General features: G+C 63.1%; 48 protein-coding genes, 3 tRNA genes and 1 pseudogene (1 of these 52 only partly in view). 20 read left to right on the top strand and 32 right to left on the bottom strand.

Translation table 11 applies throughout. The annotated features are described in order from the left end of the window. Positions 1-1371, top strand: a pseudogene (locus BM269_RS19730) (IS3 family transposase); the annotation flags it as partial. 1 nt (position 1372) lies between these two features. Here the strand turns inward: BM269_RS19730 and BM269_RS29490 are convergent. The 10 genes from BM269_RS29490 to BM269_RS29485 all read right to left on the bottom strand — a co-directional run bounded on the left by BM269_RS29490 (position 1373) and on the right by BM269_RS29485 (position 11728). Next, positions 1373-1546, bottom strand: a complete 174-nt coding sequence (locus tag BM269_RS29490; protein ID WP_170860433.1) for a hypothetical protein — start codon at positions 1544-1546, stop codon at positions 1373-1375. Position 1547: 1 nt separating this feature from the next. Continuing rightward, positions 1548-1742, bottom strand: a complete 195-nt coding sequence (locus BM269_RS19725) for a hypothetical protein (protein WP_090440807.1) — start codon at positions 1740-1742, stop codon at positions 1548-1550. Between the two features lie 21 nt (positions 1743-1763). After that, positions 1764-2498, bottom strand: coding sequence for a polymorphic toxin-type HINT domain-containing protein (locus tag BM269_RS19720; protein WP_090440804.1), 735 nt, complete (start codon positions 2496-2498; stop codon positions 1764-1766). A gap of 485 nt (positions 2499-2983) precedes the next feature. Next, a complete protein-coding gene (blaSMB, locus tag BM269_RS19715; RefSeq protein WP_090440801.1) occupies positions 2984-3826 on the bottom strand; it encodes an SMB-1 family subclass B3 metallo-beta-lactamase in 843 nt (280 codons plus the stop codon). Next, on the bottom strand, positions 3823-4491 hold the full coding sequence (locus BM269_RS19710) for a purine nucleoside phosphorylase YfiH/LACC1 family protein (protein WP_090440798.1): 669 nt from the start codon (positions 4489-4491) through the stop codon (positions 3823-3825). The genes blaSMB and BM269_RS19710 overlap by 4 nt, the downstream gene beginning before the upstream one ends. A gap of 289 nt (positions 4492-4780) precedes the next feature. Beyond that, complete coding sequence (locus BM269_RS19705; RefSeq protein WP_090440795.1) at positions 4781-6220, bottom strand: efflux transporter outer membrane subunit; 1440 nt, start codon at positions 6218-6220, stop codon at positions 4781-4783. A 1-nt stretch (position 6221) separates the two neighbouring features. Next, the gene (locus tag BM269_RS19700) at positions 6222-9401 is read right to left on the bottom strand and encodes an efflux RND transporter permease subunit (protein ID WP_090440791.1); all 3180 of its coding nucleotides are present in this window, start codon (positions 9399-9401) and stop codon (positions 6222-6224) included. A gap of 3 nt (positions 9402-9404) precedes the next feature. Continuing rightward, positions 9405-10613: an efflux RND transporter periplasmic adaptor subunit gene (locus tag BM269_RS19695; protein ID WP_090440788.1), complete on the bottom strand. Its 1209-nt coding sequence runs from the start codon at positions 10611-10613 to the stop codon at positions 9405-9407. Between the two features lie 105 nt (positions 10614-10718). Beyond that, positions 10719-11564 (bottom strand): alpha/beta hydrolase, encoded by an 846-nt coding sequence (locus BM269_RS19690; RefSeq protein WP_090440785.1) that lies wholly within the window; start codon positions 11562-11564, stop codon positions 10719-10721. After that, positions 11561-11728, bottom strand: coding sequence for a hypothetical protein (locus BM269_RS29485; RefSeq protein WP_170860432.1), 168 nt, complete (start codon positions 11726-11728; stop codon positions 11561-11563). Before BM269_RS29485 ends, BM269_RS19690 begins: the two co-directional genes overlap by 4 nt. A gap of 168 nt (positions 11729-11896) precedes the next feature. Between BM269_RS29485 and BM269_RS19685 the strand changes: the two genes are divergently transcribed. Genes BM269_RS19685 through BM269_RS19675 form a run of 3 tightly spaced genes read left to right on the top strand, consistent with a single transcriptional unit; the run spans position 11897 to position 15938 of the window. Then, a complete protein-coding gene (locus tag BM269_RS19685; protein ID WP_090440783.1) occupies positions 11897-12844 on the top strand; it encodes a LysR family transcriptional regulator in 948 nt (315 codons plus the stop codon). Then, positions 12841-13791 carry a D-2-hydroxyacid dehydrogenase gene (locus BM269_RS19680; RefSeq protein ID WP_090440781.1) on the top strand — a complete coding sequence of 317 codons (951 nt, stop codon included), beginning with the start codon at positions 12841-12843 and terminating at the stop codon, positions 13789-13791. The genes BM269_RS19685 and BM269_RS19680 overlap by 4 nt, the downstream gene beginning before the upstream one ends. Beyond that, positions 13788-15938, top strand: a complete 2151-nt coding sequence (locus BM269_RS19675) for a sensor histidine kinase (RefSeq protein ID WP_090440777.1) — start codon at positions 13788-13790, stop codon at positions 15936-15938. Before BM269_RS19680 ends, BM269_RS19675 begins: the two co-directional genes overlap by 4 nt. Here BM269_RS19675 and BM269_RS19670 read toward each other — a convergent pair. Genes BM269_RS19670 through BM269_RS19650 form a run of 5 tightly spaced genes read right to left on the bottom strand, consistent with a single transcriptional unit; the run spans position 15935 to position 19732 of the window. Then, a complete protein-coding gene (locus BM269_RS19670; protein WP_090440774.1) occupies positions 15935-17350 on the bottom strand; it encodes a glycosyltransferase family 2 protein in 1416 nt (471 codons plus the stop codon). The two genes, BM269_RS19675 and BM269_RS19670, sit on opposite strands and share 4 nt — an antisense overlap. Beyond that, positions 17347-18396 carry a HEAT repeat domain-containing protein gene (locus BM269_RS19665; protein ID WP_170860431.1) on the bottom strand — a complete coding sequence of 350 codons (1050 nt, stop codon included), beginning with the start codon at positions 18394-18396 and terminating at the stop codon, positions 17347-17349. Before BM269_RS19665 ends, BM269_RS19670 begins: the two co-directional genes overlap by 4 nt. Further along, positions 18374-19108, bottom strand: coding sequence for a YaiO family outer membrane beta-barrel protein (locus BM269_RS19660; RefSeq protein WP_090440768.1), 735 nt, complete (start codon positions 19106-19108; stop codon positions 18374-18376). Before BM269_RS19660 ends, BM269_RS19665 begins: the two co-directional genes overlap by 23 nt. Beyond that, positions 19105-19488, bottom strand: coding sequence for a response regulator transcription factor (locus tag BM269_RS19655; protein WP_090440765.1), 384 nt, complete (start codon positions 19486-19488; stop codon positions 19105-19107). Before BM269_RS19655 ends, BM269_RS19660 begins: the two co-directional genes overlap by 4 nt. Before the next feature lie 13 nt (positions 19489-19501). After that, on the bottom strand, positions 19502-19732 hold the full coding sequence (locus BM269_RS19650) for a hypothetical protein (RefSeq protein WP_090440761.1): 231 nt from the start codon (positions 19730-19732) through the stop codon (positions 19502-19504). A gap of 113 nt (positions 19733-19845) precedes the next feature. Between BM269_RS19650 and BM269_RS19645 the strand changes: the two genes are divergently transcribed. Further along, a complete protein-coding gene (locus BM269_RS19645) occupies positions 19846-20025 on the top strand; it encodes a hypothetical protein (RefSeq protein ID WP_090440857.1) in 180 nt (59 codons plus the stop codon). 15 nt (positions 20026-20040) lie between these two features. Here the strand turns inward: BM269_RS19645 and BM269_RS19640 are convergent, their stop codons facing one another. The 7 genes from BM269_RS19640 to BM269_RS19610 form a co-directional block, all read right to left on the bottom strand. After that, positions 20041-20937 carry a LysR family transcriptional regulator gene (locus tag BM269_RS19640; RefSeq protein ID WP_090440758.1) on the bottom strand — a complete coding sequence of 299 codons (897 nt, stop codon included), beginning with the start codon at positions 20935-20937 and terminating at the stop codon, positions 20041-20043. A gap of 166 nt (positions 20938-21103) precedes the next feature. After that, positions 21104-22240: an alpha-hydroxy acid oxidase gene (locus tag BM269_RS19635; RefSeq protein WP_090440755.1), complete on the bottom strand. Its 1137-nt coding sequence runs from the start codon at positions 22238-22240 to the stop codon at positions 21104-21106. A gap of 9 nt (positions 22241-22249) precedes the next feature. Beyond that, entirely contained in the window at positions 22250-22636 is a 387-nt protein-coding gene (locus BM269_RS19630; RefSeq protein WP_090440751.1) for a hypothetical protein, read from the bottom strand. 70 nt (positions 22637-22706) lie between these two features. After that, positions 22707-23174, bottom strand: coding sequence for a DUF3016 domain-containing protein (locus tag BM269_RS19625; RefSeq protein WP_090440748.1), 468 nt, complete (start codon positions 23172-23174; stop codon positions 22707-22709). A 71-nt stretch (positions 23175-23245) separates the two neighbouring features. Further along, a tRNA-Arg gene (locus BM269_RS19620) sits at positions 23246-23322 on the bottom strand. A 55-nt stretch (positions 23323-23377) separates the two neighbouring features. Continuing rightward, positions 23378-23454: transfer RNA gene (locus BM269_RS19615), tRNA-Arg, on the bottom strand. 95 nt (positions 23455-23549) lie between these two features. After that, a tRNA-Arg gene (locus tag BM269_RS19610) sits at positions 23550-23626 on the bottom strand. Positions 23627-24011: 385 nt separating this feature from the next. Here BM269_RS19610 and BM269_RS19605 point away from each other — a divergent pair. The 3 genes from BM269_RS19605 to BM269_RS19595 all read left to right on the top strand — a co-directional run bounded on the left by BM269_RS19605 (position 24012) and on the right by BM269_RS19595 (position 28714). Continuing rightward, positions 24012-24824 carry a response regulator gene (locus BM269_RS19605; protein WP_090440745.1) on the top strand — a complete coding sequence of 271 codons (813 nt, stop codon included), beginning with the start codon at positions 24012-24014 and terminating at the stop codon, positions 24822-24824. A gap of 47 nt (positions 24825-24871) precedes the next feature. Beyond that, entirely contained in the window at positions 24872-27616 is a 2745-nt protein-coding gene (locus BM269_RS19600) for an ATP-binding protein (RefSeq protein WP_090440742.1), read from the top strand. A gap of 126 nt (positions 27617-27742) precedes the next feature. Further along, positions 27743-28714 carry a diguanylate cyclase domain-containing protein gene (locus BM269_RS19595; RefSeq protein WP_090440739.1) on the top strand — a complete coding sequence of 324 codons (972 nt, stop codon included), beginning with the start codon at positions 27743-27745 and terminating at the stop codon, positions 28712-28714. A gap of 49 nt (positions 28715-28763) precedes the next feature. On the opposite strand, the gene BM269_RS19590 is transcribed toward BM269_RS19595, so the two are convergent. Continuing rightward, complete coding sequence (locus BM269_RS19590) at positions 28764-29180, bottom strand: hypothetical protein (protein WP_090440736.1); 417 nt, start codon at positions 29178-29180, stop codon at positions 28764-28766. Between the two features lie 123 nt (positions 29181-29303). Between BM269_RS19590 and BM269_RS19585 the strand changes: the two genes are divergently transcribed. Next, entirely contained in the window at positions 29304-30935 is a 1632-nt protein-coding gene (locus BM269_RS19585; RefSeq protein WP_229204711.1) for a response regulator, read from the top strand. On the opposite strand, the gene BM269_RS19580 is transcribed toward BM269_RS19585, so the two are convergent. Further along, complete coding sequence (locus tag BM269_RS19580; protein ID WP_090440733.1) at positions 30936-31430, bottom strand: hemerythrin domain-containing protein; 495 nt, start codon at positions 31428-31430, stop codon at positions 30936-30938. A gap of 115 nt (positions 31431-31545) precedes the next feature. Here BM269_RS19580 and BM269_RS19575 point away from each other — a divergent pair, with 115 nt between their 5' ends. Further along, the gene (locus BM269_RS19575) at positions 31546-32229 is read left to right on the top strand and encodes a sensor histidine kinase (RefSeq protein ID WP_090440730.1); all 684 of its coding nucleotides are present in this window, start codon (positions 31546-31548) and stop codon (positions 32227-32229) included. 3 nt (positions 32230-32232) lie between these two features. Here the strand turns inward: BM269_RS19575 and BM269_RS19570 are convergent, their stop codons facing one another. The 5 genes from BM269_RS19570 to BM269_RS19550 form a co-directional block, all read right to left on the bottom strand. After that, on the bottom strand, positions 32233-32640 hold the full coding sequence (locus BM269_RS19570; protein ID WP_090440727.1) for a DUF3592 domain-containing protein: 408 nt from the start codon (positions 32638-32640) through the stop codon (positions 32233-32235). Beyond that, on the bottom strand, positions 32637-33935 hold the full coding sequence (locus tag BM269_RS19565; protein WP_090440724.1) for an NAD(P)/FAD-dependent oxidoreductase: 1299 nt from the start codon (positions 33933-33935) through the stop codon (positions 32637-32639). The genes BM269_RS19570 and BM269_RS19565 overlap by 4 nt, the downstream gene beginning before the upstream one ends. Positions 33936-33990: 55 nt before the next feature. Next, positions 33991-34440 (bottom strand): hypothetical protein, encoded by a 450-nt coding sequence (locus tag BM269_RS19560; RefSeq protein WP_090440720.1) that lies wholly within the window; start codon positions 34438-34440, stop codon positions 33991-33993. A 111-nt stretch (positions 34441-34551) separates the two neighbouring features. Then, on the bottom strand, positions 34552-36126 hold the full coding sequence (locus BM269_RS19555) for a hypothetical protein (protein WP_229204710.1): 1575 nt from the start codon (positions 36124-36126) through the stop codon (positions 34552-34554). 91 nt (positions 36127-36217) lie between these two features. After that, positions 36218-36712 carry an Lrp/AsnC ligand binding domain-containing protein gene (locus BM269_RS19550; RefSeq protein ID WP_055926035.1) on the bottom strand — a complete coding sequence of 165 codons (495 nt, stop codon included), beginning with the start codon at positions 36710-36712 and terminating at the stop codon, positions 36218-36220. Positions 36713-36811: 99 nt separating this feature from the next. On the opposite strand from BM269_RS19550, the gene BM269_RS19545 reads away from it, so the two are divergent. The 4 genes from BM269_RS19545 (at position 36812) to BM269_RS19530 (ending at position 41597) form a co-directional block, all read left to right on the top strand. Then, positions 36812-38101, top strand: coding sequence for a D-amino acid dehydrogenase (locus BM269_RS19545; RefSeq protein WP_090440716.1), 1290 nt, complete (start codon positions 36812-36814; stop codon positions 38099-38101). A 120-nt stretch (positions 38102-38221) separates the two neighbouring features. Continuing rightward, on the top strand, positions 38222-39058 hold the full coding sequence (locus BM269_RS19540; RefSeq protein ID WP_090440713.1) for an HDOD domain-containing protein: 837 nt from the start codon (positions 38222-38224) through the stop codon (positions 39056-39058). 50 nt (positions 39059-39108) lie between these two features. Next, a complete protein-coding gene (locus BM269_RS19535; RefSeq protein WP_090440710.1) occupies positions 39109-40053 on the top strand; it encodes a DUF2157 domain-containing protein in 945 nt (314 codons plus the stop codon). Continuing rightward, on the top strand, positions 40050-41597 hold the full coding sequence (locus tag BM269_RS19530; RefSeq protein WP_170860430.1) for a GDYXXLXY domain-containing protein: 1548 nt from the start codon (positions 40050-40052) through the stop codon (positions 41595-41597). The genes BM269_RS19535 and BM269_RS19530 overlap by 4 nt, the downstream gene beginning before the upstream one ends. A gap of 5 nt (positions 41598-41602) precedes the next feature. Here BM269_RS19530 and hmpA read toward each other — a convergent pair whose 3' ends face one another. Together hmpA and BM269_RS19515 are read right to left on the bottom strand one after the other, a co-directional pair. Then, positions 41603-42784 carry an NO-inducible flavohemoprotein gene (hmpA, locus tag BM269_RS19520; protein ID WP_090440704.1) on the bottom strand — a complete coding sequence of 394 codons (1182 nt, stop codon included), beginning with the start codon at positions 42782-42784 and terminating at the stop codon, positions 41603-41605. Positions 42785-42859: 75 nt separating this feature from the next. Continuing rightward, positions 42860-43324 carry an RrF2 family transcriptional regulator gene (locus BM269_RS19515; protein WP_090440835.1) on the bottom strand — a complete coding sequence of 155 codons (465 nt, stop codon included), beginning with the start codon at positions 43322-43324 and terminating at the stop codon, positions 42860-42862. Positions 43325-43417: 93 nt separating this feature from the next. Here BM269_RS19515 and BM269_RS19510 point away from each other — a divergent pair, with 93 nt between their 5' ends. Genes BM269_RS19510 through BM269_RS19485 form a run of 6 tightly spaced genes read left to right on the top strand, consistent with a single transcriptional unit; the run spans position 43418 to position 48737 of the window. Continuing rightward, entirely contained in the window at positions 43418-44605 is a 1188-nt protein-coding gene (locus BM269_RS19510; RefSeq protein ID WP_090440699.1) for an NnrS family protein, read from the top strand. Between the two features lie 2 nt (positions 44606-44607). After that, the gene (locus BM269_RS19505) at positions 44608-46284 is read left to right on the top strand and encodes a cbb3-type cytochrome c oxidase subunit I (protein ID WP_090440696.1); all 1677 of its coding nucleotides are present in this window, start codon (positions 44608-44610) and stop codon (positions 46282-46284) included. Between the two features lies 1 nt (position 46285). Beyond that, positions 46286-46903 carry a cbb3-type cytochrome c oxidase subunit II gene (locus BM269_RS19500; protein ID WP_090440692.1) on the top strand — a complete coding sequence of 206 codons (618 nt, stop codon included), beginning with the start codon at positions 46286-46288 and terminating at the stop codon, positions 46901-46903. Then, positions 46890-47498 carry a c-type cytochrome gene (locus BM269_RS19495; protein WP_090440689.1) on the top strand — a complete coding sequence of 203 codons (609 nt, stop codon included), beginning with the start codon at positions 46890-46892 and terminating at the stop codon, positions 47496-47498. The genes BM269_RS19500 and BM269_RS19495 overlap by 14 nt, the downstream gene beginning before the upstream one ends. A gap of 37 nt (positions 47499-47535) precedes the next feature. Then, the gene (locus BM269_RS19490) at positions 47536-48150 is read left to right on the top strand and encodes an SCO family protein (protein ID WP_090440685.1); all 615 of its coding nucleotides are present in this window, start codon (positions 47536-47538) and stop codon (positions 48148-48150) included. After that, positions 48147-48737, top strand: a complete 591-nt coding sequence (locus BM269_RS19485; RefSeq protein ID WP_090440682.1) for a hypothetical protein — start codon at positions 48147-48149, stop codon at positions 48735-48737. Before BM269_RS19490 ends, BM269_RS19485 begins: the two co-directional genes overlap by 4 nt. Here the strand turns inward: BM269_RS19485 and BM269_RS19480 are convergent, their stop codons facing one another. Then, positions 48738-49305, bottom strand: the 3' portion of a protein-coding gene (locus BM269_RS19480; protein WP_090440679.1) for an FABP family protein. Its footprint extends 68 nt past the window's final position; the window shows 568 of its 636 coding nt (coding positions 69-636); its start codon lies beyond the right edge, outside the window — the gene reads right to left on this strand; its stop codon occupies positions 48738-48740.

Raw genomic sequence — 49305 nt, 5'->3', positions numbered from 1 at the left:
ATCCATCATGGACGAATCCAACAAGAGCGCCTGGTGCCGCAGCAATGGTGTATATCCGCACGAGCTGGCGCTATGGCGCGAGCAGGCGATCAACGCGCTGGGCCAGCCGGGAGAAAAGCGTTTGAGCGCCGCTGAAGCCAAGCAGGACAAGCGCCGCATCAAAGAACTTGAGCGCGAAGTACGACGCAAGGACAAGGCATTGGCCGAAACTGCGGCATTGCTGGTGCTGTCAAAAAAAGCCGAGGCGATCTTCAGCAAGTACAAGGCCGAGGACGAATGATCGCCCTCGAAGATCGCCAGACTCTGGCCCGAGAAATCAAACAAGCGTGCCAAGCCGGTGCTCGCTTGAGCGAGGCATGCGTCGCCGTTGGCCTGAGTGCACGCACGCTGCAGCGCTGGCAGGCGCACGGTGGTTTGGCAAGTGGTGACGGCCGTCCGATGGCCGAGCGCCCCATGCCATCGCACGCGCTGACGCCGAACGAGCGGGCAGCCGTCCTGGCCGCCGCCAATGAACCACGCTTTGCCGATATGCCGCCGGCCCGCATTGTTCCCATGCTGGCAGACGAAGGCATCTATTTGGCCAGCGAATCGACGTTCAGCCGGATCTTGCGCGCTCATGGCCAGACGAGTCATCGTGGCCGGGCTAAAGCGCCCCGCCAGCAACGACCACCGACCACACATATTGCCACCGCACCTGGCCAAGTGTGGTGCTGGGATATGACCTATTTGCCGGCTGTTGTGGCGGGCCGTTGGTTCTACCTGTACCTGATCCTGGATCTGTACAGCCGAAAGATCATTGGCTGGGAAGTGCATGCCGAGGATGATGCCGACCACGCCAGTCATCTGGTGCGGCGCACGGCCCTGGCTGAAGGCATCGCCATGCGTCACAACAAGCCCGTACTGCATGGCGATAACGGCGCCACGTTGAAGGCCACCACGGTGCTGGCTATGTTGCATTGGCTGGGCGTTAAGCCATCCTACTCGCGCCCGCGCGTGAGCGATGACAACGCTTTTGCCGAGGCGCTGTTCCGCACCGCCAAGTACCGCCCGGAATTCCCACCTGGAGGCTTCGCTGATTTGGCCGCCACGCGAGACTGGGCAGCGAACTTTGTCCATTGGTACAACGTCGAGCATCGGCACAGCGGTATTCGTTATGTCAGCCCGGCGCAGCGCCATGCTGGCCAGGACAAAGCCATTCTGGCAGCGCGGCACCAGCTCTATCAGGCCGCCCAGGCCCGCAATCCGGCGCGCTGGTCGGGGCACACACGCAACTGGGAACCTTGCGATGCTGTCACGTTGAACCCGGAGCGCGACCATGTCGTTTCCTCCATGGTTGCAAAGGAGATCCATACTCAACAAATTGCTGCTTGATTCAAGCGACAACTACCTTGACACGTGCCGTGTTTTCCAAGTCATCCATGTCGTTGCCTTGCGGAGCTATAGAATTCGCCGTATAACCTTTTACATTACCGTTGTCACCATAATAGACCTCATAAATTGCGACTTTGTCGCCTCTTTTCATTACTCGGTAATTCCATGTACCCATTCTACGTCTCCTTAATAATATCGAGTATATCCAGCACGCGTACTTCATCTTTCGTCTCTTCATAGATAATTCGAAGACCGCCACGCCCCTTGCCGCTGCCATTTAAATCATAGGCCGAGTTCCCTTTGTTTCGCGCTTGAGCATATGCTGACTTCCGCCTGCCTCTCCTCTCGACAATAACTCCTTGAATTTTCATATGATTGCGCCTGAACCCCCTTCAGTTTATCCACCTTCTTTGGTACCTCTCGGCTTTCGACAATTGTACGCATAAAGCTCTTTGCCGACTTTGCCCTACCTTGCATAATCCGTTGCAGTTATGAACCAGAATGTTCTGATTGCCAGCGAAGTAGGTGTGAAAGTTTGCGACTGTAAAGTTGTATGCAACTTCGCTTCGTTTCGCCTTTTCGAGGAATTCTACTGAAAGTTCTTCGCCCTTCAGGTTCATCAACACCATACCAGGGATAAGATACTGTGCATCTACCCAACCCTGATTCTTCACCCAATACGGATGGTTATCTGTTACCTCCATGCGGTGCCGATTACCGAGACCATCTTTAGTCGTCAGAACGAACAGCGGCTTGGGTTCGGTAATCATTACCTCGGTCACAGGTTTAAGCCTCGTCGCGCCAGTTGCAGGGTCACGCGCATAGACCATTTGTCCTACCACAATTCGTTCAATTGGAACCGTCCCATGCTCAGTCACAACTGGCGTTCCAGCCGGGAAGCAACAACATGCTTTAGTTGCGCGATAGGTAATCTTCGCCGTCGCAGCGGCGCCGTCCCCTGCTATCGGAGCAAGTGTCGCAAATATGCCTGCCGCGCCTAATGCAAGATCCCAGCCATCAAATTTACCAAAAGGATATTCAACTGCAGTTAGCCCAAGATCAATTACGTCTGGAATAACCCCAAGTACTGGAAACGCTCCGGCACCGCTTAGCCCAATGGGGCCCAAGTGCTGAAATTGTCATATCCAGATGCAGGGCTTAGCTACACGTCGGCTGAGGGCCTCAAGCGCAGGACGCGAACTTGCCTGGCGACAGAAGACTCGCCCGCCGGTGGATTGACATCGGATCGAAATGGCCTCCAACGCACTGGCGTCGAGCCCGCGTTGGGGGGGCCACAAGAGGCCATATGCCGAATGCCGACGCACATCGGTGCTTGCGACATGGAATGCGAGCATTTTGTCGGAGAGCATCGCGGGTATTCGGTTGATACCACACTTTTGTCAAGCCGAAGGATTGAAGCCCTGCATCAAAAGCGATCCTCGCAATGCCGCTGTCCGCTCAAGCCTCGGGGAAATCAGTTCGCGTAGTTGGTACCGGCAATTGCTTAGCCGGAACGGACGCAGAAGATATCTCTGAATTGAATGTTGGCGACCGGGACAATGATAGCTAAGCGCGACAGTGCTCACCACGAGACGAGCATGCCGCGACTTAGTCAGTTCTTTTCGCTGACTAGGCGATTCTCCAAGCGCTTGCGGCCGGCTTCGACGATGGTCTTGCAGCCTTTGGTGTCGACATAGGCGACGCTGCCTTCCTTCGCTGCGCGCTGTTGGCGCCCCCACAGGTCATTCACTTCCGGATGCGCGGCAATGGCGATGTCGCAGGAGAGGCCATCAACGGTGACGAAGCTGCTGCGCAGTTGGGCGACGACCTCGGGATGATCCGTGAAGCGGTAGCCGTCGGCCGAGACTGCGGTCAGGCTATCGACAAACACCACGTTTTTGCACTTGCCAGCTTCGCAGGACTGCCAGCTCCATGTGGTGCCGCCAGCGGTGTGGCCGGGCGTGTTGTGGGCGGTGACTGCAACTGGACCCAGTTTGATCACTTCGCCGTCCTTCACAGCGCGCACTTTTGCGGAACCAGGATAGTTCGACAGGCTGCCGAACTGCGGGTCGATCTTCGGCGATACGCCTGTACGCATGGTTTCGACGTTGTCGCTACCAGCCAGCACGGCGGCGCCGGTCAGCTTTTGCAGCGCCGAAACGCCGCCGGCGTGATCTTCGTGCGAGTGTGAACTGAGGATGTATTTCACGTCTTCCAGCTTGTAGCCCAGCGTACGGATGTTGGCAGCAACGACCTCCGCGCCTTTGGCCGTGGTGCCGTCAACCAGGACATGTCCTTGCGGCGACGTTACCAGAATCGCGCTGATGCCGGCGGTGCCGACGTAGTGCGTATTGCCATAGATGGTGAATGGCTTCTGCGGTGCGCTCCAGTCGCGTTCTTGTGCGTTGGCGACAGTCGCAAAAGCGGCCAGGATAAGGGATGCGATGACCTTCATTTTTCTCCTTTGGTGGTGATGTACAGGCCGGAGTGCATTTGCGACCCACGGTCGCCACGCCGGCAACTGCGATAAATGGGTTCGCCGGCGGCATCGCGTGCGCAGCAGGTGCAACCGCCGACATGTTCGATTTCTTCCACGCCGGATGCCCGCAACTGATATTCGGCGATGGCGCGCAGGTCGAGATGGCGGTGCGTTGGCAGCACAACTTCACGCGGCAAGGCCTCGAAGCGCTGTGCGAAGTCTTCCGCGAGTTCTTCGCTGACCTCGTAGCATGCGGCGCAAATCGTCGGGCCGACGGCCGCGACGACAGTTGTGCCCTCGCCCATTGCGGCCAGTGCTGCGGGTATGATGCCGTCGTGCAGGCCGCGCCAGCCCGCATGCACTGCGGCGATCTGCGAGCCGTCGCGGCGGGCCAATAGCAGCGGCACGCAATCGGCGGTAATGATGCTGACAGGAAGGCCGGGCACCCTGGTATGAAAACCGTCGGCATCGCCGACTTCATGCTTCGGTTCCGAAATCGCTGCGACGCGAATGCCATGGACCTGGCGCTTTGCTGGTCTCAGCTCCCACACTGGATCCAGTTCGGCAGGAACCAGCGACTCGGCGCTACCGAATCCATGTCGGACGCCAGGGATGCTGCTTAACAAACCGCTTGTGACCATATTAGCCTTTATGTGACATTTGTCGCAATCATAGGCTGATCCAGGCGGATTTGCAAGCGTGCAGAACAACGGAGTGCGATCTTAAGGATCTGTCGGCACCGGCGGGTCTGACCCTTGGGTCAGACCCTGGTTTACGGGTTTGTGAAGGAAAACCAAGAATCTGGGTCCGACCCAAGGGTCAGACCCGCGATGCCGTCTTTACTGCCCGTTTCAGCTTTCGCATTGATCCGCCCAATAAAAAAACGGCGCCCGCGAAAGCGGAGCGCCGTTAAGGGCTGATCGATCTAGTTTAGTTCCAGTCGCCGCCCAGGGATCGGATCAGGGCGACGGTGGTCACCGCGCGGTCGCCGCGCAGTTGCACTGCGCTGCGTTCGACGGCTGCCAGGTTGCGTTGCGAATCCAGCAGGTCCAGGTAGCTGGAACGGCCGGCGTCGTACAGTTTCTGCGCCAGGTCGGCGGAACGGCGCGCCGACACCAGGGCTTCGTCGATCTGCGCGGTCTGCCCGCCCAGGATGCGCAGGCCTGCCAGGTTGTCTTCCACCTCGGCGAAGGCGCCCAGCACGGTCTGGCGGTAGCCGGCAACCGATTCTTCCAGGGCCGCTTCGCTGCGCTTGACGTTGTTGCTGTTGCGCCCGCCGTCAATCAAAGGCATCGACAGCAAGGCGCCCAGCACCCACGAACGGCTGCTCCACTTGAACACATCGCTGAAGTGGCCGGATGCGCCGCCACCGTTGGCGGTGATGTTCAAGGCCGGGAACATGGCCGAACGGGCTACGCCGATGCGGGCATTCGTCGCTTCCATCGCCTTCTGTGCGGCGGCGATGTCAGGACGGCGTTCCAGCAGCGACGACGGCACGCCGGTCGGGATCGCAGGCAGCAGCGTCGAGTCCAGCAGCGGGCTGTTGCCCGCCGTGTAGGCTGCCGCCGGCTTGCCCAGCAGGACAGCCAGCGCATGCTCGGTGGTCGCGCGGCGGCGTTGCAGGCCGATCGCTTCCGCACGGGTGGTTGCCAGTTCGGTCTTGGCGCGCGAGAGGTCGAATTCACCAATGTCGCCCAGGTCGAAGCGACGCTGGTTGACCTTCACACTCTCTTCGCGCAACCGGACCGTCTGCTCCACAGTCGCCAATTCGGCGTCCGTGGCGCGCAGGCGGAAATAGGTCTGTGCCACGTCGGCTTGCAGGGACAGCAGGACGGAGCGGTAGTTCGCTTCCACCTGCGCGGCGTCGCCACGGGCCGCGGCCACATTGCTCGATACCCGGCCGAACAGGTCCACTTCATAGCTTGCCGTCAGGTTGGCGTTGTAAGTGGTCTGCGGCGCAATGTCGGTACTGGCCGGCACGCCCAGCGACAGTGCCGAATTGCGGGCACGCTGGGCGCCCAGGCCCACGCCGATTTGCGGAATGCGGTCCGCCTCGGCGATGCCGGCGATGGCGCGCGCCTGCTTGACGCGGGCGGCCGCCACGGCCAGGTTGGCGTTGTTGCGGGTCGCTTCGGCGATCAGCTCATTCAGGGCCGAGTCGCTGAAGGCCAGCCACCACTCGCCGCGCGGCTGGCGCTCGGCGTTCTGGGCCGGCTTCCAGCTGGTGCCGTCTTCGGCAGTCATCACCTGCGATTCCTTGAAGGCGGTCGGGGTGTCGACTTGCGGTTGCTTGAATTCAGGCGCGGCGCATGCGGTCAGCAGCAGTGCTGCCAGCAGCGGGGCCACACCTTTGGCAATCATACTTTTCATATTAATGGGTCCCTTCCAGTTGCGGGGCAGCGTCGGCTGCCGGGGATTTCTTCTCAAGGCGCTTGGCCAGGGTGCGCAGCAGGACGTAGAACACAGGCGTCAGGAACAGGCCGAAGAAGGTCACGCCCAGCATGCCGGCAAACACCGCCACACCCATTGCATGACGCATTTCAGCGCCCGCACCTACCGAGAACACCAGCGGTACCACACCCATGATGAAGGCGATCGACGTCATCAGGATCGGGCGCAGACGCAGGCGGCAAGCTTCCAGTGCCGCTTCCAGGATGGTGCGGCCATGGTCTTCCAGTTCCCGCGCAAACTCCACGATCAGGATCGCGTTCTTCGACGCCAACCCGACCAGCACGAACAAGGCAATCTGCGTGAACACGTTGTTGTCGCCTCCGGTCAGCTTCACGCCGATCAAGGCGCACAGGATCGACATCGGCACGATCAGGATCACGGCCAGCGGCAGGGTCCAGCTTTCGTACTGGGCAGCCAATACCAGGAACACCAGCAGCACGCACAGCGGGAACACATAGATCATGGTGTTACCGGCCAGGATCTCCTGGTAAGTCAGCTCGGTCCATTCGTAGCCCATGCCCTTCGGCAGGTTGGCCTTGACGATTTCTTCCAGCGCAGCCTGGGCCTGGCCGGACGAGAAGCCTGGAGCCGGACCGCCGTTGATCTCGGCCGATACGTAAGCGTTGTAGCGCTCTACGCGGTCAGGACCATAGCTGTCCTTGACGCGCATCAGCGACGACAGCGGGATCATCTCGCCTTTGCTGTTGCGCACCTTCAGTTGCGCGATCTGCTCGGCTTGCGAACGGAACGGGGCATCAGCCTGCACGCGCACCTGGTAGGTGCGGCCGAACTGGTTGAAGTCGTTCACGTACAGCGAACCAAGGTTGATCTGCAAGGTCTGGTAGATGGTCTGCAGCGGCACGCCCAGTTGCTTGGCCTTGGCGCGGTCGATGTCCGCGAACAGCTGTGGCACGTTGATCTGGAAGCTGGAGAACACACCGGCCAGGCGCTTGTCCTGCCACGCCTTCATCTGGATCGCCTGTATGGTCTTGTACAGGTCATCGTAGCCGGCGTTGTTGCGGTCTTCGATCATCATCTTGAAGCCGCCGGTGGTACCCAGGCCATTCACTGGCGGCGGTGGGAACACCATCACGAACGCGTCCTGCACGGCGCCCATGCGCTTGTTGATTTCCGCGGCAATCGCTTCGCCCGATTGGGACTTGTCGGTACGCTCGTGGAATGGCTTCAGCGTGGTGAACACGATACCGGCGTTCGGCGCATTGGTGAAGCCGTTGATCGACAGGCCCGGGAAGGCAACCGAAGCGTCCACGCCAGGAATTTCCTTGGCGATGTCGGACATCTTGCGAATCACCTGCTCGGTGCGTTCCAGCGATGCCGCGTCAGGCAGCTGGGCGAAGCCGACCAGGTATTGCTTGTCCTGGCCCGGCACGAAGCCGCTTGGCACCACCTTGAACATCACGCCCGCGGCGGCAGCCAGCACCAGGTACACCACGATGGAGGCCGATTTGCGCTTCAGCACGCCCTGCACGCCAGTCTCATAGCTGTGCGATGCGCGGTTGAAGAAGCGGTTGAACCAAGCGAAGAAGCGGCCGAAGATCTTGTCCATCACGCGGGTCAGCGCGTCTTTCGGTGCGTCATGTGGGCGCAGCAGCGATGCCGACAGGGCCGGGGCCAGGGTCAGCGAGCACAGTGCCGAAATCACGGTCGAAATAGCGATGGTCAGCGCGAACTGGCGGTAGAACTGGCCGGTCAGGCCGGACACGAAGGCGATCGGCACGAACACGGCGCACAGCACCAGCGCGATAGCGATAATCGGGCCGGACACTTCCTTCATGGCCTGGATGGTCGCGTCGCGAGCCGACAGGCCGTTGGCGATATTCCGCTCGACGTTTTCCACCACCACGATCGCATCGTCGACCACGATACCGATGGCCAGCACAAGGCCGAACAGCGACAGCGTGTTGATCGAGAAGCCGAAGCCGATCATCACGGCGAAGGTACCGACGATCGACACAGGCACCGCCAGCAGCGGGATGATCGATGCGCGCCAGGTTTGCAGGAAGATGATCACCACGATCACCACCAGTGCCACTGCTTCGAGCAGGGTGTGGATCACGGACTTGATCGATTCGCGCACGAACTGGGTCGGGTCGTACACGATGTCGTAGGCCACGCCTTCAGGGAAGTCCTTCTTCAGTTCTTCCATCTTGGCGCGCACATTGGCCGACAGCTCCAGCGCATTGCTGTTAGGCGCTTCGAAGATACCCAGGCCCACCGCCGACTTGTTGTTCAGCAGCGAACGCAGCGAGTAGCTGTTGGAGCCCATCTCGATACGGGCCACGTCTTTCAGGCGGGTCAGCGCGCCGTCTTCATTGGTCTTGACGATGATCTCGCCAAATTCCTCGACGGAGCTCAAACGGCCCTGGGTGTTGACGGTCAGCTGGAAGTCGGCCGACTTGGAAGGCGCAGCACCGATCACACCGGCAGCCACCTGCACGTTCTGCTCGCGGATCGCATCGACCACGTCGGACGCGGTCATGTTGCGGCCGGCGACCTTCTGCGGGTCCAGCCAGACGCGCATGGCGTAATCGCCGGCGCCGAAGATCTGCACGTCGCCCATGCCTGGAATACGGGCCAGCTGGTCTTTCACGTTCAGCACGCCGTAGTTGCGCAGGTACAGGTCGTCGTAGCGGCCGTTCGGCGACAGCAGGTGGACCACCATCGTCAGGTTCGGCGAAGACTTCACCGTGGTCACGCCGATCTGGCGCACTTCTTCCGGCAAGCGTGGCAAGGCGCGCTGCACACGGTTCTGCACCGCGGTTTCAGCCTTGTCGACGTCGGTGCCGATCTTGAAGGTCACGGTCAGCATCAGCGCGCCATCAGAGGTGTTTTGCGAGGACATGTACAGCATGTTCTCGACACCGTTGATCTGCTCTTCGAGCGGCGCGGCGACGGTTTCCGCAATCACTTTCGGGTTCGCGCCCGGGTAGACGGCACGCACCACGACGGATGGCGGCACCACTTCCGGGTATTCGGAGACGGGCAGCTTGAAGATCGAGATCAAGCCCGCTACGAAGACAATGATCGATAAAACCGCCGCGAAGATCGGTTTATCGACAAAGAAGCGAGAAAAATTCATGGATTATTCCTTGGTTTTCTTGGCATCGGCGGCGGCCACTTTCTGGGCTGCCATCGGGTCAAAGGTCATGTCGACCATTTCCGGCGTGATCGGCGCGCCTGGGCGCACGCGCTGCAGGCCGTTGACGACGATCTTCTCGCCAGCTTTCAGGCCGTTGCGCACCACGCGCAGGCCATCAACGTTCGGGCCCAGCACCACAGGACGGTATTCCGCCTTGTTGCCGGCGCCGACCACGTAGACGAACTTGCGATCCTGGTCGGTGCTGACGGCGCGGTCGTTGATCAGCACCGCTTGCTGGGTGGCAGTGCCGCCGTCCAGCTGGACGCGGGCGAACAGGCCAGGCACAAGCGCGCGTTCCTTGTTGTCGAAGGTGGCGCGCATGCGCACGGAACCGGTGCGGGTGTCGAGCTGGTTGTCGACGAATTCCAGCTTGCCCTCATGCGGGAAGCCGGCTTCGTTGGCCAGGCCGACTTTCACGGTCACCGGCTGGCCTTTGTAGGCCTGGCCGCCGACACGCAGGAAAGTGTCTTCATCGCCGTCGAAGCTGGCGTAGATCTTGTCCAGCGATACCACGCTGGTCAGCACGGCGCTCTGGTCAACCAGGTTGCCGAGGGTGATCTCCGCCTTCGACACGCGACCGTTGATCGGCGACGTTACCTGGGTGTAGGACAGGTTCAGGCGCGCCGCTTCGGCAGCCGACGAGGCGGCGCGGGCCGTGGCATCCAGCTCCTTCAGTGCCGATGCACGTTCGTCAAATTCGCGCTGCGCGATCGCTTTATCGGCCAGCAGTTTTTCGGCACGGGCCAGTTCCAGCTTGGCCAGGTCGGCCTTGGCACGCGCCGAATTGGCGGCGGCGTCGGCACGGCTGGCTTCTGCCTGGAATGGACGCGCATCGATCACGAACAGCACATCACCTTTTTTCACCTCGCTACCAGGCTTGAAGTTCACCGCAGTGATGAAGCCGCTGACGCGTGGACGGATTTCCACGCGCTCGATGGCTTCCAGGCGGCCGGAGAATTCTTGGGTTTCTGCGACGGACTTCTGCACGACAACGGCGGCCGATACTGGCGGGCCGCCTGCGGCAGGTCCCTGGCTTTCGGCCGGCTTGCTATTGGCGCTGCAACCAGACAGGATGGCCGCCGCCAGCCCGCCCATCGCCAATGCGGCAACCAGCGGCCGCACAAGAGTGGACATTTGATTCATCTTTTTCATTGTTAACCTCTTGGGGGTGAAAATTAGTTAGGAAATTCAGGCAAAAAGGGGCCCATGTGCCTCGCAGGCACTTTTTTCTAAACTTCTGTTTTAGTTAATCCAGCCTTACACCGCGGGCATTTCCGTCCCGTCGATGGCGCTGATAAAACTGGCCATCTCTTTCAATGCAAAGCCCCTGCACGCGCATTCATTCCTGGCTCCCGGCTCCTGCAGTGGCGCCGGTGGCATGCGTCTGACTGTTGTCTTTACTCCGCAGGCGATCAGTTTCGCCCCGTATTGTTCTGCTTCATCGCGTAATGGGTCGTCTTCGGCCGAGAGGATCAGGGCCGGCGGTAAATTTTTCAGCCGGCTCGATTGCAGCGGCGACGCGTAAGGGTGGGCGCGGTCGGCGGCATTCGGCAGGTAGCCGCGGTAGGCGGCGGCACAGGTATTCGCTACCTTCATCTGGTCCGGACAATTCGGCAATTCGCGCATCGAACAGGTCGAGAGGCCAGGATCGAGCATCGGCATGATCAGGATCTGCCCTGCCAGCGCCGGACCGCCGCGGTCGCGCGCCATCAGCGCCGATACAGCCGCCAGGTTGGCGCCGGCTTCGATACCGGCCGTCAGCAGCTGCTTGCCGCTCCAGGCCAGCTTGGCCTTGTTCTTCTTGGCCCAGGCCAGCACGGCGTGCGCATCTTCCACCGCCGCCGGAAACGGGCTGACGGTCGCCAGGGTGTAGTTGGTGGCCAGGATCACGTGGTCGGGATTGCACGTGACGAGGTGGCGCAGGAATTCGTCCGCCTCCTCCAGGTCGCCGGCTACGAAGCCGCCACCGTGGAAGAAAACGATCAGCGCATCGCGCTTGGCGGACGAATTCCCGGCCAGATACAGGCGTGCAGCCAGCGGCCCCTGGGCCCCGCGCACTTCGAGTTCGCGGATCTTCAGCTCCGCCGGCACCTGCGCCGTCATTCCTTGACCTCCGAGCTGGCGGATGCCAGCAGGGTGGGTGCCGGCGCCGCGCCGAAACCGACTTGCGCGCCGTGCGAGTATTCGTCGGTATACAGGACGCCTGCCAGGGCGATCGCGCCCAGCGCCAGCGATACCATTGCAAAGAATCCATCCCGGTTACTCATGACTGCTCCTTTTCTCTGAAACCGAAAGCCACTTTAAACTTTCCCATCGCGGGAGGGTCAAGCGCTTTTTTATGCTGCAATACGGTAATAATAAACTTCCACTAGAATAAGAAAAATACATTAATGTTGAATTGATTGTTCAGAATCTCGAACAATGAGAGTGGACTCATGAATAAGCTCCAAGCAATGGAAGTCTTCGTACAGGTGGTGGACGCCGGCGGCTTCACGCGCGCGTCGGAATCCCTGCAACTGCCCAAGGCCACCGTGTCGACCCTGGTGGCCGGGCTGGAAGCGGCGCTGTCGGTCAAGCTGCTGCACCGGACCACGCGCCACGTTTCCGTCACCGCCGACGGTGCCGCCTACTATGAAAGATGCCTGCGCATCCTGTCGGACGTGAAGGATGCCGAGGAGTCGCTGTCGCGCACGCGCCTGAGCCCAAGCGGCCGGCTGCGGGTCGACGCGCCGACCGGGCTGTCCAACGAAATCCTGGTGCCCGCCCTGCCTTCGTTCTTTGAACAGTACCCGGATATCCAGCTCGAACTGGGTTGCAGCGACCGTCCGGTCGATTTGATCGAGGAAGGCGTCGATTGTGCAGTGCGGGGCGGCCAATTGGCCGATTCCACCCTGATCGCACGCCGCGTCGGCCTGCTCAACTTTGTCACCTGCGCGGCGCCCTCCTATCTGGAACGATTCGGTACCCCGGCCCACCCGCGCGACCTGGAACGGCACCGCTGCGTCAACTATTTCTCGTCCAAGACTGGCAAAATATACAACTGGGACTACACCCGCGACGGCGAGCGCATTGAAATGATGCTGCCGGGCGTGGTGGCACTGAACGATTCCAACGCTTACCTGCAGGCCGGGCTGGCCGGCTTGGGCATCATCATGATGACGGATGTACAACTGGGTAACCATGGCAGGGACGGCCGGCTGGTGCGGGTGCTGGAAGACTGGGTCACCGACCCGCTGCCGATCCACGTGGTGTACCCACAGAACCGCCACCTGTCGGCCAAGGTGCGGGTGTTTGTTGAATGGGTGGCGGACCTGATGGCCAGCCACCCCCAGATGCGGTTGCGTCCTTTGGCCGCTGCCCTCCCCGTGGAGCTGACGGTATGACCGAACAAATTGTTTTCCTGGACCGCGACAGCATCATTGCCGATATCCGGCGTCCCTCTTTCGCGCATGAATGGGCCGAGTATCCAGCCTCCAGCGCCGCTGAAGCGATCGAGCGCCTGCGGGACGCCTCCATCGCGATCACCAACAAGGTGCCGCTGCGCGCCGAGGCGCTGGCCGCCCTGCCCGGCCTGAAGATGATCGCGGTGGCAGCCACCGGCACCGATATCGTCGACCTGGCGGCGGCGCGCGAGCTCGGCATCGTGGTATCGAACATCCAGGGCTATGCCCACGCTGCCGTTCCGGAGCATACCTTTGCCTTGATGCTCGCGCTGCGCCGCCAGTTGCTGGCCTACCGCGCCGACGTCGAGGCGGGGCTGTGGGAGCAGTCGCCGCGTTTCTGCCTGTTCCACCACCCGATCCGCGACCTGCACGGCAGCCGCCTTGGTTTGCTGGGCTACGGCGACCTGGGTAAGCAGGTGGCGCACCTGGGCCGCGCCTTCGGCATGCAAGTCTTGGTGCATACCCGCACGCCAACCGACGATTCGAACGTGCGCAACGTGAGCTGGGACGAATTGCTGGAAACCTCGGACGTACTGAGCCTGCATGTCCCGCTGACCGACGCCACGCGCAATATCATCGGCGCCGCCGAACTGGCGCGCATGCAGCCGAGCGCCATCCTGGTGAACACCGCCCGCGGCGGCCTGGTGGACGAAGCGGCGCTGGCGGATGCCTTGCAGCGCGGCGTGATCGCCGGCGCCGGCTTCGACGTGCTGTCGAAGGAGCCGCCGGTGCCGGACAATCCCCTCTTGCGCCTGCGCTTGCCCAACTTCCTGCTCACGCCCCATTCGGCCTGGGCCAGCGGCCAGGCCATGCAAGGATTGGCCGACCAGTTGATCGACAATATCGAATCCTTCATCGCAGGCCATCCGGCTAACCGCGTCGCATGAAGCGCGCACGCCCGAAGGCGGGAATCGGCACCTACCTTGCCATCGCATTCTGCGCGTTGGCGATCGCCATGGGCGCGATCCTGGCCGCCATTATTGCGCGCACGGCCGGCAACCAGGTCAAGGCCGACATCGGCAACGCGCTGTCGGAGCTGGCGCAGCAAGCCGCCGACAAGCTCGATCGCAATATGTTCGAGCGTTACCGCGAGGTGCAATTACTGGCGCAGCGCCCCGACATGGGCGGCGCCGCTGCGCCGGCAGCCCGCCGCGCCACACTGGAACAGCACCAGCGCAGCTATCCGCACTATGCCTGGATCGGCGTCACGGGCCGCAACGGCCGTGTGCTGGCCGCCACCGGCGCCTTGCTGGAAGACTTTGACGTCAGCGAGCGCCCCTGGTACCGCAATGCGCTGGCCGGAACCTTCGTTGGCGACGTACACGATGCCGTCCTGCTGGCCAAGCTGCTGCCCACGCCGGATAAGGGAACGCAGCGTTTCGTCGACCTGGCCTTCCCGCTGGCAGATGGCAGCGGCGTGCTGGGCGCCCACCTGTCATGGCAATGGGCACGCGAACTGGAACGGTCGGTGATCGGGCCGGCCAGCGCGCACCGCCAGGTGCAAGCGCTCATCGTCGACCGCAACGGCAAGGTCCTGCTGGGGCCGGAAGAGCTGCTGGCCAACACCCTGTCCCTGCCGAGCCAGGGTAACGGTTACCGGGTGGAACGCTGGCCCGACGGTGTCGATTACCTGGTCGGCTATGCGCATACGCGCGGCCACTCCGCCTACCCGGGCCTGGGCTGGACCGTGCTGGTGCGCCAGAGCGTCGATACCGCCTGGTCGCCGGTACGCGCCTTGCAGAAGCGCGCCTGGTGGCTGGGGGTGGGGATGGCGGCCCTGCTCCCGCTGCTGGCCTTCCCGCTCGCCCGCCGCATTGCCCGGCCATTGAGCGAACTGGCCGATGCCGCGGACCGCATCCGGCGCGGGTCGGCGGCGCAACTGCCGCAACTGGCGCCATACGCCGAGGTGCAAGCGCTATCGCGCACGCTGAACTCCCTGGTCGCCAACCTGGAGGGCCGGGTCAGCGCGCGCACCAGCCAGTTGCGCGATGCCATGCAGCGCATTGCCGCCATCATCGACACCGCGCAGGACGCCTTCATTGCGGTCGGCCCGGATGGCGATATCACCGACTGGAACCCGGCCGCAGTGCATATGTTCGGCTGGGCGCGCGAAGAAGCCGTGGGCAAGAGCTTTATCGAGATGCTGGTGCCGCAGCGTTTCCGCGCGCAGCAGGAAGCCGCGCTGGCGGCTGCGCGCGGCAGCGAAACCCCGGACTTCGGCCGCCGCGTGCAGCGCACCCTGATCCGGCGCGATGGCGAAGAACTGACGGTGGAAGCCAGCATCAGTCGCCCGGCCAACGGCCTGTACTGCGTGTTCCTGCACGATATTTCGGCGCGCCGCCAGGTCGAGGAAATGAAGAACGAATTCATCGCCACCGTCTCGCACGAGCTGCGCACGCCGATGACCTCGATCCGCGCTTCGCTATCGATGCTGGTTGACGGCGGCGCCGGCGAACTGCCGCCGGACGTGCAGCACCTGGTCAACATCGCCTACCAGAGCAGCGAACGGTTGGTGCGCCTGGTGAACGACATCCTCGATATCGAGAAGATCGAAGCCGGCAAGATGGAATTCCGCACCGACGAACTGGAGATCACGCCGCTGCTCGACGAAGCGGTCGACGCGGTGCGCGGCAGCGCAGCCCAGCGCCCGGTGGCATTGGAACGGACAGGCAGTGCACGCGGCTTGCGCGTGCGCGGCGACCATGACCGCCTGGTGCAATTGCTGGTCAACCTGCTGTCGAACGCCATCAAGTATTCGCCCCAATACAATTCCGTGACGCTGGACTGCAGCGCGGTGGCAGCTGGTGTCAGGCTATCGGTCAGCGACAATGGCCCGGGAATTCCGGAAGCGTTCCACGCGCGCGTGTTCGCCAAGTTTGCGCAGGCCGACAGTTCCGACACGCGCCTGAAAGGCGGCACCGGCCTGGGCCTGGCGATCTGCCGCGCCATCGCCGAACAGCATGGCGGCATCATCGGCTTCGATACGGAAGCAGGCCGCGGCACCACCTTCCACGTGACCTTCCCGGTGATTTAGTTCATGTTTTGCTGCCAGTCGGCCTTGCGGGTCATCACGCCCCACTTGGCCTCCTCGCGGCGCGCCCATTTGTACAAGCCGATCAGGCGCCACCAGCTATTGATCTGCCGGTAGCCGAAGTTCTCAAGGACGACGACTGCCGCCAGGATCAGCAAGTGGCCTGGACGGGGGTACAGGTGGAACGACATTTCCTCCAGCAGCAGGCCGAAGGCCGACAACAGGATGCCCAGCCCGATCGCCAGGAACAGGAAGATCAGGAACGATTCCCACGATACCCAGCCCTGCCACCAGGACACCGCCATGAAGATGTAGCCGAACAGTTCCACAAACGGGCCAAGCCATTCGAACAGCATGAAGAACGGGAAGGCCATCCAGCCTGCCACGCCGCCGTGACGGCTGAACATCAGGCCCCAGTTGGTGGTAAGGCTTTCCGACAGGCCGCGCGACCAGCGGATGCGCTGGTTGCGCAACTGCTTGTAGTCTTCCGGCGCTTCCGTCCAGCACACCGGGTCCGGTACGAACTCGATCTTGTATGGGATGCCGCGTGAACGCAGCTTGCGGTGCATGCGCACCACCAGTTCCATGTCCTCGCCGATCGCCTTCGGGTTGTAGCCGCCGACGGCCACCACCGTGTCCTTGCGGAACAGGCCAAAGGCGCCGGAGATGATCAGCATGCCGTTGATGACCGACCAGCCCAAGCGGCCGAACATGAAGGCACGCAGGTATTCGACCACCTGGAACAAGGCCCATGGATTTTTCGGCATGCCGACGCGGGTCAGGAAGCCACCGCGCACTTCACAGCCATTCGCAATGCGCACCGTGCCGCCGGTCGCCACCATCAGCGGGTCGCCAAGGAATGGCCGCACCAGGCGCTGCAAGCTGTCGCGCTGCAAGATCGAATCCGCGTCGACACAGCAGAACAAGGGGTAGCGCGCGGCATTGATGCCGGCATTGGTCGAATCGGCCTTGCCGCCATTGACCTTGTCCACCACGCGCAAGTTGGGGAAGCGCGTTGAGCGATAGATGGCTTTGACCGGCTTGGTCTCAAGCTGGATGCGATAAGCCTCGGGAAAAGGCACCAGGCCAAATTCGTCGATCATCACCTGCAGCGTTTGGTCGGTCGAGCCGTCGTTGATGACGACCACCTCCATCTCCGAATAGGAAAGCTGCAGCATCGAGCGGATCGAGGTCACGATGGTCGCCGCCTCGTTATAGGCCGGCACGATCATGCTGATCGGCGGTTCCAGCGCCGAATACACCTGCGGCAGATCGTCCAGGATCGCTTCCTGGGAGCGCCGCCGCAGCGCATACATGGCCAGGAAATTCAGCATCAGGTAGCCGCCGTTCAACAGCACGAAATACACCAGCACGCCGACGGAAACGATCTGGATCAGGAGCGGATTGGGCGTCATGCTGCCTCCAGTTCTGCCGTCACCTGGGCAATCATGTCGGCCGCATAGCGGTCGCCGGCATTGCGCAGTTCGGCCAGTTCTTCTTGCGTCAGGAAAGGCAATGCCAGCAAGGCTTGCGCCGCGCGATAGCGTACCCACCATTGAGGATCGGACAGCAAGCCCCTGAAGCGGGCCACGTCGCTGAGGTCCCCCATCTCGCCCAGCGCACGCACGGCTTGCAGGCGCACCCGCCAATCCTCGCTGGCAAGGTGGCGCCGCACGTCGTCCACCGCGCCAGGCACATGAGACATCCGCAATGCGGCCAGCACCACTTCCTGGTCATTGCTGGCGAGGTGGCTGCGCAGCTGCACCAGCGGCAAATCCATGCGTAAGGCTGCCAGCAGGCGCAGCGCGTGCGGCAACTCGGCCGGCGTCACGCGCGCCAGGGCCTCGGCCAGCACCGGCTGCCATTCGGCGCGCGCGTTCTGCAGGATATTGGCCAGCTGGGACAGCGGCCAATCGACGCGCCGTAGCAGGTGGGGTGCCATTTCATGCGCCGCTCGCGCGGCATCGGTTTGCACCAGCGCCCACAGCGCGTGGACGGAAGAAGCACTGTCGGCACTGTGCGCTGTGCGGGCCAGCGCGGCCCAGGATTGCTGGTCGCGCATATGGCCAAGCGCCAGGATCGCCAGCAGCTTTTCGGCGCGGTTGCCGCCTGCCAGCAACTCCCTCGCCAGCTTATCGCAGCCAAGGCGGCGCGCCATGCCGTTCAGCCCTTCGCTCGCCTCGCCGCGCACCGCTTGCTGCAGGTGCAGCCAAAGCTTGATGAACAGCAGGCCGTCGCGCCGCAGCAGCGCCGGCAGGTTGCCGACCGGCTCGCCTGCGATGGCGGCGTTCAGCAAGGGCCGCCATTTCAAGGTGAGCTCCTGCTCGCGGCGCTGCACGCGGCGCATTGACAGGCGCAGCCGGATGATTTCCAGCCCGACCAGCATGGTCAGCACCAGCGCACCGGCGCCGGTCCAGAATGCGACTTGCAGGTAAACGTCAGAAGGCAGCTTGTAGTCCAAGATTGGCCCCGTTGCGCACGTAGAAGTCGCCCTGGCGGGTGTGTGCCACGGCATAGGTAACGGCCCAGCGCTGGTCGAGCCAGTGCCGCCCCAGCAAGGCGGCCGAGCGCACTGTGGTCAGGCGCGTGGTGCCGGCGATGTTTGCCGCTTCCTTACCTGCTGCGAGAGAAAAGCCGACCGCGCTGCGGTCGTGGTAGTAGTAGCTGCCGCGCAGCTCCCCGCTATGCGCCGTGGTGCCGAATGCGCGCGCTGCGCGCCATGCACCGGAAAAGCTGTAGTTGCCGACGTAGCGCTCCAGCATCAGCAGGCTTTGGTTGACGTGAACATCGTTGTAGCTGCTGCTGCGCCCTCCCCCATGCACCAGCCAGCCTTTGGCGAATTCGTACTGCAAGGTCGCGCCCAGCGCGTGGCGCGCCAGGATCTGGTGGTCGCTGCTGAAGTTGCCATCGACGGATGCCGTCAGCTTGTCGGAAAGCGGCACGTCGGCGCCGGCGCTGAACTGGGTCTCGCTGATGCCGAAACGCTCGATACGTGTGGCCCCGGCGCCAAAGCCCAGCCGGGGCGCCGCCTGGTGGCGCACGGTCAGCGCTGTCTCATGCCAGTTCGCAGCCGGTCCGCTCAGGTGGTCGATCCCATGGCTAATGCCAATGGTGGTCTGGGCGGTGGCCGGAAAGGCACAGCAAGCCAGCGCCGCAAGGGCTGCGGCCTTCAAGCCGGCTCCCTCAGGTGGCGCCGCACGCGCGCCAGCAGTTCATTGGGCTGGAACGGCTTGACCACATAATCGTTGGCGCCCTGGTCGAGCGCGCGCACGATGTCCTTTTCCGTGTGCTTGGCGGTCAGCATCACGACCGGCACGTCCTGCCAACCTTCGCGTTGGCGGATGATGTGCACCAGTTCGAAACCGTCTATATAGGGAAGCATTACGTCCAGCAGCACCAATGACGGTGGCGCTGTGGCGGAGTCAATGGCCTTGCGCGCCGCCAGGCCATCGGCAGCAAGGGTGGTCTGGTAGCCTTGCCGCTGCAGGATGAAGGTCAGGATTTGGCCGATATGTTCGTCGTCTTCAATGATCAGGATGGAGGTGTCGGACATAGGTTCTCAGGATTTATTGCGCATCGAATTCCGCGGCGGCCTTGGCCGACCACAGCGCCTCATTATAGGTAGCAAAGGGGATATCGTAACGTTCGACAGAACCGTCTTCGCCGATGAAATAGGTCCACCATCCCGCTGGGTCGGGAACCAGGGCGATGTCCCTGGGTTTGCAATGCTCGTGCAAGTCATCCCCCGCATCGAGTGTGATGATGCGGGTCTTTCGGTGTCGGATCAGCGTGGCCATGGCGCATGCTCCAATGGGGTGATGCTGGCATTGTAATGCCGATTGTTCTCCGTTAACCAACTAACGGTTGAAAAGCGTTGCGCGTGGCAGCCTTCCATCAGGAGGATCGCAACATGAACGCTTCAGCCACCCAGCAACCACTCAATCCCGGCGACCAGGCGGCGCCCGGCACGCCAGGCAGCGGCGAAGGCATCTGCCCGCTCTGCAGCGGTTGCGGCAAGACGCCGGACGGCAAGGATTGTCCCAACTGCGGCGGCAGCGGCCGCATCATCGAGGGCATCGGCGGCGGTTGACCGTTAGCCCTAGCCCTAGCCCGCGCCCAGGCGCTGGCGCAGGAAGTCGATGAACAGCCGCGTGCGCGCCGGCAGGTGGCGCGTTTCCGTCAGCGCGTGCACCATAATCGGCTCCATATGCCAGTCCGGCAGCACCCGCCGCAGGCGGCCGGCCTGCACTTCCTGCTTCGCCAATAACGGGTCGAGCGCCGCAATGCACAGGCCATTGGCCGCGAACGACATGCTGAGCGCAGCGCTATTGGTGGCGTAGCGCGAATGCGCCATCACCTCCACCACTTCTTCGCCGCGAAACAGCTTGCGCCAGATATCAGGCAGCCGACTGGAGAACGAACGGCCGCACATAGTGTGCTGCACCAGGTCGCAGGCATGCTCCAGCGGCGGCATCCTGGCCAGGTAAACCGGCGAGGCGTACAGGTAGCGCGGCATCATGGCGATGCGCCGCACCACCAGGGTGGATGGCGCGGTGGGCGGCTGGCCCATGCGGATCGCCAGGTCGAAAGGCTCCGATTGCAGGTCCACGGTACGCGACGAAATATCGAATTCCATCTTGATGTCCGGGTACATATCGGCGAATTCGGTCAGCACCGGCGCCAGGTAGCCGACGCCGAAACTGGACGTCATGGTCACGCGCAGGATGCCGGCCGGCTTTTCCGACCAGTCCAGCAGCGCTTCGTGGGCGCTCATGGCCTCTTCCACGATGCCCTGGCAGCGCTTGAAATAGGCTTCGCCCGCCTCGGTCAATTCCACCTTGCGCGTCGAGCGGTGCAGCAGGCGCAGGCCGATGGATTTCTCCAGTTCGGCGATATTGCGCGACAGGGTGGAATTCGACATGTCCAGTGCCTCGGCGGCGGCGCGGAAGCTCTTGCGCTTGGCCACTTCGACAAACAGGCGCATATGGTGCAGCCGGTCCATTCATTGCTCCATTTTTGGGATACTCAATTCAATTATAAGCATTTATCCCAACAATGAAACAGTTCACAATGCGCTTACTCGACCTTTAGCAGAAAGGAAACGCAAATGAACAACCCCGAACCCACCCTGTTTGATGAATTGTGCAAGCTGCTGGCCGGCCTGGTTTTCAGGGCAGGAGGATCTCGCTGCTGACTTGCTGGATATCCCGCTTGCCGCAGAAGGCCATCGAGATATCCAGTTCGTTGCGGATGATGTCGAGGCAGCGCGTGACGCCTGCCTCGCCCATCGCGCCCAACCCGTACAGGAAGGGGCGCCCGATATAGACGCCGCGCGCCCCCAGCGCCACCGCGCGCAGCACGTCCTGTCCTGAGCGCACGCCGCCGTCCATATGAATTTCGATCTGGCGGCCGACCGCCGCCACGATGCCGGGCAGCGCGGCGATCGAGGATGGCGCGCCATCGAGCTGGCGTCCGCCGTGGTTGGAAACGATCAGCGCATCGGCCCCGCTGTTGGCGGCCAGACGTGCATCTTCGGCATCCATGATGCCCTTGATAATCAGCTTGCCGCCCCAACGCTTCTTGATCCATTCGACGTCGCTCCAGGACAGGCTTGGATCGAACTGCTGGCTGGTCCACGCGGACAACGAAGACATGTCCGACACCGATTGCGCATGGCCGACGATATTGCCGAACTGGCGGCGCGACGTGCCCAGCATGCCGGCACACCAACGCGGCTTGGTCGCCATATCGAGCATATTGGCCACGGTCAGGCGCGGCGGCGCCGACAAGCCATTGCGCAAATCCTTGTGGCGCTGGCCCAGCACCTGCAGGTCCAGCGTCAACACCAACGCCGAGCACTTTGCCGCCTTGGCGCGGTCGATCAGGCGATTGATGAAATCGCGGTCCTTCATGACATACAGCTGGAACCAGAACGGCTTGCTCGTATGCGCCGCCACATCCTCGATCGAGCAGATGCTCATGGTCGACAGGGTGAACGGAATGCCGAATTTTTCCGCCGCGCGGGCCGCCAGGATTTCGCCGTCGGCATGCTGCATGCCGGTCAGCCCGGTCGGCGCGAGCGCCACCGGCATCGCCACTTCCTGCCCCGCCATCGTGCTGCGCAAGCTGCGGTTGTTCAGGTCCACGGCCACACGCTGGCGGAACTTCAGCTTCTGGAAGTCCTCTTCATTGGCGCGGTAGGTGGATTCGGTCCAGGAGCCGGAATCGGCATAGTCATAAAACATGCGCGGCACACGGCGCTTGGCCAGGCGGCGCAGGTCTTCGATGCAAGTGATGAGTGTCATTGCTGCATATTAACGCAGGAATTGCACCACAATCATCAACATGCCCGCATTGATTGCAGTTTGCAAAGCAATACATTTCACCAGGCTCCTGCTAATTGTCTTGTGAAGTTCCGCCTTACTGACGTACTCGGCTTGCGCGAAAGCCAATCGCTCGTTGAGCCGCTCATAATCACGCTCGAGCCGGATGATGCGATCCTCCATCCGAAGGAAATGCGCTCCGGCGTCGAGCCGCACCCGTTCGACTTCGCTCCGAATGCCATCGACTTCGCGCTGGAAATGCGAGAAGTCCGCTGGCGACACCGAGTCGCGCCGCAACTCGATGGCTTTGAAAAGCAAGTCATCAACCTTAGCCTCAACTAGTGCGATCCGTACTTCCATGCTGTCATCTTTAGGCATGGCTCTCTCCCCGTCAAGCAAGCACAGCTACGATTCTGCGCGCACCAAGGCGGAGCGGATTTGAGGAAAGTCAGTGCTGCTTGAGCACTTCTTTGCGGAACCAGTCGTCGAGCATTTGCTTTTCGTGGCTATACAGGTCGCGGTCGTAACGGTTCACGCCCATCAGGTAGCCAGGGTCGGACAGCTTGCTGTCGCCGCTACTGATGACTTTACCGTCCTGCTCGATGCGATAGCGTAAATGCATGCGCGGCCAGTCGGCCTGGCCTTTCAGCACGCGGATATCGCGCACGGCGACACGGGGAAATTCTTCGCCCGCCAGGTCGATATCGAGGAAATCGACGTTCAGCACCTGCCCTGCCGGCAGCTTGGCCGACAGCAGGTTGAGGTGCTCGCGGAACAGGAACTGCATGTCGTCCCGCTTTTGGACATCGTGCGGCACATCGGTCATCTTGCCAAGATCGGCAAAAGTGACCGTAGCAGTGGCAAAGGCGCTGCTGGAAACCAGCATCAGCAAGAGGGCATGAATGAGCTTGTTCATGCCTGAAGTATAGGCCGCACACGGCAAAAAGGAAAAAGGGTCCACACCTTCCGGTATGGACCCTTTCAATTTGGTGCGGCTGGCAGGAATCGAACCCACGACCCCTTGGTTCGTAGCCAAGTACTCTATCCAGCTGAGCTACAGCCGCAAAACTTGCTTTTTCCTCGCCGCTCGACAGCGACGGGTACAACACTTACAAAAACTGGTGCGGCTGGCAGGAATCGAACCCACGACCCCTTGGTTCGTAGCCAAGTACTCTATCCAGCTGAGCTACAGCCGCAAAAACTAAATTATAACAGTCAGTTATGCATACTACCAACTTCCTGCTACTCCCCTCGCTCGACAGCAAAGGGCTCAAACTTTTACTACAAATTCTGGTGCGGCTGGCAGGAATCGAACCCACGACCCCTTGGTTCGTAGCCAAGTACTCTATCCAGCTGAGCTACAGCCGCTTAAGAAGCAGGATTATACCGCATGAATTTCGTTTTGGAAAGCTTACGTTCTACTCAACTTTCCTAGGCGAAACCGGCGTTTCCGGCTCTTTCCTGCGCAGTATCCTGTGCAAGGAGGCAGAATTATATGTGGGTGCTTCCCGCTTGTCCAGTATCGCGTCAGAATTTCTTTTATTGCCTTTCGGACATTATTACTTCATTCATGAAACGTATTTCTCTCATCATGAATCGAAATTGGATCTTTCTGCCGCGATGCAGCATCATTCACCTGTCTCCTCTATTCTCCTCCAAGAAAATAGAATTCGGGCCCGCGGATAGCGGGCCTTTTTTTTTGCCGCCCTTGGTGTAGCATTGCCCATATTGATATCCCGGCACTGATACAAACATGGCGCAAATCGCAGGTGAAAGCATGGCAACCCAGGACTGGTCGCGCGCCGACCTCGGCCCGCAGGAGACCTGGCCGCAGGCTTTGGGGCTGACGCTGGACATCATGCTCAATACGCCGCTGCCGATGCTGCTGATGTGGAGCCGCCGGCAGATCATGCTCTACAACCAGGCCTACGCCAGCAATGTCGGCACCGCCAGCGCGGTTCCGCCCGGCGGCACTGTGCCCGCCATACCACCGTCCGCCTGGAGCTGGAACCCGCAAGCCATCGAACAAGCCTGGGCCGGGCAAAGCCTGGTGTTCCCGCGCCAGCCACTCAAGCTATGGCGCGATGGCCATGTGACCGAAGCCAGCTTCGACCTGCATTACACCCCGGTGCGCGGCGTGGATGGCGAAGTCGCCGGCATCCTGTGCACCCTGGCCGCCGCCAGCGCCGCCGCCCTGCCCGCCGCGGCCGCCAATGATGGCCACCTGCGCATCCTGGTGGTGGAAGACAACCAGGACGCCCAATACCTCGTGTGTGAAATGCTGCGCGCCTTCGGCCATATGGTCAGCGCTGCGGCCAACGGCGAAGCGGCGCTCGAGCTGCTGGCCAAGGCGGAATATGATGTGCTGTTCAGCGACGTCAGCCTGCCCGGCATGAGCGGCGTCGAACTGGGCCGCACTGCTCTCAAGCGCCAGCCACGCCTGCGTATCGTCTTTGCGTCAGGCTACAGCCAGTCTTTGACCAGCCACCTCGACTTCCCCGCCGTTTCCATGCAGAAACCCTATGACATCGAACAGCTGCAACAGGTGTTGCAAGGTTTGCATTAGGCAATGGTGCGGCGGCAAGTTGCTTGCCAAGGCTACAATCGAATGCTATGAGTCCCGATCCCCGCACGCACAATGTACTGGATAGCATGGGTGACGGCTTTGCCGTCGTTGCCAGGGACTGGACCGTCCAATACCTGAATCCCAAGGCGGCCGAAATGCTGCTGCCGCCGGTGCCCGCCTTGCGCGATCCGCGCGGCCAGGTTCTATGGAAAGCCTTTCCGGCGCTTGCCGGCGGCGCGCTGGAAGCGCCGCTGCGACGCACCCTCGAACAAGGCTTGCCGGCCGCCTGCGAACTGTTCTACCAGCCCAGCCAGCGCTGGCTTGAAGTGCGCGCCTGGCCCTCGCCGCTGGGCATGACCTGCCTGCTGCTCGACATCCACCAGCGCAAGCTGCACGAGCGCGGCCTGCGCGAGAGCACCAACCGGCTGCAGGTGGCACTGGCAGCCGGCCGGCTCGGCGATTGGGAATGGAGTGCGGCCACCGACCAGGTACGCCTGGGCCGGCGCGCCGCGGAAATCTTCGAGCTGCCGGCCGAAATCCCGATCACCTGGCCGCTGCTGCGCGAGCGCATCGCGCCGGAAGACTTCTATGTGGTCGAACAGGCGTTCTCCGACGCGGTGCAGTCGCGCCACGATTTCAATGTCGAATGCCGCATCCGGCACCGCGACGGCGCCACCTGCTGGCTGTCCGTGATCGGCCATGGCGATTTCGGCGACGACGGCCAGTTGCGCGGCGTGATAGGCATGATGCAGGACATCACGGCACGCAAGTCGACCGAGGACGCCCTGCGCAACAGCGAGGAGGAATTGCGTGCGCTGGCCAACAGCATGCCGCAACTGGCCTGGATCGCCAGCAGCGACGGCGCGATGATGTGGTACAACGAACGGTGGCAGGAATATACCGGCATGGACGACCAGCACATGCTGGGCGAAGGTTGGCGGCAGGTGTATGCGCCGGAAGTCATCCCCGCCATGCTGGCGCACTGGCGCCTGTCGGTGGGCAGCGGGCGCCCGTTCGAGATGGAATTTCCGATCCGCGCGCGCGACGGCCAGTACCGCTGGTTCCTGACGCGCGCCAACGCCATGCGCGATGCCAGCGGCCGCATCCTGCGCTGGTTCGGCACCAGCACCGACGTCGACCAGGTCAAGCGCGTGCAGGAACAACTGCGCGATGAAACCAATATCCTGGAACTGCTGAACAGCACTGGCACCGCCCTGGTGCAGAACCGCGACCTGCATTCGCTGCTGCAGGATGTCACCGATGCCGCCACCAGCATTTCCGGCGCGCGCTTTGGCGCCTTCTTCTATCACGGTGCCGAAGGCGACGGCGGCAAGCAGGCCATGCACACGCTGTCGGGTGCGCCGCCGGAAGATTTCCAGGGCCTGCCGCATCCCCAGGTGCGCAGCGGCCTGGCCGTGCCGGTGCTGGCACGCGCGGGCGAGGTGGTGGGCACCTTGTTCTTCGGCCATCCCGAACCGGAAATGTTCAACGAGCGCACCGAACGCATCGTCAGCGGCGTGGCAGCCCAGGCCGGCATCGCCATCGACAACGCGCGCATGGTCGATGCGGCCCAGCGCGCCGCCGAAGAGCGCAAGGTGCTGCTGGACCGCGAGCGCAGCGCGCGCGCCGAGGCAGAACGCAGCAGCCAGATGAAGGACGAATTCCTGGCCACGCTGTCGCACGAACTGCGCACCCCGCTGACGGCCATCCTGGGCTGGGCCCAGGTGCTGCGACGCGGCAACCGCACGCCGGAAGAACAGTTGCGCGGCCTGGAAACCATCGAGCGCAATGCGCGCGCCCAGGCGCAGTTGATTGAAGACTTGCTCGATATGGGCCGCATCACCTCCGGCAAGGTCTTGCTGGACATGAAGCTGCTGATGCCATCGCAGGTGGTCGACGCCGCGCTGGAAGCGGTGCGCCCGGCAGCCGAAGCCAAGGGCATCCGCCTGGAACGCGACTTCTCCGCCACTGGCCACGTGGCGGGCGACGCCAACCGGCTGCAGCAGGTGGTGTGGAACCTGCTCAGCAACGCGCTCAAGTTCACGCCGCGCGGCGGCACGGTGCGCGCCTCGATCTGGGCACATGAGGGCCATATCGATATCACGGTGACCGACAACGGCCTTGGCATCCGCCATGAATTCCTGCCCTATGTATTCGAGCGCTTCCGCCAGGCCGATGCCTCGACCACGCGCCGGCACGGCGGCCTCGGCCTGGGCCTGTCCATCGTCAAGCACCTGGTGGAGCAGCACGGCGGCACCGTGTCGGCCGCCAGCGAAGGCGAAGGCATGGGCTCCAGTTTCAGCGTCCGCTTGCCGCTGGCAAGCGGCGAGATCCGGGCGGCGCGCATGCATAGCCCAGCACGCGGCGGCAGCGCGCCGTTGCCCGAACTGGGCTTGCGCGACCTTGATGGGCTGAAAGTGTTGCTGGTTGACGACGAGGCCGATGCGCGGGAGTTGATCAGCCGAATCTTGCGTGACTGCAACTGCGACGTCCAGTCCGCCGCCAATGCCGCCGAAGCGCTGGCCCTGGCACGCGGCGGCCGCTACGATTTGCTGGTGAGCGATATCGGCATGCCCGATGTTGACGGATTTGAATTGTTGTCGAGAATTCGCGCCTTGGGCCACGCGCGCGGCGGCACCCTGCCCGCCATTGCCCTGACGGCCTTTGCCCGCCCCGAAGACCGCCTACGTGCACTCGAGTCCGGCTTCCTCGATCATGTGCCGAAACCGATCGAACCTTCTGAACTGGTAGCCACTATTGAGCGCGTCTGCGTTGCTAGCAAGAGTGGATGAGGACTACCCCAGCACGGGAAAATGTCCTACAAGAAACTGGCGAAATTTTTGCTAGACTGGTTGATGACACGTGCGCCGCGGCAAACTGTCGCAAGATACACTGAGAGTCCAGTTCCCGAGACCGCCATGCCAAGCCCTGATGAGATCCTGAATGCCAAGATCTTGGTAGTTGACGATTGTGCAGACAATATCGACCTGATGTTGGAAATCCTGCGCGATGCCGGTTATACCAATGTGACGGCCACCATGCTACCGGAGCAGGTTTGCCCCCTGCACCGCCAGCATCGTTACGATCTGATCTTGCTCGACCTGCAAATGCCGGAACTGAATGGTTTCCAGGTCATGAAAGGCTTGAAAGAAATCGAACAGGAAGGCTACCTGCCGGTGCTGGCCCTGACTGCCCAGCCCAGCTTCAAGATCGCCGCCCTGGAAGCGGGTGCGCGCGACTTCATCAGCAAGCCCTTCGACCTGCTCGAAGTGCACAAGCGCATCCACAATATGCTGGAGGTGCGCCTGCTGTACAAGGAGCTGGCCTCCTACAGCAAGCAGCAGCAGGAACTGGCGCTGCACGATCCCTTGACCGGCCTGCCCAACCGCCGCCTGCTGGAAGACCGGATTGCCACGGCCTTGCAGCACGCCGCGCGCCAGCAACGCCGCGCTGCCGTCATGTACCTCGACCTCGACGGCTTCAAGGCCATCAACGATACCCATGGCCACGCTTATGGCGATGAAATCCTCAAGCAGGTGGCGCAGCGCCTGGTCAATTCGGCGCGCAAGGAAGATACCGTGGCGCGCATCGGTGGCGATGAATTCGTGATCGTGCTGGGCGAAGTCGGCACCCTGGCCGACGCGCAGGAACCGGCCAGCAAACTGATCGAAGTGGTGGCCCAGCCTTACGTGGTAAATGGCTTGACGCTGCAGCTGTCGACCAGCCTCGGCATCGCGCTCTATCCCGACGACGCGGCCACGGTCGACAACCTGATGCATGCGGCCGATGCGGCACTCTACGAGGCCAAGCGCACCGGCAAGAACCGTTATTGCGCGGCCGCCCATTGCGACGCGGTGCACACGCCGCAAGTCCACGTCACCGCAGCATGAGGTTGGCAACATGATGCCGGCAGCCTGATGCGCCAGGCCGCCCTGCGGGTTACGGTGTGGTTTCAGCCTCGCGACCGATTTCAGTCGACTCTTCGACTTTGCCGGCATGCTGGTGGTCTTGTTGCGCATCGACTTTTTCCGGCGCCACTTCAATGCGCGTGATGCCGGCATCGACCGAGATCGGATCGCTGGCCGGGAACGTCATCTCGACTGCATCGTCCAGCAATTCCTCCTTGGCCTTGTCGGCAGGCGCAAGCTGCTCTTCGTCGGCCAGGATTGAAATGGCGCAAGCCCAGCGCACGAAATTGAGCTGCGCCAGTTCGCGCACCGTGCTCACGCCGAACGCGGCGTGCAGGGCCTTGGCATCTTTGGGACTCAGGCCGCGCAAGGCACTGACGGGCGCGTCGGCCAATTCGCGGAAACTCTTGCCCACATACTCTTTGTCAACGATGGTGTCGATATTCATGGTCACTCCTCCATTGGACGAGTTTTCACTATGGCAGCAGGGCTGCCGCCTGACTGTGCGCGTGCGTACACAGCGGGTGTTCGATTGGCATGGGTTCTTTTGACACAGTAAATAGGCACGGCTATGATCAGACTGGTGGACAAGCCCAAGATCCTCGTCGTCAATGACGACGCCAACAGCCTCTTCGCGCTGACCAACCTGCTCCAGCAATGGGCAGCCCAAGAGAATTATGAAGTGGTCGCCGCGCGCTCTGGCGAGGAAGCCTTGCGCGAGGTGCTCACGCACGACTTCGCCGTGATCTTGCTCGATGTGAACATGCCGGGCATGGACGGCTTTGAGACGGCCGAAGCGATTCACCAGCGGCCACGCTCGTCGGACATTCCCATCATCTTCATCACCGCCTTCGTGGCCGACGAACTGGATCGCCTCAAGGCCTACCAGAAAGGCGCCGTCGATTTCCTGTTCACGCCGGTGATCCCGCAAGTGCTGTATGCAAAGATCAGCGTCTTCGTGTCACTCGCCACCAAGAACGAAGAGTTACGGCGCCAGGCGCGCCAGCTCAGCCAGCGCACCACCGACCTGATCGCCAGCAACCAGCGCCTGCTGCGCGAAATCGAAGAACGCAAGACGGCCGAACGCGCCAGCCATGCCAAGGATGAATTCCTGGCCATGCTGGGCCATGAATTGCGCAACCCGCTGTCGGCCATCAGCAGTGCCGCTTCACTGATCGGCTTGCCCGGCGTGAACGCGGACAGCGTGAGCCACGCCAAAAAAATCATCCAGCGCCAAAGCCGGCACCTGGGCCGTATCGTGGACGACTTGCTTGACCTGAGCCGCGCCATGTCGGGCAAGATCTTGCTGAACCGCCTGCCGCTGGACCTGTCCGCCCTGCTCAAGACCACGCTGGAAACCTTCCGTGCCACCGGCCGGCTCGAGGATTACCGCGTGACAGTCGAAATCGCGCCAAGCTGGGTCAACGGCGACGCGACCCGCCTGGAACAGGTGATCAGCAACTTGCTGGACAATGCATTGAAATACACGCCACCGGGCGGGCATATCGAGCTGCTGTGCGATGTCGACGATGGCGAAGTGACGATCAGCGTGCACGACAGCGGCGTCGGCATTTCCGCCGACCTGCTGCCGCAGGTTTTCGATGTTTTCGTGCAAGGCACCAGCACGCTGGACCGCGCACAAGGCGGCCTCGGCATCGGGCTGTCGCTGGTGCGGCGCCTGGTGGAACTGCACGGCGGCAATGTGTATGCTGAAAGCGATGGCCCGGGCGAAGGCAGTACTTTCACCTTGCACCTGCCCTGTATCGAGCATGTGACTGAACCAAAGGCAATCCCCATGGATACAAGCGAACAGCCGAAACCAGCCGTGCTGCTGGTGGAGGACAATGACGACGGCCGCGAAATGATGGCCATGATGCTGGGCTGCTACGGCTACCCGGTGCAGCATGCGGCTGACGGCTTCCAGGGCCTGGCCAAGGCCGCGGCGGACCGGCCCGATATCGCCCTGGTCGACATCGGCCTGCCGGGCATCGACGGCTATGAAGTGGCGCGCCGCATGCGCGCCAATCCGGATACCCACCACATCCGGCTGATCGCCCTGACCGGCTATGGCCTGGCCGACGACCAGCGCCGCGTGATGGATGCCGGCTTCGACATGCACCTGGTCAAGCCGGTCGACGTCGACCAGCTGTTGCGCGCCATCGACGAATGCCTGGCGCGCAGCCCGGCTGCCATGCGCTCCTGATCAGGCGCGCACCCGGCCGGCCTGGCTGCCGGGCGCTTGCGGCAGGCGTGGCGGCACGAAGTCGATTTCGTCCTTGCGCGCCTCGATCTCGCCAGCCATGGTTTGCAGGTCAAGGCCGGCCTTTTTCGCCAGCGGGAACATCTCGCCCTCTTCTTCCTTGACGTGGTGATTGATGTACTCGCCCAGCACCTTGACCTTGGCGTCGAACAGCTCGTCGTGCGGCTCCATCTCGCCAATCTGGGCGATCAGGTCCTTGGCGCTGGAATGCTCGACCGTTGCCTCGTCGACCAGGTCCTCGGCTTCTTTCGACGCGGCGCGCATGGCCGGATAGAAGATTTCCTCTTCCGCTGTGGCGTGCTTGGTCAGTTCGAGGCAGATCTTGTCGGCCAGCTTCTTTTTGCTGGTGAAGGCGCGCTCACCCAGTGCCTCGAATTCCTTGAACATGGCTTTGACGTTGGCGTGGTCCTGTTTCAGCAAAGCAATGGCATCTTTCATTTCGCATCTCCTCTGGTGAGCTGTCAGATTGACAGGCGCACTGCTGGCTGTATGTGCGCCACCCCACCACCATCCTCATGTATGATCAAGGCAATAAACATGGACTGCCAAACATATGTCTGCCGACACGGACGCCGCTGAATTGCGGGAGTTGCTGGGTTACGTCAACAATTGCTGGGACGACGAGCGGCGCGCCTTGTCGCGCCAGATGCACGACAGCCTTGGTTCCTCGCTGACGGCACTGACCATGCACCTGGGCCTGTTGACCTCCAAGCTGCCGCAGGAACCCGCCTTGCTTGACCGGGCGGCGCAAATGAAAAACCTGCTGCACAACATCATCGAAACCAACCGCGGCATGCAGCACAAGCTGTGGAACGACAAGCTGGAATTCCTCGGCTTGCGCGTGGCGCTGGGCGAACTGGTAGCCCAGTTCGGCACCGAACACCTGATGAAAGCCCACTGCAGCCTGCCGGAAGACGAGCCGGCCTGCCCGCGCGCGCACCGCGTGGTGCTGCTGCGCGCCGCGGAAGAAGGCTTGCGCAACGTGGCCACCCATGCCCGCGCCGGCAAGGTCGAGGTGATTGTCGACGACATGGACGACAACATCGTGCTGATGGTGAAGGATGACGGCGTCGGCCTTGGCCAGGCCGCCGTTGCGGATGGCGACTGGCAACACCACCACGGCTTGCGCATGATACGTGAACGCGCCATTTTCCTGGGCGGCTCGCTCTTGCTGGCAGCCAATGGCACGCAGGGCGCCGCGCTGACAGTGACCCTGCCCAAGCCCCCCATCAGCTGAGGCCTAGCGCTTGCTGCCGCGCCTCAAGGCCATCCAGGCCGACAGCGGCAGCGCCAGCGCGCCCATCCCGAACCAGAGCCAGATGGGCACGTGGAAGCCGTGCTCCAGTTCGTACGCCTTTGCCGGCGCCATGGCGCGATGCACTTCAGGTGCCGCAGGGTTGTAGTACACCGCGATGCTGTCGCCTAAGCTGCGTTGTGCGCAGCCGGCGGGGTCGCGCACCGGGCCGCGCCGGCGCTTGCCGTCCAGCTCGAACTCATACCACCACTGGCCATCGTGATGGCATTCGAGTACCACGACACGGCCCGCCGCGGTCGCATGGTGGCGCGCCAGCTCGGCCAGCTCGGTGGCCCGGTTATAGCACCCGCCCAGCGCGGCAGCGGCTGCCGCCCCAAGCAGCAGCGCCCTCAATGCAGCTTGACCAGCGGCGTGGCCCGTTTGACCAGGAAGCGTGCCACGGCCAGCACGCCAGTGCGGATGGTGCCGAGCACCGCCTGGTGGTGCAGCAGGTGTAGGCTGACGTACATCATGCGCGCGAAGAAGCCTTCAACAAACCAGTTGAAGCCACGCAGCGATCCCATCAGGCTGCCGACCGAGGTCGACTGGCCAAACGAGACCAGCGAACCATAGTCGCGGTATTCGTAGGGCTTGCCTTGCGCCGGCTTGCCCTTCACCTGGCGCATGAAGGTCTCCAGCAGGTAATCGGCCTGCTGGTGGGCGGCCTGGGCGCGCGGCGGCACCGGCTTGCCGTCGGCGCCCAGGCATTGCGCGCAATCGCCCAAGGCGTACACGCCCGGCACGCCCTTGACCTGCAACTCGCCGGTGACTTCGATCTGGCCGCCCTTGGCGGTCGGCAAGCCCAGCGAGGCCAGGAAAGCCGGCGCCTTGATGCCGGCCGCCCACACCACGATATCCGATGGGTAGCTCTGCTCGCCGACCGACACGTGGTCTGCTGCGATCGCGGTCACGCGGCAATCGGTCACGACCTGGATGCCACGTTGGTTGAGCAGTTTCAGCGCCGCCTGCGACACACGCTCCGGCAGCGGCGCCAGGATGCGCGGCGCGCCTTCCAGCAGCGTGATGCGCACATCGCGGATCGGGTCCAGGTGGCCGAAGCCATAGGAAGTGTAGACCCCGCTGGCTTCGCGCAATTCCGCGGCCAGCTCGACACCGGTGGCGCCGCCGCCGATGATCACGACATCGACGCCGGAGGCGCCCTGCTGCGCACCTTTCTGCAATGCGGCGCGCGTCAGCAGCTTGAGCAGGGTCAGGCGGAAGCGCTCCGCATCTTCGGTCGCGTTGAGGGAAATCGTGTTTTCGGCCGCGCCGGGCACGCCGAAATAATTGGAAGTACTGCCGACCGCCATCACCAGCGACTGGTAGCCGATGCTGCGCTCGGGCAGGACGGTTTCGCCGCCTTCGCTGGTAATTGCCGCGACGGTGATGTGCTGGTTGGCACTGTCCAGCGCCGTCATGGCGCCGTAGACATAGGTGAAGCCATTGTCGTGCGCCAGCATCTGGTAGGACAGGCCTTCCTGGTGGATGTCCAGGGTGCCGGCCGCGACCTCGTGCAGCGATGGCTTCCAGATATGGTAAAGCCGGCTATCGACCAGCATCACCTGTTGCGGGCCGAGTTGGCGGCCCAGTTTGCAGGCCAGCTCCAGGCCGCCTGCCCCTCCACCTACGATCACATATCTGCTCTGCAAACAGTTCTCCTGTTATCGGTGGGGAGCGGGCTGCCGGCCCGGCTATGCCACCGGGTTAGTCTTTATGCTTGCCGTGGCCGTGGCCATGGCCCTTGTCTTTGTGCTTGCCATGGCCGTGACCGTGGTCATCGTCGTAATCGCGATCGCGGCGGTCATGGTCGCGGTGGCGATGCTCGTCGCGGTAGCGTGGCGCGTACTCATTGGTGTACCACTCGTCGCGCACGAAATAGACGTTGCGGCCGCAAGCGTTATACCTGCCGCAATGCTTACCCCAGTTCTTGGCATGGCCTGGCGGAACGCGCAGATACAGCGGCTCGGCGATGATGCGGGCCGGGCGCTGGATGATCACTGGCTGCGGGTACAGCACTGGTGGCGGTGCCATATTGCCAATGTCGATGCGGCCGAAAAAGCCTGGCTGGCCGACGGTGACGGAAACGCCCACGTCCTGGGCGATGGCAGAAGTGCTGAGTGCCAGCATGGCGGCGGCTAAGAGCTGGGTCTTCATGGTCGTGATTATATAAGTTGTTGAAAAAGTGCGTTGCCTGCCATTTATTGTACCAAAGCAAGAGAGTGACTTTCGTTCGGTAACGAACGCAGTTGCCATACCGCAACAAGATCAGACGTGGGCGGCCATTGCGCTGCGCAGTTGGGAAATGGCGTGCTGGGCCTGACCGATGACCTTGTCGGCAATGCGTTTGCGCACCGCCTGCACGCGGCCGGCGGCTTCCGCTTCCAGCATCAGCGGCGTCAGCAACTGGGTTGCCGATTCGTGGAAGCTGGCGGCAATGCGGTCCAACTGGCGCCCGAAGGCGGCCTGCACTTCCTGCAGCCGCTTGCGCAGCTCTTCCTCGAAGGCGCGGCGGCGGTCCAGGATTTCCGAACGCTTGCGGCGGCCGGCATCGGCAAACCATTTGAAGGCGCCGGCCAGCAGCACCGCGCCGCCAACGAAGGGGGCGGCCGGCGCCACCACCGGCAGCACCACGGCAACCCCGAACAGGTAGGCTGCGGTTCCGGTCCCGGCAGCCGCGACGGCACTGCCCATCAAGGTGAAATTGGCGGCGCTGTCGACCGTCTGCGCCAGGCGGGTGCCGACGCGCATGCGCGGCATCAGGCGCGCCAGGGTGGCGTGGTGCTGGCGTTCGAAGACCGTGCTCTGGGTCAGGCGGATATCGGACTGGAACAGCGACAGGTCGTGCTGCAGCAAGTCCAGCACTTCTTCCTTGCGCTGCACCACCCGGTCAAGGCGCGATTCCATTTCCTTGCCGAATTGCTCGCCGCTGGCGCGCTCACTGACTTCCGGGTGGCAGGCCAGTGCCAGTTCAATGGCGTTGCCGGCGTCGTGCACGGCATCGTCGATGTCCTGGTTCAGCATGCGGCGTTCGTAGGCAATGCGGGCATCGACCAGGGCCAGGCGCTGCTGTACCTGCTGGCGCAGTTGCTGGGCCGTGCTCAACAGGCCTGCGGCGCTGGCTTCGCAGGCCAGCGGCGAGCTCTCGTGCTCGCGGTAGCTGTCGATGCCCTGGCAGATCGTCGACACGGCGCGCTCGACGGCGGTATGCAGTTCTTCCTGGCTCATCAGGCCGCCGTTATAACCGCGGGCGTGATTCAGCAACTCGGCGTGGCCCATCGAGCGGCCGAAGTCGGCCACGGCGTCGGCCAGTCCCCTGCCCTTGACCAGCTTGCGGGCCTGGTTGCCTAGGTTGCTGAGCAGGCGGCGCTCTTCTTCCGGTGGCAGGCCGAATAACTGCTCCGGCGTGAGCTTGATGTGCAGGGCTTTGGCGACTTTTTGCGCCAGGGGCCGGGCGGCAGTGCCTTGCAGCGCCAGCAGCGGCTTCATCAGGTTGAAGGCCTTGTGGCGCGCAGGGTCGGCGACAGTCGGGCTGGAACGCGCCAGGGCTTGCAGTGCCCAGTCGACGCTGATGCCGCATTCGATGGCGTTCAGCACGATGGCGGTGAAGACGGCGGAAGCGCGGCCATCGCCGGCCAGGTCGGTCACCGCGGCAAATTGCGCCAAGGTCAGCGCGCCGTCGGTGCTGGCGATGGCGCCGACGGTGCGGGCCAGGTTCGAGGTAAAGCTTTGATCGGAGGAAAGATGTTCGTCGAGGCCACGCAACAGGACAGCGTGCTCGGGTGCAGCCGGCGCGGGGGCGGCTGGTGGGGTGACGCTCGCGGCTCCATAAGTGCTTTGCACAAATTCTCCGTTCGCTCAGTCAGGTTAATGGCATTCTAGACCAACTGAGCTCAGCACCCAAACAGTTTGCATGCGCAGTTTGCATGCGCGGCTAGGGGGCTGGCTCCGTGGGCAGAATCAAGGTTTCCTTGATCTCCTCCATGACCACATACGATTTGGATTGCGCCGCGCCCGGAAGGTTCAACAGCATGTCGCCCAGCAGCTTGCGATACTCCGCCATTTCATGGATGCGCGCCTTGATCAGGTAATCGAAATCGCCCGACACCAGGTGGCACTCCTGCACTTCCGGAATCCGTAGCACCTCGCGGCGGAACTGCTCGAAATGGCTGGCCGATTTCTGGTTCAGCGTGATCTCCACGAACACCAGCAGGCTGGCGCCAAGCGCACGCGGATTGAGCCGCGCGTGATAACCGGCAATCACCCCGTCGCGCTCCATGCGCTTGACCCGCTCGATGGTGGGGGTAATCGACAGCCCGACCTGCTCGCTCAAGTCCTTCATGGCAATCCGCGCGTCCTCTTGCAGGATGCGCAGTATTTTGCGGTCAATCTTGTCCAGCCCCCGGGCCGATTCTTTTTGAATTCGCATGAATTTTTACTGTTTTAGCCTGCTCATATAGTAACAAATACTAGGAAATCTTACTTATCATAGCAAAATAATCCGCAACATATATTCCGGAGGCAATTCATGCGCGTAGTTATCCTTGGCAGCGGCGTTATCGGCGTCACCAGTGCCTATTACCTGGCCCAAGCCGGCCACGATGTCACCGTACTGGATCGCCAGCCGGGCCCTGCCCTGGAAACCAGCTTCGCCAACGCCGGCCAGATTTCGCCAGGCTACGCGTCGCCATGGGCCGCCCCCGGCATTCCGCTGAAAGCCATGAAATGGATGCTGCAGCGCCACGCGCCGCTCTCCATCACCCCGGATGGCACCACCTTCCAGTTGAAGTGGATGTGGCAGATGCTGCGCAACTGCAATGCCGAATCCTACGCCATCAACAAGGAACGCATGGTGCGCCTGGCCGAGTACAGCCGCGACTGCTTCAAGGTGCTGCGCGCCGCCACCGGCATCGCATACGAAGGCCGCCAGCAGGGCACCACCCAGCTGTTCCGCACCCAGGCACAACTGGACGGCGCCGCCAAGGATATCGAAGTGCTCAAGGAAACCGGCGTGCCCTACGAACTGCTGACCGGCGCCGACCTGATGAAAGCCGAGCCTGGCCTGGCCGCGTCGCAGCACAAGCTGGTGGGCGGCCTGCGCCTGCCGAACGATGAAACCGGCGACTGCCAGATGTTCACCACCCGCCTGGAAGCCATGGCGAAAGAACTGGGCGTCAAATTCCGTTACGGCGTGTCGATCGACAAGCTGGTCAGCGAAGGCGACAAGATCAAAGGCGTGCAATGCGGCGCCGAACTGGTGGAAGGCGATTCCTTCGTGGTGGCGCTGGGCGCCTACTCGACCCCGTTCCTGAAAGAGCTGGTCGAGATCCCGGTATACCCGCTGAAAGGCTACTCGATCACCGTGCCGATCGTCGACGGCGGCAAGGCCCCCACCTCGACCATCCTCGACGAGACCTACAAGATTGCGGTGACCCGCTTCGACGACCGCATCCGCGTGGGCGGCATGGCGGAGATCGCCGGCTATAACACCAAGCTCAACCCACGCCGCCGCGAAACCTTGGAAATGGTGGTGAACGACCTGTTCCCCGGCGCCGGCAATACCGCCGAAGCCAGCTTCTGGACCGGCCTGCGCCCGATGACGCCGGACGGCACACCGGTGGTGGGACGCACCGGCATCCGCAACCTGTTCACCAACACCGGCCACGGCACCCTGGGCTGGACCATGAGCTGCGGCTCGGCGCAGCTGCTGGCCGACATCATGTCCGCCAAGCGCCCGGCCATCTTCGCCGACGACCTGTCGGTAGCCCGTTACAGCCAAGAGCAGTCCGCCCGCCAGCCGCAACTGGCCGGCGCCTAAGATAAAAGTCGGGGTCAGCTCTGGCAACAGGACATTTTCGCTAGCGAAAATGTCCTGTTGCCAGAGCTGACCCCGACTTGCATTTGGCACTATGCCCTGTGGGGCCGTATAATTTTCGGCATGAATAAACTGGAAGCCTTCGGACACGTCGCCGCGCTGGCGATCCGGGGAGACCTCGTGTTTCCTACCAGCGTTAATGCCGCCCTGCGCGTCCAGCTCGCCCTGGACGATCCGGATTGTCCGATGGAGGACGCCATCAAGCTGGTGCTGGCCGAGCCGCAACTGGCCGCGCGCACCGTCTCGCTGTCCAACTCCGCCATGTTCAACCGCACCGGCGGGCCGGATATCACCAATGTGCGCAACGCCATCATGCGCGTGGGATATCACAACCTGTACGCGCTGGCTGCGGCCATGGTGGTGCGCGCCTTCGGCAGCAAGATCACCGATCCCGTGCTGCGCGCGAAAGCCGAGCAGCTGTGGCAGCACACCATCCACGTCGCCTGCCTGTCGCGCATCATCGCGCGCGAGGTCACCGGCGTGAATCCCGACACCGCCCTGTTCGCCGCCATCGTGCATGAAGTGGGCAGTTTCTACCTGCTGTCGCGCGCCGATGAATTCCCTGGCCTGCTGGAACCCGATCCGGAAAACTGGCAAACCGCGAGCGAAGAGATCATCACGCGCGAAGTGCTGAAGAAGCTGGGCATTCCAGCCGAGGTGGCGGAGGCGATCGAGAGCCTGCGCAGCGGCATGCTGCAGATCCCGCCCGAGACCTTGCTCGACACCCTGCTGCTGGCGAATCACTTCGCGCCCATCGCTTCGCCGCTGGCCCCGGACCAGCAACAGCCGCCGCACGAAGATTCCGTAATGGACCTGTTCATCGATACCGAAAAGCGCGAGCAGATGCTGGAAGAAGCGGAAGCCGATGCTTCCGCGATGGCTGCCGCGCTGTTGGTTTAGCAACTTTCCATGTTACCCTTCGGCGCATTGCGATGCGCTGAAGAGGAAACATGAGCTTGCGACAAACCTTGCTGGAACTGGCTGCGCGCCACCAGCTTGACCACCGCTCCACCACGGAACTCGAATTGATGGCGGGCCTGCGCGGCCAGCCAGGCTGGCTCCCGTCACGCTTGCCGCAAGCTGTCGCCGTCGCCGGCGCGGGATTGTGCGGGCTTGGCCTGATGTTCTGGATTGCCTCGAATTGGGACGTGCTGGGCCGCTTCGGCCGTATCGGCGTCATGCAGGCGGCTGTCGCGGTCGGCCTGCTTGCCGCGTCGCTGATTCCGCGCGTTCGCGTTGTGGCCACCCTGTTCTCCTTCCTGGCAAGCGGCGCCTTGTTCGCTTGCATCGGCCAGACTTACCAGACCGGGGCCGATCCCTGGCAGCTGTTCGCCCTCTGGACCGTCCTCGGCCTGCCGCTATGCCTGGTGCTGCGCAGCGAAGTGTTGTGGACGCCCTGGCTGGCGGTCGCCTCCACCGCGATTGCGCTCTGGCTCAAGGCCGAAGGCGGCTGGTCCCATTACGAGGTGTCGTTTGGCCTGGTCGCCGCCGCGTGGGTGCTGTCCCTGCTGCTGCCCGCCGTGATGCTGCCGCCGTTGCGGCGCTATACCGGCAGCGGCATCTGGTCATTGCGCCTGGCAGTGCTGCTGGCCATGGGGTATATCGCCTTGCCGGCCAGCGTGCTGGCCTTCGACCAGGGCATGGGCCCGATCATGCTCGCCGCCCTGCTGGTCGGTGCAGCTACTGCAACCCTGGCGCTGTACGACCTGGCGTCCACCAGCATTGCCTGCCTGGCCCTGTTGTACGTCGCCGTCATCGCATTTGCGAAAATCCTCGATGCGATGGGCTGCGACCGGTTTACCATATTCATCGCATCCGGCTTGCTCGCCATCGCCCTCGTTTCGTTTGCCGCCAGCAGGCTGCTGGCAAAACATCGCGCGGGAGGCCAGGCATGAACCGCGACGGCTTGCAACAGATTCTCGACGAGGCGCAGGCCATCGCCGCCGGCAGCAGCGATACGCGGCCGTGGCATATCGTGCTGCTGATGGGGCTCGGGGCGTGGATTGCCGCCGTTCCGATCCTCTTGCTGATCGGGCTGCTGATTGAATATCTCAATGCCGGCCATGGCAGCAACGCGACAGTCGCGGCGCTGCTGGTGGCAGCTTCCGTCGTGCTGTTGCGCCGGAAAACAGTCCCGATGTTGCTCGAACAGGCGGCGTTTCCGCTGCTGCTGTCGGCGGGCGGGGTGTTGGGCTTCAGCCTGTTCATGCTGATGGATCACCGCCTTGCCGCACTGCTGATGGCGGCGCTCGCCGTACTATTGGCTGGCCTGGTGCCGCAAGCGTGGGTGCGCACCATCCTTGGCGGCATTTGCGCGGCCATGCTGGTGCCGGCCCTGGTGCCGTCCGAATCCGAACTCGGCAAGCATGGCGACGTGTGGTGGTTTGCATTGCATGCCGTTGCTGCGCTATGGATGGCAGGCCGCCAATTTGCCCGCGCGCCCAGTTTAGGCACCATAGCCGAGCCATTCCTGTCCGGCTGGCTGGTGTTCACGCTGGGCGGCTTCGCCGTCTGGGCTGGCCCGGCATTGTTGTCCCCCGCTGCGCTCATGGTGCATGGCACAGGCGCCGCGCGGGCGCTGCAGCCCCTCACTTGCGCGGTGTCGCTTGCGTGCACGGCCGCCGCCGCGGCGATCCTGGCGCGCGCCCTGCCTGCCGTGCGTCAATGGTGGTGCCTGGGCGTCGCCTTGGTGGTGGCCGGATTCACCTTCTTTGTCCCGGCCATGGGCATGCCGCTCTTGCTGCTCGCCGCCTGCGTTGCCGATGGCCGCTACCGGCTGGCACTGGCCTGCGGCATTGCGGCGGCATGGGGCGTGGGTAGCGCGTACTACGACCTGTCGCTGCCGCTGGCGCATAAGGCTGGATTATTTGCCATGGCCGGGGCGCTCTTGCTGGCATTCTGCCTGGTACCGTTACGCCGCGTGAAACGGCAGGCCGCCGCGCCGCAAACGCCACTGCGCAGCGGCCTGGTACATGCCGGGTTGGCGCTCAGCGGGCTTGCAGCGCTGGCGATTGCGAATGCGGTGGTGGTACGCAACGAAGGCTTGATCGCAAGCGGCCAGGTGGCCTTCGTCGAACTGGGGCCGCGTGATCCGCGTTCGCTGATGCAGGGCGACTATATGCGCCTGTTCGTCAGGCTGCCGGCGGGCGAACAGCCCAGCGAAAACAGCAGAGCGACATACGCCGTCGGGCGACTGGGTCCGGACCATGTCCTCGAGCTTGTCGGCTACAAGCACGATGCAGCACCGCCCGGTGACGGGACAATCCAGGTAAGGCTGGAGAATAAGGATGGCCGCTGGATGCTGGCCAGCGACGGATGGTTCTTCAAGGAAGGCGAGGCAAAGCGATATGAAAAGGCGCGCTACGGCGAGTACCGTATCGCGCCTTCCGGCCGCGCCCTGCTGGTGGGGCTGCGCGGCCCCAAGCTGGAGCCGCTGTAAAGGACTCAGTCGAGGGCCTTGGCCGGGCCGAAGAACTCGTAGTGGGTCTGCGCTTCCGGTACACCCAGTTCGCGCAGGCTGCGCTTCACGGCCTGCATGAACGGCACCGGGCCGAGGAAGTAGGCGTCGACGTCGCGCGATTGCGGCAGCCATTCGCCCAACTCCTTGTTGCCCAGCAGGCCGACCGCATCGGCTTGCGGATGGCCCGCGCGGTCTTCCGCATAAATGTAATGGCGCTTCAGTTGCGGATGGCGCTGGGCCAGGCCGTCGACATGGTCGCGGAAGGCGTGCACGCCAGCGTGGCGGGCCGCGTGGATGAAGCGGATTTCACGGCCGGTTTCCAGCGCCTGCTCCAGCATGGCCAGGGTCGGCGTGATGCCGACGCCACCGGAAATCAGAACGACCGGGCGGCTGCCTTCCGCCAGCGTGAAGGCGCCGGTTGGCGGGAACAGGTCCACGCTATCGCCCTCGTTCAGGTTCGCATGCAGGAAGCCCGACACCATGCCGCTCTCTTCGCGCTTGACGCTGATCCGGTAAGTCTGGCCGTTGGGAGCCGCCGATAGCGAGTACTGGCGGCGCTGCTCCTGGCCGTCCACCACCACGCGGATGCCGATATATTGGCCCGGCGTGAAGTCCAGCACCGGCAGGCCATCGGCGGGACGGAATACGAAACTGGTGATCTCCTCGCTTTCGACCCGCTTGGCCGCCACGATGAACTGGCGCGCGCCCATCCAGCCGCCCGGCGCGGCCGCGGCGGCTTCATAAGTCTTGCCTTCGGCGCCGATCAGGATCTCGGCCAGCTGGCCGTACGCGGCGCCCCATGCTTCCAGGACGGCGTCGGTCGCGGTCTCCGAGCCGAGCACTTCGCGGATGGCCTTCAGCAGGCTGGCGCCGACCATCGGGTAGTGTTCAGGCTGGATTTGCAGCGCAACGTGCTTGGTGACGATGGTGTTTACCAGCGGGCCCAGCGCTTCCAGGCGCTCGATATGCTTGGCGTACATCAGGATGCCGTTGGCCAGGGCGCGCTGCTGGTCGCCGCTGTGCTGGTGGGCCTGGTTGAAGAATGGCTTCACCTGCGGGAAATCGGTGAACAGCGTTTGATAGAAATGGCGGGTCAGGGCTTCGCCGCCCTGCTCCAGGATCGGGACGGTGGCGGTGACGATGGCACGGTGTTCTGCGGACAGCATGGGTATGGCTCCTTCTCGGCTAAACATGCACCCATAATACATGTTTGCCTTAAACTGCGTCAATAAAGATGCAGATTAAATGCGCATTTTCTGAAGGATGATGGTTTTCTCCCCGCCCTTGCCGCTGTTGCCGCCATGGGGGCCAGGCAGGATGTCGGCCAACGTCATGCCATCCAGTACATGCAGGAAGGCTTCGGTGGCTTCGCCCAGCTTGCGTTTGAGGGCGCAATCGCGCAGGAAGGCGCAGTGGCCGGCATCGGCTTCGAAGCATTCGGCGATATGGAAGTCCGATTCGCTATCGCGTACCACTTCGCCAATATTGATATCCTCCGGCTCGCGGTTCAGGCGCAGGCCGCCGTGCCGGCCGCGCACGGTTTCCACCAGGCCGCTGGCGCCCAACTGGTGGATCACCTTGGTCAGGTGGTTTTTCGAGATGTCATGCAGGTCGGCGATCTCCTGGATCGTGACCAGCTTGTCGCGGTTCATGCCCAGGTGCATCAGCGAACGCAGGGTGTAGTCGGTGAAGGATGTCAGTCTCATGATCTGCGTCACATAAAGATGCATTCAAAATATTGCTTTGGCCACGGGCCTAATGTAGCATTCATTATACATCTTAAGAACATGAGGCCCGCCATGCGCAGCATCCATATTCCCACCGAACCCACGCCAGCCGGGCAGCCGCATCCGCTGCTGCGACTGGGTTTCCGCCCTTTCTACCTGCTGGCGGCTGCGCTGGCGATGCTGTCGGTGCCAGTGTGGCTGCTGGCCTACAAGGGCATGCTGCCCGCCATGCCCGCGGCCAACATGCTATGGCATATGCATGAAATGGTGTTCGCTTTTGGCGGCGCGGTGATTGTCGGCTTCCTGTTTACCGCTGGCCGCAACTGGACCAACCTGCAGACGCCGGCCGGCGGCCAGCTTGCAGGGTTGGCCGTGCTGTGGATAGGCGGCCGCATCGCCATGCTGCTGGCGCCCGGCGTGCCGGCGCTGATCGTCGATGGCCTGTTCCTGCCGTTGTGCGCGGTGGCTTTCGGCCGCGTGCTTTACCTGGCACGAAGCAAACGCAACTACCCGATCTGCGCCATCCTGGCCTTGCTGTCGGTGGCCAACCTGCTGTTCCATGCTGCGGCCAATGGCTGGATTGCCCTGTCGCCGCTGACTCCCGTGCACGGGGCGATCCTGATGATCACGGTCCTCGAGGCGGTGATGGGCGGCCGCGTGATCCCCATGTTCACGCGTAACGGCGCGCCGGGCAGCCAACCGCTTACCGTGGCGTGGCGCGAAAAGGCCAGCATCACCCTGCTGCTGGCGACAGCGCTGGCCTGGGTGACGGGCTTGCCGGGCTTCGTGGTGGCGCTGCTGGCTTTCGCGGCGGCGGCGGTCAACGCGATCCGGCTGGCCGCTTGGGCGCCGTTTGCCACCGTGCGCGTGCCTTTGCTGTGGATCCTGCACCTGGCTTACGCCTGGATCGTGGCCGGCCTGGTGCTGCTGGGCTTTGCGGCGCTGGGCATCGGTTCGGCCAGCAGCGCCTTCCACGCTCTGGCAGTGGGCGGCATGTCCGGCCTGATCCTTGGCATGATCACCCGCACGGCCCTTGGCCACACGGGCCGCATGCTGCGCGCCGGCCCGGCCGAAAGCGCAATGTATCTTTTGCTGCAGGCTGGCGCGGTGGCCCGTTTGTGTGCCAATATAGTTCCCGCTGGAATGCGTGACTTCCTGTTGCTTGGCTCGGCACTGGCCTGGTCGGCCGCCTTCCTTCTCTACCTGTTCGTGTATGCGCCTTACTTAAGCCAGGCCCGCATCGACGGGCGGGAAGGTTAAAAGTGGATACCGTCACCATTCTCCTGTCGTCCTTCATCCTGTCTGTCAGCGGCCTGCTGGTATTCATCTGGTCGCTGCGGCATCGCCTGTTCAACGCCACCTCGGCGGCCGCCAATGTCATCTTCTCGCCGGGCGAGATCGGCCACGGCGAGGAACCGGCAGCCAGCCCGGAGCAGCGCGCCGGGCTGGCGCTGCCGGTGGATGGTCAGGAACGGCGGGCACCCAGCCCCGCCGAGCATGCCGCCATGCAGCAGGAGTTGGCGGAACGAGTGGAGGCGGACCGTTCGAGTGCTTTTGTCACCTTTGTTTTTCTTTCCTGTTCCGTGGTGTGGCTCTTGGTGGCGACAGCAGCGGGACTCACCAGTTCCATCAAGCTGCATGAGCCGGACTGGCTGGTGCAGTATCCCTGGCTGACGTTCGGCCGCATCCGCACCATTCACCTCAATGCGGTGGCCTACGGCTGGGCGCCGATGGCGGCGCTCGGCATTGCGATCTGGCTCCTGCCACGCCTGCTGAAGACGCATCTGGTCGGCGGGCGCTTTGCCATTTTCGGCGCCATGCTGTGGAATGCGGGCCTGATCGCGGGCCTGGGCTGCATTGCGGCCGGCATCAGCGATGGCCTTGAATGGCTGGAAATTCCCTGGCAGGTGGACTTGCTGCTGGTGGCAGGCGGCGCCCTGGTCGGCCTGCCGCTGGTGTACACCCTGCAAAGCCGCAAAGTACATCACCTGTACGTGTCGATCTGGTATATGGGCGCGGCGCTGTTCTGGTTCCCTATCCTGTTCCTGATCGGGAACCTGCCGGCAGTGCACTTCGGCGTGCAGCAGGCGGCGATGAACTGGTGGTTCGGGCATAACGTGCTGGGGCTGTTCTACACGCCGATGGCGGTGGCGTCGGTGTACTACTTCCTGCCAAAGATCATCGGACGCCCGGTGCAATCATACAACCTGTCGCTGCTGGGGTTCTGGACGCTTGCCTTCTTCTATGGGCAGGTGGGCGGCCACCATTTGATCGGCGGCCCTGTACCGGGCTGGCTGATCACGCTATCGATCGTGCAGAGCGTGATGATGGTGATCCCCGTGATTTCGTTCTCCATCAACCAGCACATGACCATGCGCGGGCATTTCTCGAAGCTGGTGTATTCGCCGACGCTGCGCTTTATCGTCCTGGGCGGCATGATGTACACCCTCAGCTCGATCCAGGGCTCGATCGAAGCCCTGCGCAGCGTGAATACGGTGACGCACTTTACCCACTTCACGGTGGCGCACGCGCACCTCGGGCTGTATGGCTTCTTCTCGATGGTGATGTTCGGCGCCATCTACTTCGTCATGCCGCGCGTGATGGCCTGGGAGTGGCCTTATCCCAAACTGATTGCCTGGCATTTCTGGCTGGTGGTGGCAGGTTTCGGCATCTATTTCGTCGGCCTGACGATCGGCGGCTGGCTGCAAGGCCTGGCCATGCTGGATGCCGCGCGTCCCTTCATGGAGTCGGTCAACGTGACCATTCCCTGGCTGAAGAGCCGCTCGATCGGCGGCGCCATCATGACCATCGGCCACCTGGTTTTTGCCTGGCATTTTGCCGCAATGGCGCTGCGCTATGGACCGCGTCGGGTCGGCGCTGCGCTGCTGCACACGCACAGCGATTCGCCCGCACCGGCCAGCAAGCTCGCGGGAGCCTGATATGCAAGACGAACTCAAACTCCTGGGCGGCGCGATGGTGACGCTGGCCCTCGCGACGTCAGCGCTGGTGATCGTGCCGCATGTGCAGTTGCGCGCGGGCGAGGCGCCGGCCGGCCTGAAGCCCTACACCGCGCAGCAGCTGCGCGGACGCGAGGTCTACATCAGGAATGGCTGCGTGTATTGCCATTCGCAGCAGCCGCGCGACAAGGCGCAGGCACCGGACGACCAGCGCGGCTGGGGACGGGCCTCGGTAGCGGCGGACTATTACTACGATACGCCGCATTTGCTGGGCACCATGCGCACCGGACCTGACCTGTTCAATATCGGGGCACGCCAGCCGAGCGCCGACTGGCACCTGGGGCATATGTTCCAGCCGCGTGCTTATGTGCCGGGCTCGATCATGCCGTCCTACCCTTACCTGTTCGATTACAAGGAAGCAGCGGAACCTGGCGACCGGGTGGTGAACCTGCCGCCTGGCTTCAAGCCCGTGGGCAAGGTGGTGGTGGCCAAGCCGGAGGTGCTGGACCTGGTGGCTTACCTGCAGGCGCTGGACCACACTTACCCGGTACTGCCGGCGCCGCTGGCCGGGAAGGAAGGAGGGTCCAATGCCGCAAAATGATTTTGGCGCGCAGCAGCGCGAGAATCCCGACCCGACCGAGAAGGACCGGCCGATTCCCTGGTACGTCCTGTTTGGCGTTGGCGTGGCGCTGGCCTGGGCGATCGGCTATATCCTCACCGTGCGGGACGATGATCCGGCGCTGGGCGACCGGCGCACGATCGCGACGCTGCAGGCCAAGGCTGGTGGCGCGGCCGGCGCCGGCGGCGCGGTCGACGGGGCCCAGCTATATGCCGCGCAGTGCGTGGCTTGCCACCAGGCGAGCGGCGCCGGCTTGCCGGGCGTGTTTCCACCGCTGGCAGGCTCGGAATGGGTGACCGGCGCGGAAAACGTCGCCGCCGCCATCCTGCTGCACGGTGTGACGGGCAAGCTGACCGTGAAAGGTTCGGCATATAACGGACAGATGCCGCCGTTTAAGGATAAGTTGAGCGACGCGGAGATCGCGGCTGTGTTGAGCCATATCCGCGGCAACTTCGGCAATAGCGCGGCCAAGGTGGCGCCGGATGCGGTCAAGGCGGCACGTGACGCGACCGCAGAGCGCAAGGACCCGTTCAATGGAGACGACGATCTCGCCAAACTCGCCAAACCAGCCGATTAAAGGAGACTTGAGGCAAAGAGACTTCAGGCAAGGAGACTTGACGCGCACACTGGCGCTGGTTGCCTGCATGGCGGTCGTGGCCGGCGCGGCGCTGTGGCAGGCCACCATGGGATTCCGGGTGGTCGCCACCGAAGACGGCCGGCGCCTGGCTGTTGCCGAGGCGCCGCTGGCCCTGCCCCGGGTCGCGCTCGCGCTGCCCGGTGCGACAACCGTGCCGCTACCGGTCCTGCTGGCTGGCGACCCGCGGCCCGCGATCGTGACGTTCTTTTATGCGCGCTGCAACGCCGTGTGTTCGGTACAGGGCACCGAACTGCAGCAGATGCAGCGTGAAATTCTTGCGCGCGGCCTGCAGGACAAGCTGCGGCTGTTGACGATTTCCTTTGACCCGCGCGATGCACTGGACGACCTGGCGCGTTATGCAGCGCGCATGCGGGCCGAGCCCGCGATCTGGCAGTTCGCGGCAGTGCCCGATGCGGCGCAGCGCCAAGCCTTGCTGGACCAGGTCGGGATCATCGTGCTGCCGGCCGAAATGGGGGAATTCCAGCACAACGCTGCCTTCCATATCGTGACGCCGGATGGCCGCTTGGCGCAGGTGGTCGATTATGAGCAACCGGAGGCGGCTTTGGCTGCTGCGCTGGAGCTGGCGCAATGAGCACGGCGATTCGCGGCGCGGGCGGGCTTGCCCTGGCGGGCGGCACCCTGGTAGTGGCAGCGCTGCTCCTGCGCGGGCCGCTTGAGGCGTCGATGGCCTTGCATATGGTGGTCCAGCTTCCCATGATCGCCGTCGGTGGCGCATTGGCCGGCCGCGCGCTCACGGGCAAGTCGGCGCGGGTGGCTGGCGCAGTGGCGCGATGGGATGCGCATGGCCTGGCAGGCCTTGTCTGGCTGCTGCTGGCCAGCGCATACTGGATGGTGCCGCGCGCGCTCGAACAGCCGCTGACGATGCCGCTGGCCGAAGCGGGCAAGTTCGCCAGCCTGTTCATGCTTGGCTTCCTGCTGCCGGGTGCGCTGGCGCGGGCAGCGGCGGTCATCCAGCTATTCTTCCTCGGGAATTTCTGCGCCATGATGGCCATCGCCGGCCTGCTGTACCAGGACATGGCACAGCGCCTGTGCAATGCCTATTCCCTCAACGACCAGGTGGTTACCGGCGTCGGCCTGGTGGTGGCCTCGATCGGCATTGCCGCCGCCTGGTGCGTGTGGCAGCTACCTGCCCTGGCAAACCAGGCGGACCACGCCTGATTACTTGCGCGCCAAGGGATTCGGGGTCGGCTCGGCCACCTTATGCAGCACGTTGCGGTCGAGGTGGTGGAACGGTTCCGATTCCTTGCCGCGCAAGAGCATGACGGTGTCTTCCTCGTAACCCCAGGTGCCGTCGTCGTTGATGGTGACCTTGATGCGATACTCAGTGGTCTTGAAGCCGAATTCCAGGAATGGATTGGAGCAGATGCCGTAAGTATTCTGCTCGCGCCGGGCCACCAGCTCGAAAGACTTGGCGTCCGGTGCCGCGGTGCCGGAGGCCATGGCGATCTGGCCGCGCGGGATGGCCAGGGTCTGGATCACGGTATTGGTGGCCGGTTCCCACAGCCAGTAGCCAACCTGCTCGTGGTAAGTCTTGACGTTGTCTGGTTTGTTGACGATCAGGACGTAGCGCAAGCCGTAGAACAGTTGCGGCCCGTTGGTCACCGGATCGATCGGCTGCAGCTCGATGCGCTCGACATAGGCCTGCTTGCGCGGACCATCGGCCTTTGGCTTGATATCGAGGCCGCGCTGCCCTTCCCACACCCCTGCCATGGCGGTCAGCGGGCCG

Origin of the sequence: Duganella sp. CF458, from assembly GCF_900113115.1 — a bacterium.
GTDB lineage: Bacteria > Pseudomonadota > Gammaproteobacteria > Burkholderiales > Burkholderiaceae_D > Rugamonas.
The sequence above is the reverse complement of the archived record's forward strand: the minus strand, read 5'-3'. Positions and strand labels throughout refer to the sequence as shown.

What these genes read in the sequence shown, in the direction of transcription:
- BM269_RS19590 (WP_090440736.1), bottom strand. Translation starts at nt 29,180, where the DNA reads ATGAATATCGACACCATCGTTGACAAAGAGTATGTGGGCAAGAGTTTC.
- BM269_RS19670 (WP_090440774.1), bottom strand. Translation starts at nt 17,350, where the DNA reads ATGACGCCCAATCCGCTCCTGATCCAGATCGTTTCCGTCGGCGTGCTG.
- BM269_RS19595 (WP_090440739.1), top strand. Translation starts at nt 27,743, where the DNA reads ATGCCAAGCCCTGATGAGATCCTGAATGCCAAGATCTTGGTAGTTGAC.
- BM269_RS19600 (WP_090440742.1), top strand. Translation starts at nt 24,872, where the DNA reads ATGAGTCCCGATCCCCGCACGCACAATGTACTGGATAGCATGGGTGAC.
- blaSMB (WP_090440801.1), bottom strand. Translation starts at nt 3,826, where the DNA reads ATGAAGGTCATCGCATCCCTTATCCTGGCCGCTTTTGCGACTGTCGCC.
- BM269_RS19675 (WP_090440777.1), top strand. Translation starts at nt 13,788, where the DNA reads ATGAAGCGCGCACGCCCGAAGGCGGGAATCGGCACCTACCTTGCCATC.
- BM269_RS29485 (WP_170860432.1), bottom strand. Translation starts at nt 11,728, where the DNA reads ATGAGTAACCGGGATGGATTCTTTGCAATGGTATCGCTGGCGCTGGGC.
- BM269_RS19580 (WP_090440733.1), bottom strand. Translation starts at nt 31,430, where the DNA reads ATGAAAGATGCCATTGCTTTGCTGAAACAGGACCACGCCAACGTCAAA.
- BM269_RS19560 (WP_090440720.1), bottom strand. Translation starts at nt 34,440, where the DNA reads ATGAAGACCCAGCTCTTAGCCGCCGCCATGCTGGCACTCAGCACTTCT.
- BM269_RS19485 (WP_090440682.1), top strand. Translation starts at nt 48,147, where the DNA reads ATGAGCACGGCGATTCGCGGCGCGGGCGGGCTTGCCCTGGCGGGCGGC.
- BM269_RS19575 (WP_090440730.1), top strand. Translation starts at nt 31,546, where the DNA reads ATGTCTGCCGACACGGACGCCGCTGAATTGCGGGAGTTGCTGGGTTAC.
- BM269_RS19700 (WP_090440791.1), bottom strand. Translation starts at nt 9,401, where the DNA reads ATGAATTTTTCTCGCTTCTTTGTCGATAAACCGATCTTCGCGGCGGTT.
- BM269_RS19500 (WP_090440692.1), top strand. Translation starts at nt 46,286, where the DNA reads ATGCAAGACGAACTCAAACTCCTGGGCGGCGCGATGGTGACGCTGGCC.
- BM269_RS19545 (WP_090440716.1), top strand. Translation starts at nt 36,812, where the DNA reads ATGCGCGTAGTTATCCTTGGCAGCGGCGTTATCGGCGTCACCAGTGCC.
- BM269_RS19655 (WP_090440765.1), bottom strand. Translation starts at nt 19,488, where the DNA reads ATGTCCGACACCTCCATCCTGATCATTGAAGACGACGAACATATCGGC.
- BM269_RS19685 (WP_090440783.1), top strand. Translation starts at nt 11,897, where the DNA reads ATGAATAAGCTCCAAGCAATGGAAGTCTTCGTACAGGTGGTGGACGCC.
- BM269_RS19690 (WP_090440785.1), bottom strand. Translation starts at nt 11,564, where the DNA reads ATGACGGCGCAGGTGCCGGCGGAGCTGAAGATCCGCGAACTCGAAGTG.
- BM269_RS19725 (WP_090440807.1), bottom strand. Translation starts at nt 1,742, where the DNA reads ATGAAAATTCAAGGAGTTATTGTCGAGAGGAGAGGCAGGCGGAAGTCA.
- BM269_RS19645 (WP_090440857.1), top strand. Translation starts at nt 19,846, where the DNA reads ATGAACGCTTCAGCCACCCAGCAACCACTCAATCCCGGCGACCAGGCG.
- BM269_RS19495 (WP_090440689.1), top strand. Translation starts at nt 46,890, where the DNA reads ATGCCGCAAAATGATTTTGGCGCGCAGCAGCGCGAGAATCCCGACCCG.
- BM269_RS19635 (WP_090440755.1), bottom strand. Translation starts at nt 22,240, where the DNA reads ATGACACTCATCACTTGCATCGAAGACCTGCGCCGCCTGGCCAAGCGC.
- BM269_RS19680 (WP_090440781.1), top strand. Translation starts at nt 12,841, where the DNA reads ATGACCGAACAAATTGTTTTCCTGGACCGCGACAGCATCATTGCCGAT.
- BM269_RS19530 (WP_170860430.1), top strand. Translation starts at nt 40,050, where the DNA reads ATGAACCGCGACGGCTTGCAACAGATTCTCGACGAGGCGCAGGCCATC.
- BM269_RS19705 (WP_090440795.1), bottom strand. Translation starts at nt 6,220, where the DNA reads ATGAAAAGTATGATTGCCAAAGGTGTGGCCCCGCTGCTGGCAGCACTG.
- BM269_RS19585 (WP_229204711.1), top strand. Translation starts at nt 29,304, where the DNA reads ATGATCAGACTGGTGGACAAGCCCAAGATCCTCGTCGTCAATGACGAC.
- BM269_RS29490 (WP_170860433.1), bottom strand. Translation starts at nt 1,546, where the DNA reads ATGGGTACATGGAATTACCGAGTAATGAAAAGAGGCGACAAAGTCGCA.
- BM269_RS19630 (WP_090440751.1), bottom strand. Translation starts at nt 22,636, where the DNA reads ATGCCTAAAGATGACAGCATGGAAGTACGGATCGCACTAGTTGAGGCT.
- BM269_RS19540 (WP_090440713.1), top strand. Translation starts at nt 38,222, where the DNA reads ATGAATAAACTGGAAGCCTTCGGACACGTCGCCGCGCTGGCGATCCGG.
- BM269_RS19535 (WP_090440710.1), top strand. Translation starts at nt 39,109, where the DNA reads ATGAGCTTGCGACAAACCTTGCTGGAACTGGCTGCGCGCCACCAGCTT.
- BM269_RS19650 (WP_090440761.1), bottom strand. Translation starts at nt 19,732, where the DNA reads ATGGCCACGCTGATCCGACACCGAAAGACCCGCATCATCACACTCGAT.
- BM269_RS19515 (WP_090440835.1), bottom strand. Translation starts at nt 43,324, where the DNA reads ATGAGACTGACATCCTTCACCGACTACACCCTGCGTTCGCTGATGCAC.
- BM269_RS19695 (WP_090440788.1), bottom strand. Translation starts at nt 10,613, where the DNA reads ATGAAAAAGATGAATCAAATGTCCACTCTTGTGCGGCCGCTGGTTGCC.
- BM269_RS19605 (WP_090440745.1), top strand. Translation starts at nt 24,012, where the DNA reads ATGGCGCAAATCGCAGGTGAAAGCATGGCAACCCAGGACTGGTCGCGC.
- BM269_RS19640 (WP_090440758.1), bottom strand. Translation starts at nt 20,937, where the DNA reads ATGGACCGGCTGCACCATATGCGCCTGTTTGTCGAAGTGGCCAAGCGC.
- BM269_RS19710 (WP_090440798.1), bottom strand. Translation starts at nt 4,491, where the DNA reads ATGGTCACAAGCGGTTTGTTAAGCAGCATCCCTGGCGTCCGACATGGA.
- hmpA (WP_090440704.1), bottom strand. Translation starts at nt 42,784, where the DNA reads ATGCTGTCCGCAGAACACCGTGCCATCGTCACCGCCACCGTCCCGATC.
- BM269_RS19625 (WP_090440748.1), bottom strand. Translation starts at nt 23,174, where the DNA reads ATGAACAAGCTCATTCATGCCCTCTTGCTGATGCTGGTTTCCAGCAGC.
- BM269_RS19510 (WP_090440699.1), top strand. Translation starts at nt 43,418, where the DNA reads ATGCGCAGCATCCATATTCCCACCGAACCCACGCCAGCCGGGCAGCCG.
- BM269_RS19550 (WP_055926035.1), bottom strand. Translation starts at nt 36,712, where the DNA reads ATGCGAATTCAAAAAGAATCGGCCCGGGGGCTGGACAAGATTGACCGC.